We start from the raw sequence: 56899 nt of genomic DNA on the forward strand, positions 1-56899 counted from the left end.
AGGTGCCTGAGACCTCGTAGAAAGGTTGAGAATAGTAGTAGCTCGCCTGTCCATCCGCTGATTTGACCGAGTATCCGGCGTTTCCGTGGAAGACGAACGGTCCTTGAGCAGTCAAGCTCAGGTCATAAGCAAAATCGGGGCCGCTGGCAGACAGGGAGATCGTGCTGGGGTCAGGGCCGCGCATGTGCCATTCGTCGATCCACGCCTCAAACGGCTGGGCCGTGACCCCGGCCTGTCCGATTCCGCCGCGCGACAGGCGTTCGGCGAAGAAATGAGTCTCGGGCGTGGTAACGGCAGCGTGGCCCAGCCAAAGCTGTGGGCTCTGCCAGCCGTCGGTTTCGGTGGGTTTCAGGGCGGATCGGAACAGGGTCCACTGAATACCGTAATCGCGCCCGTTTTCGCCAATCAGGTTGGCGGTCAGATACCACCATTCGATCCGGTAGGTCGGGTGCGGACCATGATCGCGGGGGAATTCAAACCGATAACCGGGTTGAGGGACATCAAACCCCTCGGCCGATCCGCCCAGCCCGGCATACCCTTGCGCGTGCAGCGTACAGGGTACAAGCAGGAACAAAGCGAAAAACCAGACTTTAACGTTCATTGGCAAACACCCTCAACAGATCAGCCGGAGGCAGGCGCAGCAGCCGCAACGCGGGCAGGGCGGCGGCGAAAAAGGCCGCCAGCAGGGTCAGAACGAGCAAATAGGCCCAATCCGCCGGGAACAGAAACATCGGCAGTCGCCAGCCAAAGGCCTGCACGTTGATCACCGCCAGCAGAGTCCATGCGAGGATAAGACCAAGAGGCAGCGCCAGAACTGCGGTAAGCGCGGCCAGCAAGACGCTGCGCAACAGCTCCAGCCGCGCCAGCCGCGCTCGCGTCAGTCCCAAGGCCCAGACCGGCGCGATTTGGGGCAGGCGTTGGGTCCAAAGGGTCAGCAGGCTGGTCAGAATGGCGAACCCAGCGACCCCCAGAGTCAGCACGTTCAGCGCAGATGTCACCACAAAGGTTTTTTCAAAAATCGCAAGGGATTGCGCCTTCATTGCGGCCTGCTGAACAACCGCCTGACGCGGCAGGTCAAACTGGTCCCGCAACGCCTGAGCCAACTCGGTGGCCCGGTCAGGCGCGATGCGGATACCGAACCGTCGGGTGTCGGCACCGGGCGCGATGCGGTCCAGCTGTGCCATCGCCACGATGGCTTGACCGGTCGGGTTGCCATAGTCCGAATAAACCCCAGCAATAGGCAGCGTATGATCTGCCCTCAACGTCAGGGTGTCACCGGGCCAAAGGTCCTCTCGCCGCGCGAGCTGTTCGTTGATCAGCACGGCCTCACCAGCCATGACCTGTTCCCAGACCCTCTCCGCGCTTGCAATGATCGGCCAGTGATCGCGATAGGTTTGGTGATTTTCGATTCCATACAGGAATAGCGGCCCGGTCTCATGCGCCAGCTCAACACTGCGGATCGGCAGCACTGCGTCCACTTGCGGCGACAGCCATCGGGCGATGTCTTGCCCTTGTTGATTGTCAGCGGCCGTCACGTAGAGTTCCGACGTCAGACGCTGATCCAGCCAACCTGTAAAGGTCAGCCGGAAGCTGGAAACCATTGTACCCACTCCGATATTTGCCGCCAACGCCAGCAGCAGCGCCATCAGAGCCAGCGACAGCCCGGGCAATTGCGCGCGCATATCCGCCCAGACCCATTGTGCCACTGGTCCCCGCGCTTGGCTTTGGAAGAAGGTCAGAGCCTGGGCCAGCAGGAAGGGTAATATCAGCGCCGTGCCGGTGAGCAGGCCAGCAACCATAGTGAACCCAAAGATCAGACCGTCAAATGCGACCCCGACGCATGAGCCGAGGACGACCAATACCAGCCCGACACAGGCCGCTGCACGACTGCCCGAAGCCGCACCGCGCCAGGCCTGTACACCTGCGCCCGACAGCAGAGGCATCGTGGACAACCGGTAAAGCGCCTGGCCGCTGGCCAGCAACGTTCCTGCCAATGCCATTGCCAGCCCGGACAGCGCCCATTCGGGGCGCAAGGTCATCTGTCCGCCGACTGGCGCGCCGTATAGGCCGCGCAGCGTTGCCGCGACGTCCGGCAAAAGGGCTCCGGCCAGAAAGAACCCGAGGATCAGCCCCAGTGTGCCGCCTATGATCGCCAGAAGCGCAAGCTCAGCCGTGATCATCCAGACCAATCGCCGCATCGGGACACCCAATGCCCGCAGGGTTCGGATCATCGCGCGACGTTGGGCAAAGGCCAGCCCGACGGTACCATGGACGATGAACAGCCCAACGGCAAAGGACAGCAGGCCAAAGGCGGTCAGATTCAGGTGAAAGCTGTCGGTCAATTGCGCGGTGTCCAACTGCTCCGACGGCTGCACGCGCTCAAGTTCGGGCGCGATGTCGGACAGGGGCGGTATGTCCAGCGGTTGCCCCGGCAGCACTAAAAGGCGCGAGATTTGCCCCGGTTGTTCAAGCAAGGTTTCGGCAACACCGATATCGGTCAGGATCAGGTCGGGGGGCAGCGCCTCCGAGGCAATGACCGGCGGCAGATCTTGTTGAGCGTTCAGGACCTGCGCAGGTTCGGGCGCGGCAAGCAACCGGCCAGGGACGGTCAGCATGTCGGCCGGGTCTGGGGGTGTTTCGCTTTGTTCAACCGCTGTCACAGCAGGCAAGGCCGGATAGGCGACCAAGTCGACGCCCATCAGTTGAACCCTACGGTCGCCTAGGCGCAACGGCCCCTCAAGCACCGCAGCCACTTGCCACCCGGCGCGGCGCAGATCGACATAGCGGTTAAGCGGGATTGCGCCCGAGGGCGCGCGCAGCGTGTCAAATCGGCCCAGCGCAAGTTGATCGCTGGCGCGCTGATAACTGGCGCGCGCCTCGGCGTTAATTGCCTGTACCGCTGACCACAGACCGGTTGCCAATGCGATACCGATCAGCAACGTCGCAAGTTGCAGCCAATGCCGCCGCCAATGCGACAGCAAGGCCTGTATCACTGGGCCTGTCATGCGACGTGACCACGGGCCAGATGCGCATGGCGGTCCAGCCGCGCGGCGATGTCCTGCGAGTGTGTCACCAGCAGCAGCGCAGCGCCAGTGTCGGCCACCAGCGACAGCATCAAATCCAGAACATTGGTGCTGGCAGTTTCGTCCAGATTGCCGGTCGGCTCATCCGCCAGCAACAGTTTGGGGCGGGCAGCCACGGCGCGACCGATGGCCACGCGCTGTTGCTGGCCGCCGGACAGATTCTCGGGGTAGCGTGTCATCAGGTCAGACAGGCCCAGCCGTTCGGCCAGTTGCTTGGTCCAGCTTTGGTCTTCGCGACCTGACAGGCGGGCATGAAACGACAGGTTCTGTGCTACGGTCAGCGACGGGATCAGGTTGAACTGCTGAAACACCAATGAAACCTTGTCACGCCGCAAAGCCGCACGGCCTCGATCATCCAGCTGCGACATGGCAGTGCCGTCTAGCGTAATCTCGCCGCCATCAAAGCTGTCCAACGCTGAGGCGAGGTTCAACAGCGTGCTTTTGCCGCTGCCGCTTTCGCCTGTCAGGGCCAGCGTTTGTCCGTGATCGAGGGTCAGCGAAACATCCCGCAGAACCGGACGCCCTCCGGGATAGGATTTCTGGACCTTGTCGATCTCCAGCAGCATTCGAAACCTCCTGAATCTTGCCCGCAACAATGTGCAGCGGCGACGGGCAGAGTCCAGCGCGCCAGCGCAATCGTTTCCATTCGTCGCAGCCTTGTCCTTTGTCGGTTAAGTCGCCATTGTAGAAGAACTTCTCCGGGCCGGGACACGAATGCATGACACTGACTGAGCAGATCATTTGGGGCAGTATCTATCTGGGCATCTGCTTCCTGATCGAGATCATCTTTCTGACTTGGTGTACGCAGATGGTCCGACAGATGTCGCTACGCTTGGAGAACAGCAAAAAGTTCGTCTCGATTGCTGCTCCGATCTGCATCGCGCTGGGTTTTATCGTTGCGATCCACACGTTTCAGGTCTGGCTCTGGGCGATTGTCTGGGTGTTGGGTGATGTTCTGCCGGACTGGAATTCAGCGCTGTACTTCTCACTGGTCACGTTCACGACGCTGGGTTACGGCGATATCGTTTTGGGTGAGCAGCTGCGGATATTCGCCGCCTTTGCGTCGGTGACAGGGTTGCTGGCCTTCGGGCTTTCCACCGCCTTTATGGTCGCGCTGATGACGCAGGTGTTCAAGGAAGAACTGATTTCCTAGAGGATCGGCGCAAACAGCCGCGCCAACGGTGCGCCGAACCGAACATAGGTGCGCTGATCAGAGAGGTTGCGCGTCAGCTCATAGCTTTTCTCAAAATCGGCCCGCAGCATTTCCTCGACCGACCCGGCGGCGCGTTGGTCAAAGAACAGGGCCATCGCCTCGAAATTCAGGCGGAAGGATCGGTTGTCCAGATTGGTCGTGCCAACGGCGGCCAACGTATCGTCGACGACAAACACCTTCTGGTGCATGAACCCGTTGGTATAGCAAAACACCCGCGCACCGCAGTCGCGGATTTCATCGAAATAGGCAAAGGCCGCCAACCAGGGCAAGCGGTGGTCCACCACTTCTGGGACAAGGATGCGGACATCTACGCCACGCAGTGCGGCATGTTGCAGCGCCGTCATGATGTCGATGTCCGGCACAAAATAGGGCGATGCGATCCACAGCCGTTCCTTAGCCTCGGCAATCGCGGCAAAGAACATCATCGCACCGGTCTCTGTATCGTCCCCTGGTCCGGTGGCGACGAGCAGCGCATTCATGTCCTGATTGGATTCCGACCCGGCCCAGTCCAGTTGGTCGATCAGATCCTCTTCATGGGCCCAGTGCCAGTCTTCGGTGAAGATCAGCTGCAATTGACGCACAATATGGCCGGTCATCCTGATATGCGTGTCGCGCCAATGGCCGAAATGCGAGTTTTGCCCCAGATACTCTACGCCAACGTTATGGCCGCCGATAAACCCTGTTTCTCCGTCGATGATCACTGTTTTGCGGTGATTGCGATAATTGAGTTGAAACCGGTATTGCGGGCCGCGCCGGTCGCGCGGGTTGGCAATTTCGATCCCAGCAGCGCGCAGGGTTTCCAGATACGCGGTCGGCAGACCATAGCTGCCAACGGAGTCTGTCATAAAGCGCACGGTGACGCCGCGTTTGGCTGCGGCAATCAGCTTGGCTTGCAATTGCTTGCCCAGCGCATCGTCCCGCACGATGTAGAACTGGATCAGGATATAACTTTGCGCCGCGTCGATGGCCTCAAAAATCGCATCGAATGTGGCCTGACCATCGACCAGCAACTCGGCCCCGTTCCCGCGCGACACCGGCATATGGGCCAGTGTCTCGAACGGGCGGGGGTTGATCTGCATGGTCGCCGGGTCGGGGGTGGAGAAATCAGCGAAGCTCTTGATACCTTCGACCACACGCTCACTGTGTTTGCGCGCGATGCGATAGCCCCGAAACCGGTGGTGTCCCAGAAACAGGTAAAGCGGGACGCCAAAGAACGGGGCAGAGATCAGAAATACCACCCATCCAACCGCGCCCTGCGGCGTGCGAGCGGTTTGGGCGGCGCGTATCGCAAAGACCGCGGCCGTCACGTACAGGCAAAAGACGAGCGCGGAAACTAGTAATGTCCACATGGGGTTATTGGTCTCTGAGTGGCTTATTCGCCCCCAGTGTAAATGCGATCCCAGTCTCGCGCCATATCAACAATCACCCAGCCCATATCGGGACCTTTGTCCAGCCCGTCGACCAGTTTTCCGATCGGGCTTTCACGGTCATAGGCCCATTCACGTTCGGCATCCGTGTGGTGGATCAGAACGCCCAGACGCGGGCCATCGCCAGCGGTGGTCCATTCCAGCATGGCGAAATCCCCGTCCGAGTTCCCGGCGGCCAGAATTGGACGGCGTCCGATGGTGCGTTCGATATTGATGGGCTTGCCTTCCTTGTCGTCGACAAAGGCAATACCCGGGGCCTTGGTGATCACGGGCGTGCCGTTCGAACTGTCATAGGTGGTGTCCGCATATGTTCCCAAAATCTGCTCGGGCGGAATACCATAGGCGTCCTCGGCAAAGACGCGCATGAAATGCAGGCCGCCGCCTGAGACAATGTAAGTGCGGAACCCTTCGTCTCTGAGATAGCGCAGCAATTCTACCATCGGCTGATAGGTCATCTGGTTATAGGGCAGGCCGGTATCGGGGTGCCGTGCGGTCTCTAGCCAATCTGCGACGGAGGTCTGGAAATCTTCGACGCTGGTTCCGGCGTGTGAGGCATTCAGAACCTCAATCAACGCGTCATGACCGCCTTCAGCAATGGCCTGTAAATCGCCCTTCGAGGCGGCCTCGAGCGTTGGGGTGGTCAGGATCGAGGGATCGGCCTTGGCCATCTCGGCCAAACGATCCAAGGCAAAGGTCAGTTGGAAATAGACCGGCTGTTCAGCCCAGAGTGTTCCGTCATTGTCGAACACTGCAATGCGTTCGTCGGGCGTGACATAAGCCGCATTATTGGGGTCGGTGACGTTTTCGACAAAGGTTATGATCCTTTCCTTAGAGGCCGATTGGTTCCAACTGGGCAGCGGATCAGCGAACAGTGAGAGCGGAGTCATCAACACGACAGCGGCGAGAAGAGCGGCCTTCATGAGAAATACCTTTTCTTTTCAATTCATAAAGGGCCGCCGTTGAACCGGCGACCCTTCGTTTTGAGGGGGTAGTGCTTAGTTGTTGGTCGGTGAGGACAACTTCTCCATCACCTGATCCAGGTTAAAGCTGGCCGCTTTCTGGCGTGGCGGGAATTCCTGGAAGGTTTCCAGGAAAGTCCCGACATATTGCTGCGCGGGCACCAGGAAATAGGCCCGGTCCAGCAGCCAGTCGTAATACGTGTTGGACGTCCGATAGGCGCGCTCATACGGATCGCGACGCAGATTGACGATCAGCGGGATACGCAACTCGGTCCAGGGTTCGATCCAGGCACGCAGGGTTGCCCACGCCTTTTGCTCAAGGAAAATCAGCTTCCAGACGTCAAAGCGCAGCGCCGTCAAATCACCGTCATCCGAGAAATAGAAGATCTCACGACGGGGGCTTTCCGTGGCTTCACCAGTCAGCAGCGGCAGGATGTTGTAGCCATCCAAGTGCACCTTGTAGTCGCGGCCCATGCCCGAAGAGCTATAGCCAGCTTTCAGTTTTTCCTTGATGTCAGGATCGCCCGCCACCGCAAGATAGGTCGGCAACCAATCCATGTGGTGCACGATCTCGTTCGTGACCGATCCGGCCTCGATCTGACCGGGCCAACGCACCATAGACGGAACGCGCCATCCGCCCTCCCAGTTGGTGTTCTTTTCACCCCAGAACGGTGTCATGGCAGCGTCGGGCCACGTGTTCATATGCGGTCCGTTGTCGGTGGAATAATGAACGATCGTGTTGTCAGCGATGCCCAGCTCATCCAGCAGATCAAGCAACTGGCCCACATGCATGTCATGTTCGATCATGCCGGCGGTGTATTCGTCAGCAACGCCGCCAACGATGTCATTCGCCTGCGCGCGCATCTCATCCTTAACATGCGTCCGGAAATGCATCCGTGTCCCGTTCCACCACACATAGAAGGGCTGGCCTTGCTCGTGCGCGCGTTTGATGAAGTCAATGGCCGCTGCAACGGTTTCGTCATCCACCGTTTCCATACGTTTACGGGTCAGAGGGCCGGTGTCCTCAATCGTGCCGTCGGCCTTGGATTTGATCACACCACGCGGACCATAAGCCTCGCGGAAGGTGCGCCCATCCGCCAGAACCGCGTCGCCGGGGTAGTCTTCGTTTTCAGGTTCTTCTTCGGCATTCAGGTGATAAAGGTTGCCAAAAAACTCATCGAATCCGTGGTTTGTCGGAAGGTGTTCATCCTTGTCACCAAGGTGGTTCTTGCCGAATTGACCCGTGGCATAGCCGTGGTCCTTCAAAAGACCAGCGATGGTTGGATCTTCGACCTGCATACCCAGATCGGCACCGGGCAGACCCACTTTGGACAGGCCCGTCCTGTATACCGATTGCCCCATGATGTACGACGAACGTCCGGCGGTACAGGACTGCTCACCATAATAATCGGTGAAAATCATCCCCTCTTTGGCAACGCGGTCGATGTTTGGGGTTCGATATCCCATCAGGCCCATCGTGTAGGCTGAGATATTCGACTGTCCGATATCATCACCCCAAATGACCAGGATGTTGGGTTTCTGATCCTGCGCCCAGGCTGGGATGGCCAACGCCACGGCGACAGTCGCCACGGCGACACTGCGCAAGCTTCTGCGCCATCTGTCTGCAATCAAACGAGGTGGTGACATGATGTGCTCCTGATCTGAAAGGGTTTCTGGAACCCATAGAATTGAATTGAATCTGCGGTCGGCTATTTCAGTCAAAAAGCCGCCTGAAAAAAATCCGATCCAGAACAACGAAGTTTTCGTCGTTTCAGGAATCGAATGCATTCATTTTAGGCTATGATTGGTTCTGAAAACTCATCATATGATGATATTGGAAATTACTAATGTTTGATAAAGCGAATAATATGAAGCTCTTGCGAGAAACAGGATGGTTCAGCAACCGCCCCGAGGCTTTTCAACGTGATCTACTTGAATGTGGCAGCGCAAAGTCTTTTGAAGCAGGGGAAACTCTGTATCACCACGGCGATGCATCAAACGGGATATTTGCGGTCCTCAGCGGGGGCGTGCAAATCACTGCACCAGCAGATGACGGGCAGGAGTTCGTCTTGCACCGAGAAGGTGCCGGGTTTTGGGTCGGAGATTTGGCGCTGTTTGCGGATGCGCCGAGGTTGGTCAGCGTCGTCACGACACGAGACACCAAGACGCTGTTTTTTCCCACCGCGCGCATCACCACGCTTGTTCAGAAAAACCCGGCGTATATTCGGGACTTTTATGCTCTGTCTCATGAAAACATGCAGACGGCCCTGCGCATCATGGCAAATCTGGCCGTGAATGGAAGCGAGAAGCGGCTTGTTCTAAGGCTGTTGCATCTGGAGGAAGGTACATCGAAATCCGATGACTGGATATTGGTGTCGCAAGAAGAATTGGCTCAGATGATTGCAGTTTCGCAGCCAACTTTACACCGCAGTCTTCATCGTCTTGCCGATTTAGGGCTGATTGAACTTGGATACAGTCGGGTGCGGCTCAAGGATAAGCGGGCGCTGATCGCGAGTTGCCAGACCTGACGATCAGGGGTTCAGTGGTGGCAGTGGGTGCGGCCGCGTATCCGGTGCCGTCACAAGTGAATCCAACGCTGACAATGCCGCCGACCAGTCCGGGGTATTGCCGGGAGAGGCCTCGCCGTAGACCGCTGCTCCGACTTTTATCAATTGCGCTTCAAGCGCAGCAAACCCAGCCGGATTACTGCAACGGCTTTTCCACGTTTCCAGCGCTGTATAAGCATCCGACAGATCATGATCCCGCAAAGCCTGTTTCAATTGCTTGAGGGCAAAATCCGGTGAAGCGTGGTAGGCGCGCTGGCGAGCGTCCTGCCAAACCCGGTAGCGCGGTGTAGTCCACCTTGCGAAAAACCATGCAGCTAAAGCCACGACGCCAGCCCAGATCACGTATTTGATCAGTTCTTCCGTGGTCGGGGGTTTGGGTCTCGGAGCAGCCAGCTGTAAGTCAACCGCCTCAGCTTCTGCGGTTTCGACCGCGTTGGTCGTCAGGTTGTACCACTGGATTGATACCGGTGGCAGCTGGGTGTCGCCTCCATCCTGTGCGAGATAAACGGTTTCTTCTGCACGTTGCCCGGAAAGAATACCCCGATCTTCCGTCTCGGTGAAACGCGGTTCTTTAGGGTAGGGTCGGAGCAGAGGGTCCTGATTTTCCGGTATTAATGGCGGTATCAAAAGCGGACTCGTACCAGTGATACGCGCCGTTAGACGCCGTGTAATTGCGTCTCCAGCTTGCAGTTCAGTATTACCTTCGACTTCCTGTTCCAGATCAAAGCCGTTTGCAATGATAAGCGGGTCCAGATCGCGCGCACCTTCGGGGATAACGGCATTGATCGTGATCGGCTGAAGTGGTACTGAGACCTGTGTAGGTGCATTTGTCTCGGGGTCGGCAAACGTGACCGTGACGTTGTTTGCACCAAATTCTATTGCCCCTGAAATCAGTGGATAAAGGCGGTAGCTGCGTTGAACCCCTGACCATGTCTCGCCGTCCACAGTTTCGCTGACGGGGCCAGAGGCGCGTTCCGGCAAGCGAACCAGAAGGTTTTCCTGTTCCAGGGACGGAAAAACCGGCGGCGATGGCATGAAAGTCGGGACCAGAACCTTTATGCGGAGTATGGTAGATTGCCCGACGATCACGTCTTCGCTGGGCGCTTCAACGATGACCTGTGGTTGGATCGTCGCAGTGCTCTGAGCCTGCAAGACACTTGGGGTCAGGAACGCGATCAGGAAGAATAAGTGTCTCATTGCTGTTGCACCTGATTTTCCAGCAGGAAGCGGTTTCGCAGAAAATCCTGCATGTCTGTATCAATGGCGCTGATCCATTGGTCCGCTGACAAAGGTTTAGCACCTTCTGTTTGGGCCTGAATGGTTGTGTTTTCACCCCTGCCAGACTCGTTGTCGAACACCGTATCATCCGCCCCGATCCCGGCTTCTTCGCCCGTATCTGATTGTTCGCGCGTGGTTTCCACATAGTCGAGTATGGCAGTCGCGACCTCAAGATTATGCTGCGCTTCCGGCCAGTTAGGGCGGCGACTTAAGGCCGTTTCAAACGCGGAAATAGCTGGTCGGTACTCACGATTGCGGATACGCGACATACCTTCGGCGAATGCGGCTTCGGGTGTGTTGATTTCCGCAAAGATCGCTGCGGCCTCAGGGTATTGGCCCGCTTTTAGGCGCGCGTAACCTTCATGGTATGGGTCTTCGAACAATTCCGCAGCGTCGGCGTATCTCTTTTGATTCATCGCGATTTGACCCTGTTGATCCGGGGTCAAGAACCAGTCTCTCCAACCTTGCGCATTGGCTGGCCCGGCGGGCTGTACGAGAAACAGCCCCAACAACGCCCATCTGATGACCCAGCCGCGCCTGAACCAAAGCAAAGACAGCAAGGCTGCAGGCCAAGCCAGCAACCACCCCTGGTCATTCCAATCCAGACGATCCTGGTCATCAAGGGCATTCTCATAGGCTGTTTGGATTTGCCTCTGCAACTTTGCGACATCGCGATCATCATTAGAAAAGGGAACAACGGTTGTGTTCTTTAGAGAGTTCAGCTGAACAATCTCGTCCCCCTGCGGAAGCATAGTCAAAAAGAACACCTGTGACGTCGCGTCTTGAAACTGGGTGAGCTGCGACGGGTCGATATCATCAAGGACAAACAGAACCGCGCCCGGCACGCCGCTTTCGCTCAATATGCTCTCGGCCAAACTCAGGGCGTCCCCCGCGGCATCTCCTTGTTTTGGCATCACGGCGGGCGTGAGACCCTCCAACAATGGACGCAGGATATTTGCATCTTCTGTTAGCGGGGCCACGCGGTGCGGTGTGCCTGCGTAGGCCACGAGTGCGGTGCGGGCTGGAACACGCGCGTTGATCAGATCCGTAACCTTCATTTTGGCACGCTCTAACCGAGAAGGGGGGAGGTCGGTGTTCTCCATGCTTTCCGTGACCTTCAAGGCGATCACCAATGGCGCTTTATCAGCAACCAATGGGTTGGTGGCCCGTGACCATGTCGGGCCGGCCGTCGCGATGGCGACCAGAGCTGCGGCAACCATCGCAACATCAATTGGATAGATGCGGCGCTGTTCATCCGCCCCCAACGTCAAAGCTTCGGCAAGGTGAGGTGCAATGCCTAAGGGCAGATCCGATTTACCGGAACGCTTTGGTCGGATCAGCCACCACAGTCCACAAATGGGGATTAGAAACAGTAGGTAAGCCGTTCGGATAAAATGAAATTCAGCCAGCGCGTCGATCATGGAGCACTCCTGCGACGCTGCACGAAATGGAAACCAGCTGAACTGATCAAAACCAAGATCAGCGCGGCAGACAAAGGGAAATGAGTCAGACTTTCACGCGGACGGTAGCTTTGCGTTTCGACAATCCTCGGGTTTTGCTCATCAATCCGCTGATACGTTTGCGCGAGAGCGGCTTCGTCATTGGCAAAGAAGTACTGACCACCCGTTCTGTCAGCGATGGCTTTCAGCGCGTCCAAATCAACCCGATCTTCTCCCGAGGCATTGGGATCGCCGACGCCAATCGTGTAGATGACAACGCTTTTTTCTGCTGCAATTGCCGCAGCATTCGTCGGGGTCATCCGGCTGGAGGTGTCTGCTCCGTCGCTCAGAACGATCATCAAGCGTTGATCCACGTCGCTTGACTCGAAGGTACGTATGCCAAGGCCAATTGCGTCACCCAAGGCAGTATTTGGCCCCGCCATGCCAACTTCAGTTTGGTCAAGGAACCCATTCAAACTGTTGAGGTCTTCGGTAAAGGGGGCTTGAACAAATGCGCGGGTTCCAAAGATAACAAGGGCCATTCGGTCGCCCTGACGCTCTGCTATGAAACTGCGCAAAACGTCTTTAACAGCGGCCAGTCGTTGTTTGGGAGCCCCATCGTTGGACTGAAAATCGCGCTGGTCCATTGACCCCGAGATATCCAGGGCCAACACAACGTCTCTGGCAGACTTTTCGACAACAATCGGCTTAGCCAGCCTTTCAGGTCGGGCGAGCGCTGTCACCAGAAGCAACCAAATGAAGATAACCACAATGGTCTGCAAATTCGAACGATGTGGAATGATCGAGCCGGATTTTGGCTCGACCCCAGCAGCCTGTGCAACATGGCGAAAGAACGGAATGCGGATCGAACTGGTCTTTTCTCTGTGCGCAGGCACAAACCAATACACAAGCGCGGGCAGTGGCAGAAGAAAGAAAGCCCATGGCGCAGCGAATGAGATCATTGACGCGCACCATCGGGTTTGTGGGTTTTGATCCACGTCCGCGCGAGGTTTGAAACCTCAGAATCTGTAATGGCGCCACGATAGGGAGCTTCAAGAAGCGTTTTCGCGGAGGATTCAGAAATAGACAATTTTTCAGATGATTGCTTGAGGAAATTAATCCAATTCTGACCGTATAGCCCGGCTACACGCTCGCGCGGATATGCGGCGAGCGCTGTGCGTCGGAGGATCTCGGCTATTTGGGCGGCATCGTCACCCGCGCGTTCTAAATCTGCCAGCGCGGCGTGTCTGTACGCGTTGGCCAGTCGGTGACGTCGAAGCAGATAGAAAGCAATAGCCAATGTCGCGACCAAAAGAAGCGCCAACACTGCCCATCCCCATGTCTGTGGTGCCATCGGAATAGGCACTGGAACCGGGGCAGGTTCGAGCATGTCCAGCAATTCAACCAGAGATTTGCCTTCGACATCGACGCTCATCGGTGCCCCCCACGATGACCAAACTGCCATAACAATTGATCCAAGGCTGGTTCAGAAGTGGTCATTGGAACAATCGGGAACCCGTATCGGCGTGACCAAATCTGTAATTTCTCCAATCTATGCTCCAACGTGGTTTTGATGCGATCGGACAGGTTCGGATCAGAGCTGTCGAGTTCAATTTGCTTGGACCCGCCTGAGACTGTCATCTTCAATCCGGGCGCAAGTTCACGTGAACTGGGGTCAGAGATATTGAATAAAATCAGATCGTTTGATTGGGCCAACCTACTCAACAGGCCTTCCGATACCTCATCCAGACCATCGAAGTCCGAAAACACACACACCAGTGCGTTTGTTTTAGCCATATGAGATGCCTGTTTCAGCACATCATTCAGTGCAACAGTTGGCTCCGGTCGCAAAGCCGCGTTCAAGCTGCAATTCATGGCGGCGACGGAAGACAAAAACCGGGTCAGCGAAGTGGCGCGTCGCTGCGGACGATGCTCGGCCAGATCGGTGTCGCCGAAGACAATTCCTCCGACACGGTCGCCTTGTCCCAACACGCGGTGCGCAGCAATGGCTGCGGCTTCTGCGGCAATGACCGATTTCATGTAAACGTCGGTTCCAAAAAACATCGAAACACGTTGATCAACCAGCAACAGGGCAGGGCGATCTCGTTCTTCGGTATAGACCCTAACGTGGGGTTCTCCGGTGCGCGCGGTAACTTTCCAGTCGATTGTTCGGATGTCGTCGCCGGGCAGATAGCTGCGCAATTCTTCAAAGTTCAAACCGCGTCCGCGTAGGCGCGAGGCGTGCCGTCCGTTCAGGATTGATCGGGCCGGCTGCCGAGGCAAAAGACTGATTGCGCGGGACTTTGCACCAAGCCGCAGAAGATGATCCGCATCCACATAAATGCGTGGGTCATCGGAATATGTGGCGGTCTGGGCCACTGGCGTTTATTCCTTTCAACTACGGCAAAGCGACAAGGCGCAGGATTTCCGAGATCACATCATCTGCCGTTTTCGCATTTCCCTGTGCCTCAAAACTAAGCGTGACGCGGTGGCGGAAGACGTCATGGGCGATAGCCCGGATATCGGCTGGGTCGACATAATCACGCTTGTTCATCCAGGCGTGCGCACGCCCGCATTTGTCCAGCGCCAGAGAGGCCCGCGGGCTGGCACCGATTTCGATCCAACTTGCCAGTTCTTCGCCGTACTTCTCAGGCGTTCTGGTCGCCTGCACCAGATCTGCCATGTATCGGTCCATCGCGTCAGAGACGTGGATCTGTCCGATTTCTTTGCGCGCCTGAAACATGGCGTCCTGCGGGATTGGGGGTGGTCTTTCTCCGGATGAACCGGTGCCGGCCGCAATTTCCTCATTCCGGACCAGACGAATGACTTCAACCTCGTCCTCAACCGGCGGATAGGTGATCTGAACGTGCATCAGGAAACGGTCCATCTGAGCCTCGGGCAGGGGGTAGGTGCCTTCCTGCTCAATAGGGTTCTGGGTGGCCATGACGATGAACAGTGGTTCCATCTTGTGGGTCGTGCCCGAAACGGTGACCTGGCGTTCTTCCATCGCCTCCAGCAACGCGGCCTGAACTTTGGCAGGTGCGCGGTTAATCTCGTCGGCCAATACGATGTTCGCAAAGATCGGGCCTGCGTCAAAGCTGAACGTACCCCCGGCGTCGGTTTGCTGAAACACTTCGGTTCCGGTCACGTCGGATGGCAGTAGGTCAGGGGTGAACTGTATTCGGCTGAAGCTTGCATCAAGATTGCGGGCCATCGCCTTGACGGCACGTGTTTTTGCTAAACCCGGCAGACCTTCGATCAACAGGTTGCCGTTCGCCAGCAACCCAATGAGCAGCCGGTCGATCACCTCGGTTTGCCCGATGATTGTCTGCCCCATGCGGGCTTTGAGTTCATTTATCTGATTAAGTGCATTCATTTGGCGGGTCCAATCGGGGCAAGGCGTCTGCTGGTAAAACGGCTAGTTGCGCCAAAGCGTGATGATCAAGAATATTCTGTAATGATCGCAAGTTAGCAGTCTTGGACCCCTTGATCTACCTTCAAATACGCTGCGCAATGTGTTTCAAGTCAGCCCGCAGATCAGCACGAATTTCGCCATGGTTTGGCTCGTCCCGCAGTGTATCTAACCAGTGGCCCGGCGGGTTCTTTCCAGCGGCCCGGTTCCAAGATAGATCACCCAGAATGCCCTGTGATTGGGCGTTCAAAACGTCAGGAATCTCGGTCCGGTTCAAGGTCGCCCATACACCGCTCCACAGCCGCGCGACGGACCAGGGGTTATATCCACCGCCGCCCAGAACCAGCAGCCTTGGGGCCATATCGCGTAGGCTTGCCACTGCACGCCAATGGGCGTTGTTCGACAATGTGAGACGAGACAAGGGATCCTCTGCCACCGCGTCAGCACCGCATTGCAAAACGATGGCTTGCGGCTTGAACGCCGCCGTAGCAGGCAGGATCAGTTGGTCGAGGATGGCATAGAACTCATCATCATTGAGATTGCGTTCCACCGGGAAATTGAACGCAGCCCCGCCTGCATCGTCGTCAAGCGTGCCGCTAAATGGCCAGCGGCGCGTTTCGTGCATTGAGATCGTACGCACTTTGGTTGAACCCCGAAAGGCGAGCTCGACCCCGTCGCAATGGTGCGCGTCAATGTCGATATAGACGATACGATCGAGCCCGGCGCTCAGCATCGTGAGGATCGCCAGAACCGGGTCGTTCAAGTAGCAAAACCCGTTTGCGCGGTCTGCAAGGCCGTGATGAGTGCCTCCGGCAGGGCTGTAGACTATACCACCATCACGGATCAGTTCGGCCCCCAGCATTGAGCCGCCAGCAGCTGTGGCCGGGCGCCGGTACATCTCGGCGAAAACGGGGTTCGACAGCGTGCCCAGCGCATGCCGTTCCCGTATTTCATCGGACACAGACTGTTCTTTTTCGGCCTGTTGCAGGGCCGCGATGTAGTCTTGCGTGTGGAATCGGGTGAGAGCCGAGGGTTTCGCACAGGGGCTGACGCGGTAATTCGCGGGCGTTAACCACCCTTCGGCCCGGCACAGGTCAATAACAGTGGAAACGCGCGGAATTGCCAGAGGGTGTTTCGAACCATAGGTCGACCTGCGGTAGATTTCCGATCCAATGAACAGAGGGTCTTGCATCGGTCAGCTTGCGGCGCTTGGGCGGTTCTCTTCGCCCAGTCTGCCATCAAGAGACATGAGGATGGCAACCGGTCTCAACGCCGGGATATGGCTGAACACAATCAGGATGCATACGGTCAGGGGTACGCTGAGGAAGGCTCCGATCAGGCCCCAGATTGTGGTCCAGAACATCAGGGCTAGTATGACCAGAAACGTGGACATGTTCAGCGAACGCCCCAGCAAGGCGGGGTCCAGGAAATTACCGATCAGGAACTGAATAGTGCCGCAGCCCAGAACGATGATCAGAAACGGCCCGATGCTTTCGAATTGCACCAGTGCAATCAGAGACGGGAACACCACCGCGATGATTGAGCCGATAGATGGGATAAAGTTCAGCGCAAAGGTCAGCACGGCCCAGGTTTCAGCAAATTCAAGCCCCAACACCTTGAACACCGTGTAACTGATGCCCGCCGTAATCAGGCTGATAAAGGTCTTCACACCGACATAGCGTTGCAGGCTGAATGTGATCGCATCGAGGATAGAAGCGAACTCGGCCCCGGTTTTGGGGTCACCGGCGGCCAAACGTATCTTTTTGCGAAAGGCCAGCCGCTCGGCCATCAGGAAGGCGACGTAAAGACTGATCAAAAAGAACTGGTTTAGCAAAGAGGTGGCACTACCCAGCAGGACACGCGCGATATAGGACATGTCGATGTTGATCAGGTTGTCTCGAATAAACTTGGTCACGTCATTGCCGACCAGACCGGTGACGCGATTGACCGTGTCGTCAAACTGATCTTCATAGGTTCCTATGGTGCGGGCAAACTGGGTCGCCTGACTGCCCAAAATATACATGATTACGAACAAACCGGCCAACACCACGGTGACGCCCGCGACATTGGCCAGCCAGACCGGCATGCGGGTCAAGGCGATGATCCTGTCGCTCAGCGCGATGATCAGCACATTGACCAACAGTGCCATCGTCAGCGGGATCAGAAATGCAGATCCCGCATAAAGACCCAGAACAGACAGCGTCGCCACAATCGCCACGTCCCTCACGACGGAGAGTTTCAGCTTTGTCGGCGTCTCGATGTCGTTTGTGTCCAAAGTCATTGGTCGGCCCATTTCAGGATTAGCGCGCAGCGCGTGTTTCTGATCCTGCACAGCTAATTGGGATTATGCAATGCGACCAGATATTTGTATGGGATTATTTGCATTTCATGTGCAATTGCCGGTTCTGCGGATTGGGTAGGCAGGCTAGGCTTTGAGAATGAACGCAAATGTGATTCCTTATATCGGTCGCCCGGTTCAGGCCCTTTGGCTGGCCATCGTCCGTTTCGACGCCAAAAGCGGCTTTGTCATGAGCAGCCACGTCGCCATGTCGCTGATGCTGGCGCTGTTTCCCTTTGCGTTGTTCACGGTGGCTTTGGCGGGGTCTCTGTCGCAGGATTACGTAACCAACGAATTGATTGACCTGATTTTCGGTGCATGGCCCAGCGATGTAGCTGGTCCGATCGTGGCGGAACTGCGCTCGGTTCTGGACGAGTCCGGCTCGGGTGTCATCACGCTGGGCGGTTTGCTTGCGGTATTTTTCGCCTCAAACGGCGTGGTGGCCGTGCGCAAGGCCATGAACCAAGCCTACCACGACAAGGACAGCTGGCCATTCTGGAAAACCCGATTGTTGTGTTTCGGGCTGGTTATCGTGGGCGGAATAACCATCATGATCATCGCTGCAGTCGAGGTGGTTCTGCCGGTTTACACCCAGCTTGTTTCCGAGAAGACAGATGTGAACGTCTCTGATTGGCTGTCGGTAGATCGCCTGCGCTGGACGTTTACCGTAGGCGTGCCGATTGGCGTTGTCGTGTTGGCGCATTTGATCTTGCCGACTGGGCGGCACAATCTTCGGCAAATCCTGCCGGGTGTGGTGTTGACGCTGGCCCTGTGGTCTTTGGGCGGGTGGGGATTTTCGGTCTATATCGCCCAGTTCGCCTCATACAGCGCCACCTATGCCGGTCTGGCAGGAGCAATGGCTGCTTTGATCTTTCTGTACCTCTGCGCCGCAATCCTCATCCTCGGGGCGGAATTTAACGGCGCGCTGATGGATCTGCGCAACGGCGCAGACGGGCAGGCGCTGTGAAGCTGAGGGGCCTCTTCCTGCTTGCGCTTTTGCCCGGTTTTGCCGCGGCTCAGACGCCAGCATATGTGGGCTCAGGGCAATGCGTAGACTGCCATTCTGAACAGTCGGCGGCTTGGGAAGGATCCCATCACGATCTGGCCTGGACGCAAGTAGAAGACGACCACGTTGCCGCCAATTTTGACGGCACCGAGTTCTCGCATGATGGGATGACGGTCGAATTCAGCCAATCTGGCGACACCTTACAGGCCAATGTGACCGAAAAGGATGGCATGACCTCTGCCTACGGTGTGCATTCTGTCGTCGGGATCAAGCCCTTGCAGCAATACCTGTTCGAGACCGAACCTGGTCGATTGCAGAGCTTCGATGTGGTCTGGGATACCGAGAACCGGAATTGGTATCACCTCTATCCCGATCAGGATCTGCCGCCGGATGACGGGTTGCACTGGACTGGCCCTTACAAGAACTGGAATGCGCGATGTGCGGATTGCCATGCGACCGGGTTCGAAAAGAACTATGACGTTCAGACGCGCCAATACAGCTCGGTTCAGGCTGAGATCGGGGTAGGGTGCGAAGCCTGCCATGGGCCAGCTTCGGCACATATCGGCTGGACGCAGGGACAAAGCGTGCCTGCTGATCTGAACGATTACGGGTTTTCGATGAATTGGGGGCAAACAGAGACCGCGATCCAGCAATGTGCCGGGTGTCATTCCCGACGCGAAGCACATGGTGACGGCAACCCGTTACCCGGAACCCCATATCATGACGCCTACAATCTGGCGGTTTTACGCCCCGGTCTTTATCATCCGGACGGGCAGATATTGGACGAGGTCTACGTTTACGGCTCGTTTCTGCAATCCAAAATGTACGCACAAGGCGTGGGCTGCATGAATTGCCACGACCCTCATACTGCCGAGCTGCGGGCAGAGGGTAACGGCGTCTGTACGCAATGTCATTCACCGGCGGGCAATCCGGATTTTCCAACGCTGTCCGCCAAAGACTATGACACGCCGTTGCATAATCATCACCCGGAAAGCAGTGATGGTGCGCAGTGTGTGTCCTGCCACATGATCGAGCGTGTTTATATGGGCGTTGACGGTCGGCGCGATCACAGTTTCCGCATCCCGCGTCCCGATCTTGGTTTGGGGCAGGACGCCTGCACCGACTGTCATCAGTCCGAGTATCAAGCCTGGGCCGCGGAAAAGATAGAGGTGTGGTTTCCGGCCTCTGCACATCGAGGACCGCATTATGGAACTGCGTTTCAGACGGCGTTGGACGGGCGCGCCGATGGGCCAGACGACTTGCTTGGCATCGCCATGGACATGGAACAGCCCGGCATCGTCCGCGCCACGGCGGCGTATCTGCTGCAACCTTTCGGGTCGGCTGACATTGCGGCGAGGACAGCCGCGTTGTTGACGGACGCCGATCCCTTGGTGCGCGCCAATGCGGTGGCTTTGCAGCGTCAGGCGTTGCTGCCCGATCAGGTTGAACGGTTGGAGCCTTTGCTTACAGACCCGACGCGCAATGTCCGTATTTCAGCGGCCAAAGAATTCCTGAATATTCCAGGCCGATCTCTGTCTCCGGAGCAGCAGGCACGGGTCGGACGGAGTATGGGGGAATGGCAGCAGGCGCTGTCGAACCGGCTGGATTTTCCCGAAACCCATCTTGTTCTCGGGGGGATGGCTCTGACGTTTCGGAACGCTCCGGCGGCTGAGCGCGCTTTTCAGGAGGTCGTGGTGCTGGACCCGCAGCGCGCCGAGGCCTGGCCCATACTGGTGCAATTGGCGCAGATCAACCGCGGTACAGAGGCCGCGCGCGACGTGCTGCGTCAGGCGTTGGATGCAATACCAAATGACCCGGAATTGCTGGACCTCAAGACCCAGCTTGATCCCTGAGTCGGCACGGCAGGGCCGGGTTTGCGCCATGATACCGGCAAATTTCATCGCTAATCTCTCAGACACGGAAGAAACTCCACCCGGCAGTCAGGTGACCCATGTCCGAGAAACTGATCTACACATCCAAGTTGCAGCGCCCGGTGCCGCTGAGCCAGCGGATCGCCGAGCTTCAGGCCAGAAAACCGGAATACATCAGTCGCGGAGAGGCTTTGCTGTTGCAGCGCACAGCCGCTGATTCCCTGCGCGAACAGTTTCTGCCCGGTGATCGGAGCTGGTTGGAGGACTAACCTCAGCCGCGAAAGCCCGTGGCGACCACGAATTTCTCGGAACTGTCTGAACGCGACGCGGGCGGCTTTACGTTGGCCACTTTTTCAAACTTCTGTTTCAGCAGCTTTTGCAGATCACCCTCAGCGCCTCCGGCCAGAACTTTGGCGACAAAGGTGCCGCCTTCTTCCAGCACGTCAAAGGCGAAATAGGCGGCCGTTTCGCACAGGGCCATGATCCGCAAATGGTCGGTCTGCTTGTGGCCCGAGGACGCGGCGGCCATGTCTGACATCACCACATCTGCCTTGCCGCCGAGCCAGTCTTTGACCTTCTTGTCGGCATCATCTTCCATGAAGTCCAGCACATGAGCTGTCGCACCTGCGACGGGTTCGACCTCTTGCAGATCAACACCCAACACCGTGCCGATCCGCTTACCTGATCGTTCGCCCAGCGCGTTCACTCGCTTGACCGCAACCTGAAGCCAGCCTCCGGGCGCACAGCCCAGATCGACGACGCGGGCGCCGGGGACGAGAAAGCGGAACTTGTCGTCCAGCTCCAGAATCTTGTAAGCCGCGCGCCCGCGGTATCCGTCGGCCTGCGCGCGCTTTACATACGGGTCGTTCAACTGCCGCTCGAGCCAGCGGGTCGAGCTGAGCTTGCGCCCGCGCGCTGTTTTCACCTTTACCTTCAGGTCGCGCTGCCCACGGCCTGAGTTGTTTTTTCCACTCGGTGTTTTCGCCATCAGAACGGTCCGTCTTCCAATACACCGTCCGCACTCATCTGCGCATATAGCAGACCTTCGCGCAGCCCACGGTCCGCCACGGAAAGGCGGTCGGTGGGCCAGCAGCGAAGCAATGCCTGCAAAATGGCCGAGCCGGACATGATCAGGGCCTGCCGGTCATCGCCGATACGCGGATCTCGCCGCCGCCCCAGTGGACCGAGTTCTAAGTATCCCCGTATGACTTTGTCAATCTGATCGCTGGTCATGCGCAGACCGTCCACCTTGGTCCGGTCATAGCGCTTCAGCCCCAGATGTGAGGCCGCCACCGTCGTCACCGTGCCGCTGGTGCCAACGATCTGAAACCCTTCGCGGGCTTGCTCGTCTTTATACGGGGCGAAATCGGCAAGGTTTTCTTCGAAGAACCAACTCATAAGGGCAAAACGGGCCGAGTCATCCTGAACATCGTGGAACTGATCGCGCAGGGTCGCGACGCCCAGCGGAACGCTGATCCAATCCACCACTTTGGCGGCGGGGAAGGGGCTGTCCGAAGTGTGGAACCCGTTATGCAGCCGCATGATCGCTGCCGGACGGTCGCGGCGCGGCACGGAAGAGATGTCGATCCACACCAATTCGGTTGAGCCGCCGCCAATATCAACCACCAGCAACTGTTCAGTCTTGGTCGAGACCAGCGGGGCACAAGAGATCACGGCCAGACGCGCCTCTTCTTCGGGCTGGATAATCTCAAGCGTCAGGCCGGTTTCGCGTTTCACCTGCCGGATGAAATCGCGCGAGTTTTTGGCGCGTCGGCATGCCTCGGTTGCGACCAGACGCATGCGTCTGACCTTATTGCGTTTCAGCTTTTGCTGACAGATGCGCAGCGCCTGAATGGTGCGCGACATCGAAGACCGGGACAGCCGTCCGGTCCGTTCCAAACCCGCGCCCAACTGCACGGATTTCGAGAAACTGTCCACCACATGAAACCCGCTGCCCTTGGGCTGGGCTATCAACATGCGACAGCTATTTGTCCCCAAATCCAGAGCCGCATAGAGTGCATCCGGATCGGGTCTTGCCGGCGCGGGGCTTTCGACCGCCTTCGGGAACGCGCCCGCACCTTTGGGACGCTTGGGCGCCATTCGTCACGCCCTCCGATTTTCGAGTTGATTTGACCCTAGGCGGCGTATCGCCGACGCGCAAGTGATTTCAATTTTGAATTTCTCGTGATTGTCACACAGCATTCACAGAGACGTGCGAGGTCCGGGTCCGATCCCGAAAAGGGGATTCTCTACAAGCTCTTTGCCAGATACGGAGATGGAAATGGCCACGGTACACGACGCTTCTTGAAACGAGGGGCGAAAAGGATTCGAATTGAAGATTCTTCACTACAAGGATCTTCAGGATGTTCGGATTTCTCCTCACCCCTCTGATGACAACGCTAAGCCCACATTTTGATCTGAGCAAGACGCGATTGGAGACCCTGGCCATAATGCTGATTGGTCTGGCAAACGGTCGAACTGTGAACCTTGGTCATCTGGCGAGTCAGTTCCCCGGCAGCGCTCTTCATGCATCGAGTTATCGCCGCCTTCAGCGCTTCTTCCAGCATGTTCGATTGGATGGAGATGTGGTTGCGCGGTTGATTATCTGCCTGCTTGATCTGAAGGGTCCAAAGCTCCTTGCGCTGGACCGGACCAACTGGAAGTTGGGCAAGACCGATATCAACTTTCTGGTTCTGGCGATCGTGACACGCCGCTTCAAGGTGCCTCTGATGTGGTCGCTTCTGGGTAACAGCGGTAATAGCTCAACGCGGCAACGCAAGAAGTTGATCCGACGATATCTTCGAGTGTTCGGGGCATCTTCCATTGAGGCTCTGCTGGCAGACCGGGAGTTCATTGGGGATAAGTGGTTGGATTTTCTCGCTGAAAACAACGTTCCATTCGTCGTCCGCTTACGCGAAAACATGCACATCCACACCGAAGACGGACGCCGGTTCCAGTTGCGTTCGCTGCTGCGCAAACGCCGCAAGGGCCAATGGAAAGGCTGGCTGGGCGGCATGGCGCACACGCCCAAGAACCTATTTCGCTTTCAGGGGAAACGGATCAAAGGTGGCGAGTTGATTTGGGTCGCAACAAACATCGACGCCCCAAAAAACCCACTCAAACTCTATCGCAAAAGGTGGGGCATTGAATGCCTCTTCGCAGATGCCAAAACTCGTGGCTTCAATATCGAAGACACTCACATCACCGACCCGCACAAGCTTGCGACACTCCTTACGATCGTTGCGCTGGCCATGACCTGGGCATACCGATGCGCAAGTCAGGCGATGGGCCGACAGGGGATCCCGAAAAAAGCCCACAAGCGGCGGGCAACGTCATGGTTCAGGGTCGGGTTCGACGCGCTCCGACGTTGGATCTTATATAACCCGGAAAAGGCTCTTCAGGCCTGGCGACGAACCTGCCCAAAGCGGTCGCTTTCAAGCCCCAAAATGGAGCGCGTTTGGCCATGAGTCGTGTACCATGGGAAATGGCTGATAAGCGCAAGCTGTCCTTTGACGAATATGATGAATTGGTGAACCCTCGCCCTGAGGAATGCGATTTTGACCGCGTTGTGGAAAGCGCGTTGTCGCGCCGCGGCTTTATGGGTGGGGTTCTGGCCATGGGCAGCTTTGCCGCGCTGGGAGGCTCGATTTTGCCGACCGGTGTAAAGGCAGCGGCGAACCGTTTTGCGTTCGATGCTATTCCGATCTCGACCGAAGATGATTTGATCGTTCCCGCTGGCTACAAAGCCGACATCGTGGTGCGCTGGGGCGATCCGCTGTTTGCTGATGGCACAGAGTTTGACCACGCAACCCGTGGTACTGCCGCCACCCAGGAAAAGGCGTTCGGTGACAACAATGACGGCATGGATGTCTTCGTTCACGACGGCAAGATGCTGCTGGTTGCGAACAACGAATACACCAACCGCGAAATCCTGTCGGTCAGTGGTGACAACACTCTGACAGATCAGGACGAAATCGCCAAAGGCATGATGGCCCATGGTGTTTCGATCATGGAAATCGCGCAGATCGACGGTAGGTGGCAGATCGTTAAGGACAGCCCCTATAACCGCCGCATCACACCGCAGACAGATATGGCGCTGACGGGTCCGGCTGCTGGCCATGACCTGATGAAAACCGCAGCAGACGCCACCGGTACCACCTCGAAAGGGACATGGAACAACTGCGGCAACGGTATGACGCCGTGGGGTACCTATCTGGCCTGCGAAGAGAACTTTAACGGCTATTTCTCGGCCGAAGATGAAAACCACGAAGTCAGCGATGAGCTGAAGCGCTATGGCGTGTCAGCCGAGGATTGGGGTTATAGCTGGGCCAAGGTCGACGATCGCTTCGACGTTGCGAAAAACCCGAACGAACCGAACCGCGCCGGTTATGTGGTTGAGATCGACCCGACCGATCCGACTTCGACTCCGCGCAAACTGACCGCTCTGGGTCGCTTCAAGCACGAAAACGCCGAGGCCGTTGTGAACAACGATGGTCGCGTTGTGGTCTATATGGGCGATGATGAGCGTGGTGAGTTCATGTACCGCTTTGTGTCCGAAGGTGTTTACGCGCCGGGCGCCGATACCAGCGAACTGCTGGAAAAAGGCACCCTGTCTGTTGCCAAGTTCAACGACGACGGCACGGGTGAGTGGTTGGACCTGACCCCGGAAACCACGGGAATGGCCAGCCAAGCCGAGGTTTGCATCCACGCTCGCCAGGCTGGCTCCAAGGTTGGTGCGACCACCATGGACCGCCCCGAGTGGATCACTGCCAACCCGAACAAGGCCGAGGTCTACTGCGCGCTGACCAACAACAAGAATCGTGGCATCAAACCGAATAAAGGTGGCGACGAAACTCCGGTTGGAGGTCCGAACCCGCGTGAGGCCAACAACTATGGTCAGATCGTGCGCTGGTGGCCGAATGACGAAGATCACGGCGCATCGGGCTTTACCTGGGATCTGTATGTGCTGGCGGGCAACCCGACCGTGCATGACGATGCCAACGCCGGGTCCGAAAACGTGAACAAGGACAACATGTTCAACTCGCCCGACGGCATCAAGTTTGACAGCAACGGCCTGCTGTGGATCCAGACTGATGGCAAATACTCGAACGAGGGCGACTTTGCTGGCCAGGGCAACAACCAGATGTTGGCCGGTGATCCGGTAACTGGTGAAATCCGCCGCTTCCTGGTTGGTCCGAAAGAGTGTGAGATCACCGGTCTGACTTGGTCGCCGGATCGTCGCACCATGTTCGTCGGCGTTCAGCACCCGGGTGAGGATGGCAACAGCCACTGGCCTGAAGGCGGTAACGCAGTTCCGCGTTCGGCGATTATCGCTGTGACTCGCGAAGATGGCGGTCTGGTCGGCTAACACCGATTTTTGACCTGAATTGACCCCGGATGGCCCAAGCTGTCCGGGGTCTTTTGTTTTTATGCAGGGTTTTCATAGAGACATTGAGAATTTTGATATGCGCTTTGGCTGGGGATTTCGCTAAAAGCGCTGTATCCCGTCACGGGCAAAAACGTCGCTGGAAAAGCGTTTGGTGTCGAAATTCGACCGACCCGGCCCCAGATTGAAGTTTAGAACCGGTCCATCGGGTTAGGAGGAATCACAGCAATGCCTGACGTCACCATCGTATACTGGCGCGACATTCCCGCTCAGGTCATCGTCGGCAAAGGCCGTCGTGGCGCAAAGCGGCAGTTGGAAGAACGGTTCGAGCAAGCCATCGACCGCGCCGCAATGAAGGTGAATGCCAAGGACAGTGATGCCTACCTGGCCGAATGGCGCAAGGCCGAACCTTTCGCGGTTGAGGGCGAGCCGTCCGAAATTGCCGAGGCGCAGGCCCTGCGTCTGGAAACTGAGTACGATCAGGACCGCATCAAAGCGCTGATCGCCAATGACGGTTGGGCTTAAGCCCTGATCTATGTGGGAGGCCGCAATGGCTTTGCTGAACTTCAAGAAACGTGATGCGGTCGAAACCGGGCCGGTTAATCCGACCGTCGAAGCCTTTTTGCAGGGCTATTCGATCGAGGTGATGCCCCGCACCGCCGAAAAGGTCGAAGATTTCCGCGCGCTGCTGCCCGAAGGCACCCGTGTCTACATCGCCCATATCGAGGGCACACCCATCGAGGACATGGTCAAGACCGCGAAACGCATCGCGGCCGAGGGTTATCCGGTGATGCCGCACTTCCCGGCGCGGATCATCAAGGACGCGGCGACGCTGGAGAACTGGATCTCGATGTATCAGGGCGAAGCGGGCGTTGAGCAGGCGCTGCTGCTGGCCGGTGGCGTCGCGAACCCGCATGGCGATTTCGACAGCTCGATGCAGTTGCTTGAGACTGGCCTGTTCGACAAGGCGGGCTTCAAACGCTTGCACGTTGCCGGCCACCCCGAGGGGAACAAGGACATTGACCCCGACGGATCGACCAAGAACGTGGACGACGCGCTGCGTTGGAAGCAGAAATTCTCGGAAACGACGGACGCCGAAATGGCCTTGGCAACTCAGTTTGCCTTCGACGCCAAGCCGATCATCGCCTGGGCCGACAGCCTGAAAGAGGCGGGCATCGACCTGCCGATCCACATCGGCATTGCTGGCCCGGCCAAGCTGCAAACCCTGATCAAGTTCGCCATCGCATGCGGCGTTGGCCCTTCGCTGAAGGTTCTGCAAAAGCGCGCTATGGATGTGTCCAAGCTGCTGTTGCCCTATGAGCCGACCGATGTTGTCACCGAACTGGCCAATCACAAAGCGGCCAACCCTGATTTCAACATCACCAACGTCCACTTCTTCCCGCTGGGCGGGATCAAGACCAACGCCAACTGGGCGATCAATAACGGCGGCGCTTCGGCAAAGCCTGTAAACTCCTAAGGAACGGACATGACCCGTACAGTCGTAGAATCAAAAACAAAAACTGCCGTTCTAGGCTTTGACGAACCGTTCTGCGTGATCGGCGAGCGGATCAACCCGACCGGCCGCAAGAAGCTGGCCGCTGAACTGGAAGCGGGCGATTTCTCGACCGTCGAGAAAGACGCGCTGGCACAGGTCGCGGCAGGCGCGACCGTTCTGGATATCAACGCGGGCGTTGTCTACAATTCGAACCCCAACCCGAACGAAACCGAGCCGCCGCTGATGACCAAGATCGTTGAGCTGGTTCAGGGGCTGGTCGATGTGCCGCTGTGCATCGACTCGTCGGTTCCGGGTGCTCTGGAAGCCGGTCTTGCGGCGGCCGAAGGTCGTCCGCTGCTGAACTCGGTCACCGGTGAGGAAGAGCGTCTGGAGATGGTTCTGCCGCTGGTCAAGAAATACAACGTTCCGGTTGTTGCGATCTCGAACGACGACACCGGTATCTCGGAAGACCCGGACGTACGCTTTGCCGTTGCCAAGACCATCGTGGAACGCGCCGCAGACTATGGCATTCCGGCGCATGACATCGTGGTTGACCCGCTGGTTATGCCGATCGGTGCGATGGCAACGGCTGGCCAGCAGGTGTTTGCGCTCGTCCGTCGTCTGCGTGAGGAACTGGGCGTGAACACCACCTGTGGTGCGTCCAACATCTCGTTCGGTCTGCCGAACCGTCACGGCATCAACAACGCCTTCCTGCCGATGGCAATGGGCGCTGGCATGACCTCGGCGATCATGAACCCGGTGGCTTTGCCGGTGACGCAGAAGAAAATAGCCGAGAAAAAAGAGGCCGTTGCCGCCGCTGGCATCATCCTGCCCGAAGGTATGGACGACGAAACCTTTGTTCAGATGTTCGGACTGGGCTCGACCCTGCCACGCGCCGGCAAGGAGATGGAGGCCATCCGCGCTGCCAACCTGCTGACCAACAATGACCCACATGGCGGAGAATGGATTCGCTTTAACAAAGCACCAGAAGCCGCTGGCGCCGAGGGCGAAGGTCGCGGTCGTCGCGGTGGTGGACGCCGCCGCCGCGCCTAATCTGCGGGTTTCAGAAACGATAAGGCCGAGCCCTGTGCCGGCCTTTTTCGTTTTTTGACACTGATCAAGGCTTGGGGCGTGTCTTCGGTTCAGAGTGGCGGGGTCAGATGAACAGGGACCGGCGCGCATATGAAAAGACATCACCCTCCTAAACTCGCAGACGCGGATCTTAGCCAGAAGCTGGGTAAGCAGGCGTATTTCGATAAGCTGGCAAAATTGCAGGCGCAACTTGCTCTGATCCAACAGGCATTCTTGTTCCACGGCACCAAAGGCGTGATTGTGTTCGAGGGCTGGGACGCAGCAGGCAAGGGCGGCACGATCCGACGCATCAGTCAGGCACTGGACCCGCGCAGCTTTAAGGTTTGGCCGATCGGAGCGCCGCGGAACTACTACTTGAACCGGCACTACCTTTTGCGTTTTTGGGAAAGACTACCGCCCGAAGGCGCGATTTCAGCCTTTGATCGCAGCTGGTACGGTCGGGTGCTGGTCGAAAGGATCGAAAACTTCACACCAGAAGACCGCTGGCGCGCGGCCTATCGTGAAATCAATGACTTTGAGCGTATGCTGATTGACGACGGCACCCGCATCGTAAAGCTGTTTTTTCACATCTCGCAGGAAGAGCAGATGGAGCGCTTCACAGAACGCCTGCGTAACCCGATGAAGCGGTGGAAACTGACCTATGAAGATTTCCGCAACCGCGAGCGTTGGGACGAAGCCGAGGTGGCCGTGGATGAGATGCTGGCCCGAACATCGACGGAGATTGCGCCGTGGCATGTGATCCCAGCGAACAACAAGAAGTTTGCGCGAATCAATGCGATACAAGCAATAGTTGATGCTTTTTCGAAAGATATCGACTTGAACCCGCAGCATCTGGACAAACGCACATTGGACGCAGCGTGCGAGGCGTTGGACGTGGATCAATCCCTGATCGACAGTCTGAGGTCCCGGACCGAGTAAGGGCCGAACCTTCGCGAAAGGCGCTTGCGGATCATCTGCGCGCGGTGCTATCCAGTGCTGCGCGGCGGGTATGATGTAATGGTAGCCTGTCAGCTTCCCAAGCTGAACGCGCGGGTTCGATTCCCGCTACCCGCTCCAATCATTCAGATCGACGTGCTTGAAGCAGGTTAATGACGGCCGGTACCGCCGTGCCTTGCGGCGTGTGGTAATCGGCAAATTCCTGGGCAACCGTGTCGATAATGGCGCGAACATCTTCGTCCGTGCCGTTGAAATGAGCGATGACACGGGCAGCTGGGCCGACGCGGGTACACAGTAGCGCCGCATCCTCGACAGCTTTGGGGCCGGTCAGGTTCAATTGAACAGGTGTGACCGAGACATCGGTCAGACCCGCCGCGGTCATCAGGCCAGCAACCCTATCCCTGTCATGAAAGGCGAGCGGGCCGGGCGCGTTGCGATCTACTTTGGGGGGCTGACCCAGTCGTTTGGTGGCAGCGATGTGCGGAACTCTGAACCATGGATTGTCTGACAGGCCGCCCCAGGCCGCGAATGTCAGCGTGCCTCCGGGTTTCAGCGCGCGTCCGATATTGGTCAGGGCGGCTGTTGGGTCCTCAAAGAACATCACGCCAAACCGAGAGATAACCGCGTCAAATGCGCCATCTTCGAAGGGCTCGATCTGCGCATCGGCCTTGTGAAATCGCACATTGCGAGCGTTCAACTGATCCGCTCGATCCTTCGCGCGCGCCAGAAACGGGTCCGAAATATCGACACCCAGTATTTCGCCACTTGCACCTACGCGCTCTGCTGCGGCCAAGGCGCTTGCCCCTGTTCCGCACCCGATGTCCAGAACTTTCATCCCGTCCGATAGGCCGGCACGCTCCAACACCAGCTGCAAAACCGGTTGGAATAGGTGATCAAGCTGATCCTCAAAGGTCAGCCAGCGGGCTCCCATCTCGGATTTGCCCCAGAAATCAGCCTGATCGCCATTGATGTGCAGCATGTCACAGCCTCCTAAATGGAGATACTATGACCTTCTGCGGCGGCGTCGACCAGACTTTTCCTCGTCCCCGCCGGTGTTGAATGAGGGCGAGGGTAGGGTGACCACCTGCGCCAGTTCCGGGAACGGATCAGTTTTGTGCGGGATCGCGTTGGCGGCCACGAAGTGATCCTGAAACTTGGGCTCGATGGCAGTTTCCACCTTGGTGATCTCACGCACAACGCGTTCGATTTCCCGGCGTGAACCGATGTTGCAAAGGGCGATCCGCGCGCCGGTCCCGGCGGCGTTACCCGCGCTGGACACCTTGTCCAATGGGGCATCCGGGATCATGCCCAGCACCATCGCGTGTTTGGTCGAGATATGGGCACCGAAGGCACCAGCCAGTACCACGCGGTCAACGCGGTCGACCTCCATCTCGTCCATCAATAGTCGCGCACCTGCATAAAGCGCCGATTTCGCCAGCTGGATGGCGCGGATGTCGCCTTGGGTCACAGTGATGCGCGGGCCGCCCTCGGCGCTGGCGTCGTGGATCAGATAGGCGTGGGTGCGACCCTCGGGAACGCAGCGCGGGGTGCCGGTCTGCGCCGCCGAGCCGATCAGCCCGCTTTCGTCCAGCAAGCCCGCGATCCGCATCTCGGCCACAGCCTCGATAATACCCGAGCCACAAATGCCGGTAATGCCGGTGGTGGCGACGTCCTGATCAAAGCCTTCTTCGTTCGACCACTTGTCCGAGCCGATGACGCGGAAACGGGGTTCCTTGGTGATCGGGTCGATCTCGATCCGTTCGATGGCTCCGGGCGCCGCCCGCTGGCCGGAACTGATCTGCGCGCCTTCAAACGCCGGGCCGGTGGGTGAGGAACAGGCCAGCACGCGGGTGGTGTTGCCCAGCAGAATCTCGGCATTGGTGCCGACATCGACGATCAGCACGAGGTCTTCGGACTTTCCCGGCTCTTCGGACAGCGCGACCGCGGCGCAGTCCGCACCCACGTGGCCGGCGATACAGGGCAGGATATAGACCTGCGCACGGGGGTTCATCTTGGTCAAATCCATCTCGCGTGCGGGCAGAGACATGCTTTCCGATGTCGCCAGCGCGAATGGAGCCTGACCCAGTTCGACCGGGTCTAGCCCTAGCAGCAAGTGGTGCATGACCGGGTTGCAGACGAACACCGTCTCAACGATCAGGGACGCATCAATCCCGGCCTCATCCGCAATGGAAACGGTCAGATCATTGATCGCCTCACGCACGGCTTTGGTCATTTCCTTATCGCCGCCGGGATTCATCATCGAATAAGACACGCGGCTCATGAGGTCTTCGCCGAACCGAATCTGTGGGTTCATCAGGCCCGAAGATGCTTTGACCTCTCCGGTTTCAAGATCGGTCAGATGGGCTGCGATGGTGGTCGATCCGAGGTCGATGGCCAGACCATAAAGCCCGTGTTCATGCAGGCCGGGCCAGATTTCGACGATCTTCGCGACCTCATCCTTGTGGCCTTTGTGGACAGCGACTGTGACCTCCCATTTGCCCTTGCGCAGCACCGGTTGCAGCTTGGACATCAGCGACAGATCGGCGGTGACGGCCTCGATTTGCCATTGCTCGCGCAGGGCACGTTCCAGCCGCTCCAGATCGCCGGTGGGCGAGTGCATGTCGGGTTCTTCAACAACCACGAAGTACAGCCGCGTTGCCGGGTCCATAGTGATGGCGCGCGCGGCGGCGGCCTTGCGAACGACCTGACGGTGGACCTGAGATTCGGGCGGTACGTCGATCACGATGTCGCCCTGAACCGTCGCCTGACAGCCCAGACGGCGACCGGGTTTCAGCCCGCGCTTGTCGTCGTATCGTTGCTCGACCGCGTTCCATTCGCTCAGCGCGTCTTCGGATACGGTGACGCCGTGCTTGGGAAACTCACCATAGCTGGGCGTGATCTGACATTTCGAGCAAATCCCCCGTCCGCCGCAGACCGAATCCAGATCCACGCCCAATTGCCGGGCGGCGGTCAAAACCGGAGTGCCAACGGGGAAATGCCCGCGTTTGCCCGAGGGGGTGAAGACAACAAGAGGGTCGGTGGTCATGTCTGGCCTGCCTATTTGTATTCGCGCGTATGCCGCGCAAGATATGGGTTTATACGCAAAGGGAAAGGCCATTCAGCGGCACGTTTTGAACGTCTTGCGTCGTTTTATGGCGCGGCATTGGCCCGCAGGGGGCAACAAGTTGGGGGCGGGGGCTTTTCCTTGGGGTAAATCCATGTAATAGGGTCACCGCCAAACGGGCTTTTGCATGAGGTTAGAAGATGCAGATTCGTGAGGCACTCACCTTTGACGACGTACTCTTGGTTCCGGGGGCATCGACGGTGCTGCCTGCGACCGCGGACACGACCACGCGCGTGACCCGCGAGATCAGCATGAACATCCCGCTGCTCAGCTCAGCGATGGACACAGTGACCGAAGCGCGCATGGCCATTGCGATGGCGCAGGCGGGTGGCATCGGGGTGATCCACAAAAACCTTTCGGTCGAGGAGCAAGCCCGCGAAGTGCGTCGGGTCAAGCGGTTCGAATCCGGTATCGTCTATAACCCGGTCACGCTGCGGGCGGATCAGACGCTGGCCGACGCGCAGGCGCTGGTGCAGCGCTATAACTTCACCGGCTTCCCGGTCGTGGATGACGAAGGTCGCGTCGTTGGCATTGTCACCAACCGTGACATGCGCTTTGCCACTTCGGACGATACGCCGATCCACGCGATGATGACGTCGGACAATCTGGCGATGTTGCAGGAACCGGCCGATCTGGAAGAGGCCAAAAGCCTGATGCGCGCGCGCCGGATTGAGAAACTGCTGGTGGTTGATGGACAGGGCAAACTGACCGGCCTGTTGACGCTGAAAGACACCGAACAGGCCGTGCTGAACCCGACCGCCTGTAAGGACCGGCTGGGCCGTCTGCGCGTTGCGGCGGCGACCTCCGTCGGTGATGCCGGGTTTGAACGATCCGAGCAGCTTGTGGATTCGGGTGTCGATATCATCGTCGTCGACACGGCACATGGGCATTCGCAGGGCGTGCTGGACGCGGTGAAGCGGGTGAAGACGCTGTCGAACGAGGTGCAGATCATCGCGGGCAATGTGGCGACGGGTGAGGCGACCACGGCGCTGATCGACGCCGGAGCGGACGCAATCAAGGTGGGAATCGGGCCGGGCTCGATCTGTACTACGCGGATGGTGGCCGGGGTCGGTGTGCCTCAGCTGACGGCGATCATGGATTGCGCCTCGGCAGCCGGAGACGTGCCGGTCATTGCTGATGGGGGCATCAAATTCTCGGGCGATTTTGCCAAGGCAATTGCAGCGGGTGCATCCTGCGCCATGGTTGGTTCGATGATCGCTGGGACAGATGAAAGCCCGGGTGAGGTGATCCTGTATCAGGGCCGCTCGTTCAAATCCTATCGCGGTATGGGCAGCCTTGGCGCGATGGCGCGCGGCTCGGCAGATCGGTATTTCCAGAAGGACGCGGCGAACGACAAGCTGGTGCCTGAAGGTATCGAGGGGCAGGTGCCGTACAAAGGTTCAGCCAGCGCGGTTGTTCATCAGTTGGTCGGTGGTCTGCGGGCCGCGATGGGCTATACCGGGTGTGCTACTGTCGAAGAAATGCGCAAGAACTGCAACTTCGTCAAAATCACCGGCGCGGGCCTGAAGGAAAGCCATGTCCATGACGTGCAGATCACCCGCGAAAGCCCGAACTATCGGATCATGTGATCCAACAGCCTGTTTAGTGGCGGCGCCCTGACAGGGGCGCCGTTTTGCGTTTCACCATAGCTCGTAACCAGAATCGGATTCGGTAATGACACCTGCCGCACGTGTTCAGGCCTCGATAGAAATTCTTGATGCGATTTTGGCAGGCGCACCGGTCGAAAAGGCGCTGACAAACTGGGCGCGTCGTAGCCGGTTTGCTGGCTCTAAGGACCGGGCGGCGGTTCGGGATCACGTGTTTGCAGCATTGCGGTGCAAGCGATCCTTTGCGGCGCTTGGTGGGGCCGAAACCGGGCGTGGCCTGATGATCGGGGCCGTACGCGCGAGCGAGGATGAGCTGGGCCACCTGTTTTCTGGCGAACGCCACGCGCCGTCACCTGTGGCAGAAGACGAAAGCAGTCGGGCCTTCTCTTCGGATGCTGAGCGTTTTGACATTCCGGAATGGTTGTGGCCCCGGTTTCAGGCGTCACTGGGGGATCAGGCTGCAACCGTCGCCGAGGCCTTGCAAAGCCGCGCGCCGGTCCATCTGCGGGTCAATTTGCTTAAATCAGACGTGGAAAATGCCATCGCCGCCTTGGAAGCAGAGGGTATTCGCGCCGTTGCGCATCCAGCGTGCGACACGGCGCTTGAGGTCACTGAGGGCGCTCGCAAAATTTCCAAAAGCCGGGCTTACGCTGACGGTCTGGTTGAACTTCAGGATGCGGCCAGTCAGGCCGTGGTTGCCGCGGTAAGGCTAACACCGGGTATGCGTGTGCTGGACTATTGCGCGGGCGGCGGCGGCAAATCACTGGCTTTGGCGGCTACCGAAGGTGTCGATGTGTTCGCGCATGATGTGAACGCCGCTCGGATGCGAGACTTGCCTAACCGGGCCGAGCGCGCGGGCGCACGTGTCAGTATTCTGTCAACGAACGAGCTGTCCAAACAGGGACCATTCGACATCGTCCTTGCAGACGCCCCTTGTTCCGGCAGCGGGTCTTGGCGCCGCGCCCCGGCAGGCAAATGGGCCTTGACCGAAGCGCGACTGAACGAATTGACTGACATTCAGACCGGTATCCTGTCGTCGATTTCAGGGCTTGTTAGTACAGGCGGCATTTTGGCTTACGCGACCTGTTCGATGTTGGCTGATGAGAACGGCGCCGTGGTGGATGCCTTTCTGAAAGACAACCCGAACTGGTCCGAACGTTTTCGCAAGACGTGGCTGGTTTCCCACGGCACAGACGGTTTCTTTACGTCACACTTGACGCGGTAGCACGTCAGATAATAGCAACCTAAGGTAGAGTGTCTGATTTCTTTAAGCAGGCCTTAACTTTATTTGGGTTGATTGCGACAAACGCCCGCGAATTCGAGTTGTTTATGTCAGACGTAACGGAAGTATTCTCTGATCCGTCCTTTCAAAAATCTCCGGCCGGCCCACGATTGGCCTTCCTGATCTTCGTCGGAACATTGCTGAGCTTGGCGCCTGTCACAGGTGTCCTGCCGCACAGCTGGCACACAGGCCTTGCTGTGGCCGGGATATCGTTGCTGGCCGCTTCATTCCTTGTAGTGCTCAGGGGAAAGATCGCCGATCACGTGGCACGTCAGTCGGTCAAGGCAATGGCTGTCTTTGCCGAGCAAGATTTGTTCCCCAGTGTGATCGCCAATGCTCAGGGCGATATCCTCAGCTCCAATTCGGAAGCTCGGACAAAGTTTCAGGCTTTTCCCGGCGGTCGGTTGGAAACCTGTCTTCGGTCGGTCTTTGCAAATCCTCCGGCGGTCTTGCTGCGCCTGCAATCAAAGGCCGAGATATACGGAAAGGCGCATGAAGACATTGTCACCGTTGCTTCAACCATACCGATTTCGGTTTTTGACGTTGGTCAGGGCAGGTTTTGTTGGCGATTCCATCTGGAAACGCCGGGCCTGTGGGACGAAGTGGCCGTGCCGGTCGTCACAGAAGGACGCAACAACGTATTGCTGCGCGCGAATGCTGCGGCTGAACATTTGTTTGGGCAAAACTCTGATCTTTTGAACCAGCTGGCCAGCAACGACCAAATTGGCTCGGGCGAAGTCGTGCAAGTGCAGACGCCGCAAGGCCCTGTGACGGCCGCTGTTTGTGAGCTTGGCCGATCCGGTACCGTTCGCGATCTGCTTGTCCTGCCTCTGGAAACGGCTGGCCCGGTTGGCAGCCGCGCGTCCTTTGCGGACCTGCCGGTCCCTATCATGTGTCTTTCTCCGGACGGTAGTATTTTAGAGGCGAACCGCTTGGCCGCAAAGCTGATCGGAGAGGTTGAGCCCGGAGAAACCAATGTCGACCAAATTATGGAGGGGCTGGGCTATCCCATTCTGGACTGGTTGGCCCGCACCGCTGCGCAAGAGCCTGCGATGAGGTCGGAATTCCTGCGTTTGACCCGTCAGGACAAAGAGGTGTTCGTGCAGGTCACGCTGAACCGCATGGTCGATAACGGTCAGGTTTGTTTGATCGCGGTTCTCAACGACGCGACGGAACTGAAGACGCTCGAAGCGCAGTTTGTGCAGGGGCAAAAGATGCAGGCCGTCGGCCAGTTGGCTGGTGGTGTCGCGCATGATTTCAACAACCTGCTGACTGCGATATCAGGGCATTGCGATCTGCTGTTGTTGCGGCACGATCAGAACGATCCGAATTATGGAGACCTCGTCCAGATCAACCAGAACGCCAATCGGGCGGCCGCTTTGGTCAGCCAGCTTCTGGCGTTTTCCCGCAAGCAGACCTTGCAGCCCGAGGTTCTGGACCTTCGGGATACAATCTCGGATCTGATTCATCTGTTAAACCGTCTGGTAGGTGAAAAAGTACGCCTGATCCTCAGCCACGATCCGGTTTTGAAACCCGTGCGAGCCGACAAACGGCAGCTTGAGCAAGTGTTGATGAACCTCGTCGTTAATGCGCGTGATGCCATGCCAGATGGCGGCGAGATACGGATTGAAACTGAGGTCGTTGTTCTGAGTAATCCTCTATCCCGCGACCGTGCAACGGTTCAGCCCGGCGAATACGTTACGGTCAAGGTGATCGACAGTGGAGTCGGGATTCCCGCTGACAAGCTGCAAAAGGTCTTTGAACCTTTCTATACGACGAAACGGACGGGCGAGGGGACAGGTTTGGGGTTGTCGACGGTCTACGGCATCGTCAAACAGACCGGTGGATTTATCTTTGTCGACAGTGCCCCGGGGCACGGGACGGAATTCACTGTGTATTTGCCAGTTTCCGCATCCCCGCAACCGGTTCCTATCGAGGCAGCGCCAGCACCGGACGTTCAGTCTGCCCGTCAGGGTGAGGGCGTTGTGTTGCTGGTAGAAGATGAAGCTCCGGTACGAGCCTTTGCAACGCGGGCGCTGCGGCTCAAGGGATATACCGTGCTTGAGGCGGAATCCGCCGAAGAGGCATTACGTTTGCTTGAGGACGGATCGCTGAACGTAGACGCCTTTGTCACCGATGTCGTTATGCCGGGCATGGATGGTCCCACATGGGTACGCAAAGCGATGAAGACGCGCCCGGACGTCCGTGTCATCTTTATGTCGGGCTACACCGAGGGGGCATTCGGAGATTCAGGGCCGGAAATCGCGAATTCAACGTTTCTGCCCAAGCCATTTTCGCTGAACCAACTCACTGAGGCGGTGTTTCAGCAGCTGAACTAAAGTGCGGCGTCGTGACAGGCAAATTCCGCAGCATGTCGCTTGCGAAATTTCTGTTCTGTTTCAGGGGATAGGATCAAGTCGCGAGGGGGCGACACGTTTTCCTGTTTTAACTCGATCTGCATGTTCAGTCGGGTTTGTAGAAAGTCGAGAATCTTGTCCTGATTTTCGTACTTGAACACGTGGCGCGCGCCGCGCCCGTTGCTTCGGGTCCGAAAGAACTGACTTTGGCTGCCCACATCTGCAAACTCTGCTCGGGGGGACTGCATATATGCCTGAACGAACTCGTCAAAGCTCATATCACGTGTGGAATGCGGATGGCCGATGCGGTCGTCTCGGCTTCGGAATTTATACCAACTGCCCAACCAGTCGATCGGTTCGCGTACCACGGCCATGATTTCCATCTCGGTGTCGTACATTTTCCGAAAAATGTTCTGAAAAAACCGGTCATAGCGACGGACGGGGGCATGTTTCAGGTCCGGTGGGTCGGTCACGACGAAATCGGCACGTTCACACAAGGCGGTGTGATAGGCCGTGCTGCCTGTTTTGGGAACTGCCAGAAACGCGAGGCGTTCCTTATAGAAAACAAGCATTTATTTGCCCTTTGCCGTATTTTGTTACGGTCGCAGATTGGCGTAAACGACTCTTTAACACAATTGCTCAAAAGTAAGTTCTGTAAGTTTTAGTTGAAATGTTCTCTTTTTGGTCCCATAAGGAACAAGAGGCGAACAAAGCAGCGATTGCCGCCCGTTCAAGGGTGTGACAAAAGGGAAGGCGACAGGACAATGGCGGATCTTCTGACGATGAGCGACAAGAAAAACGCAGACAAGCAAAAGGCGCTCGACAGCGCGCTGGCACAGATCGAACGTCAGTTCGGCAAGGGCTCGATCATGAAGCTGGGCGAAGATGCCAAGCAGGATATCGACGCAAGCTCGACCGGTTCTCTGGGGTTGGATATTGCGCTGGGGATTGGCGGTTTGCCGATGGGGCGAATTGTTGAGATTTACGGGCCGGAAAGTTCAGGTAAGACGACGCTGACGCTGCACTGCATTGCAGAACAGCAGAAACGCGGCGGTGTTTGTGCATTCGTGGACGCGGAACACGCGCTGGACCCGCAATATGCCCGCAAGCTGGGGGTTGATCTGGATGAGCTGCTGATCTCGCAGCCCGATACCGGCGAGCAGGCGTTGGAAATCACCGATACGCTTGTACGCTCGGGCGCTGTGAACATGGTCGTTGTCGACTCGGTGGCGGCGCTAACGCCGAAATCCGAGCTTGAGGGCGACATGGGTGACAGCAATGTCGGTGTTCAAGCCCGTCTGATGAGCCAGGCGATGCGCAAGCTGACCGGCTCAATCAGCCGCTCAAACTGCATGGTAATCTTTATCAACCAAATCCGGATGAAGATCGGCGTGATGTTCGGCAGCCCTGAAACGACGACCGGTGGTAACGCTCTGAAATTCTATAGCTCGGTCCGTCTGGATATCCGCCGCATTGGTGCGATCAAAGACCGCGACGAAGTGGTCGGGAACCAAACCCGCGTCAAAGTCGTCAAGAACAAGGTGGCACCACCGTTCAAGCAGGTGGAATTCGACATCATGTATGGCGAAGGCATCAGCAAGATGGGCGAGTTGCTGGATCTGGGCGTCAAGGCCGGTGTGGTTGAGAAATCGGGGTCTTGGTTCAGCTATGGCGATGAACGGATCGGGCAGGGGCGTGAGAACGCCAAACAATACCTGCGTGATAACAGCCGCGCCGCGCTTGAGATCGAAGACAAGATCCGTGCCGCGCACGGTCTGGATTTCGACATGCCTCCGGGTGCAGCCGAGGATGACGATATCCTCGAAGCCTGACGGTCTCTGACGGGAACAACAGAAATCCCCCCGCATCCGGTTGGTGCCGAGAATATCTGGAGCAGGGCGGTCCGCTGGGCCGCCTTGTTTCGTTCAGATTGCCGTTCCTTCGAAACTTTCCCTTATACTTGGTCACAACTCTCATCAGGCATACTCGGCTATCCTTTGGGATATCTGCCTATCCTTGTGGACTATCCCCGGGGACAAGGATAAACCGTTTTCAACACATTATGACTGCGCGCTGAGAGAGCCTTATGCCCACGCTGAACGATATCCGATCGACCTTTCTGAACTACTTTGCCAAACAAGGGCATGAAGTTGTGCCGTCCAGCCCACTGGTGCCGCGCAATGACCCGACCCTGATGTTCGTGAACTCAGGCATGGTTCAGTTCAAGAACCTGTTCACCGGCGTTGAAACCCGGGACTATCAGCGCGCAACAACGGCGCAAAAATGTGTCCGCGCAGGGGGCAAGCACAACGATCTGGACAATGTGGGGTACACGGCGCGTCACCACACATTCTTTGAGATGTTGGGGAACTTCTCATTCGGCAATTACTTCAAACCCGAGGCGATTCCCTTTGCGTGGGAGTTGATCACCAAGGAATTCGGCATCGACAAGAACCGTTTGCTGACAACGGTTTATCATACAGATGACGAGGCGTTCGAGATCTGGAAAAAGGTCGGCGTGCCCGAAGACCGGATCATCCGCATCGCGACCAGCGACAATTTCTGGCAAATGGGGCCCACCGGGCCTTGTGGCCCTTGCACCGAGATTTTCTATGACCACGGCGACCACATCTGGGGCGGCCCTCCGGGTTCGGCTGAGGAAGATGGCGATCGCTTCATCGAAATCTGGAACATCGTTTTCATGCAGAACGAGCAGTTTGAAGACGGCTCAATGGTGGAACTCGACATGCAGTCGATCGACACCGGCATGGGGCTGGAGCGGATTGGCGCGTTGTTGCAGGGTAGCCACGACAACTATGACACCGATCTGTTCAAAACGCTGATCGAAGCGTCGGCGGATGCGACTGGCGTTGATCCTTATGGCGACCAGAATGTACATCACCGGGTTATCGCGGATCACCTGCGGTCAACCTCGTTCCTGATCGCGGATGGCGTGATGCCTTCGAATGACGGTCGCGGCTATGTGCTGCGCCGGATCATGCGCCGTGCGATGCGGCACGCGCATCTTCTGGGCGCAAAGGATCCCGTCATGCACCGTCTGGTGCCGTCGCTGGTGCAGTTGATGGGCGCGCAATATTCCGAACTGGGTCAGGCGCAGGCTCTGATCGAAGAGACTCTGCTGTTGGAGGAAACCCGGTTCAAGCAAACATTGGACCGTGGCCTGAAGCTGCTGGACGACGAAGTGTCGGGCCTGGCCGAGGGCGCGGCACTGCCTGGCGACGCGGCGTTCAAGCTGTATGACACCTATGGGTTCCCGCTGGACCTGACGCAGGATGCGTTGCGCGAAAAAGGCCTGACGGTGGACACGGACGGTTTCGACGCCGCGATGGTAGAACAAAAAGCCAAGGCGCGCGCGGCTTGGGCCGGTTCGGGCGAAGCGGCGGATCAGGCCGTTTGGTTCGATGTTCTGGACACCGCCGGGGCGACCGACTTCCTGGGCTATGACACCGAAAAGGCCGAAGGGCAGGTGGCTGCTCTGGTCGTTGACGGTGCCTTGGTCGACAAGATTGACCAAGGCGGTTCGGGCTGGGTCATCGTGAACCAGACCCCGTTTTATGGTGAGGCCGGTGGCCAGGTTGGTGATACCGGCGAAATTCGCCGTCTTGAAAACCTGCAAGATGTGGCCAAGGTCGAAGACACGCGCAAGTTTGCCGAAGGCAAGGTCTATGCGCATCGAGTGACAGTAAGCCAAGGGGCGTTGTCCAAAGGCGACGGGGTCGAGCTTGAGGTCGATCATGCGCGGCGGACGGCGATCCGGGCCAATCACTCGGCAACGCACCTGCTGCACGAGGCCTTGCGCGAAACGCTGGGCGATCACGTGGCACAGCGGGGATCGCTGAACGCGGCAGATCGGTTGCGTTTCGATTTCAGCCACTCAAAGGCGTTGAGCCCCGAGGAAATTCAGAAGGTCGAGCGTGAGGTGAATGAGTTCATCCGCCAGAACTCGACCGTTGAGACCCGGATCATGACGCCCGACGATGCGCGGGAACTAGGCGCGCAGGCGCTGTTCGGTGAGAAGTACGGTGACGAAGTGCGCGTAGTCTCGATGGGCAAAGCGGCCACGGGCAAAGGGCATGACGGCGACACATGGTCGATCGAACTGTGCGGCGGTACTCATGTGCGCCAAACCGGCGATATCGGCACCTTTGTCGTGTTGGGCGACAGCGCCAGCAGCGCGGGCGTGCGCCGGATTGAGGCGCTGACCGGGAACGAGGCCTTCCGCCACTTGTCCGCGCAGGATCAGCGTTTGGGTCAAATCGCCTCGGAACTGAAAGCACAGCCGGACGACGTGGTTGCGCGGGTGAAGTCTCTGCTGGACGAACGCAAGGCATTGCAGAACGAGGTGGCGCAACTGCGTCGCGATCTGGCCATGGCGGGTGGCTCGGGGCAGGGCGGCACCGAAGCGCGTGACGTGAATGGCGTCTCTTTCCTGGCGCAGGCTTTGACCGGTGTGTCCGGCAAGGACCTGCCCGCGCTGATCGACGAACACAAAAGCCGTTTGGGTTCAGGCGCTGTGTTGCTGATCGCGGATACGGGCGGCAAGGCGGCCGTGGCCGCTGGCGTTACGCCGGACCTGACAGAAAAAGTCTCGGCCGTTGATCTGGTTCGGGCCGCGGTGGCCGAGCTGGGCGGCAAGGGCGGTGGCGGACGACCCGACATGGCGCAGGGTGGCGGCAAGGATGCGGCCAACGCAGATGAGGCCATCAGGGCGGCTGAAAAACTATTGGGAGGATAAGAGATGGCAGCACTCTGGATTGCACATGTGACGGTCACAGACGCCGAGGCTTATGGCAAGTATGCAGAGCTGGCCGGACCGGCAATCGCGGCGCATGGCGGGACGTTTATCGCCCGCGCAGCCCGGTTCGTTCAGTTGGAAGGTAAAGAGCGTCCGCGCAATGTTGTCGCGCGCTTTCCTTCCGTTGAAGCCGCCGTCGAGTGTTACAATTCCGCTCAGTACCAAGCGGCGCTGGATCATGCGCGTGGCGCAAGTGAGCGTGAATTGGTGGTCGTTGAGATCACCGAATAGAGCGTCGGTGCGCGTCGCGAACTCCACTTCCAGCCGAATGAGCGGAAATTAGCCAATGAAAAAGCCGGGCTGTCGCAGATGACGTCCGGCTTTTGCGTTTGTTGTTGGGCAATTATATTTTTCAGGTACTTAAAACGTATTCCTTAAGTGAAATATGAAGTCTTCACCCTCAGATTGTGGCAGGCAGCTCATAATTCTAGCGTGAAATGGTCATATTGCGGCTCAAATTTCCGCCTCTTTTCCCTTGCAGCTTTAGCCCTGATTGCGCAAGCGGCCCCGTCTACGGATAGTTAAGCTACTCGAAGTACGGTCCGGATTGCGCGTGGAAACTGGACTGGGGAAAAGGCATGGATGCGTTGAGCAATAACCTCAAAGCTGGCGTAATACGGTTGACTTCTGCTGCGGCAACGGCGTCTGCCGTTTTCGTTTTGGCGTTGAGTGGTTCGTTTTTCGGGTCCGCTGCCCACGCCAGCGAGGGGCGATTCATTCCAAGTGTTGCGGTTTCGCCGCCGCCGTCGGGCGCGCGCCAACTGTGCCGTCAATATTCGTGGGCATGTTCGACCAAGGCTTCGGTCGCGATGTCGACTCAGCAAGAGATGCTGATCATTCAGCGCATCAACCGTCGGGTAAATGCCTCGACACGGTCGGTGACGGATCAGTCGCAATACCGAACGGCTGAAAGATGGGCCTTGCCCACATCCCGCGGCGGGGATTGCGAAGACTTTGCGCTGTTGAAGAAAAGAGATCTGATCCGCGCAGGTGTCGACCCCAGCAAATTGTTGATTGCAACTGTTCTGGATACGCGGCGCAATTCCCACGCGGTACTTGTATACCGATCTGCGGCAGGTGACTTGGTGTTGGACAACCTAACCAACAAGATCAAACCGTGGTCTTCAACGCGTTACCTGTTCCTGCGTATGCAGAATCCGCAAAAACCTAGTGGTTGGGTGGGCGTTTACGGTCGGAGTTAACGGCCAGTATTAGAGCACGTCTAACCAGGCGCTATGTTATCTAAACGAGAAAGGGCGACGCATGGGTCGCCCTTTTTGTTGTTTAACAGCCTATTCAGTTTCCCCCAAATTACGGCTGGGGATTCGCAGGTGGCTGTGATTTGAGGCGGCAAGCTTAGTTGAAAGTGCCTCCTTGGCCGGGGCCGTTGGAATTGCCACCTCCGACACCACCATTGCTGCCACCATTACCGGCTCCGCCGCCGCCACCGCCGCCGCCTTGGCCGTTATTGCTGCCACCATTACCGGTGCCAGGGCCAGCGCCGCCGTTGTTGCCGCCGCCGTTACCGGGGTTACCCCCATTACCATTGCCGTTTCCGGGACCACCGGTGTTGCCACCGCCGTTATTGCCGCCGTTTCCAGTGCCACCGCCGCCAGTGCCACCGCCGCCGGTTCCGCCGCCGCCAGTGCCACCACCGCCGGTTCCGCCGCCGCCGGTTCCGCCACCGCCAGTGCCACCACCGCCGGTTCCGCCGCCGCCAGTGCCACCACCGCCGGTTCCGCCGCCGCCGGTTCCGCCACCGCCGGTTCCGCCACCGCCGCCGGTTCCGCCGCCGCCAGTGCCACCACCGCCGGTTCCGCCGCCGCCGGTTCCGCCGCCGCCGGTTCCGCCACCGCCGGTTCCGCCACCGCCAGTGCCACCACCGCCGGTTCCGCCGCCGCCGGTTCCGCCACCGCCAGTGCCACCACCGCCGGTTCCGCCACCGCCGGTTCCGCCACCGCCAGTGCCACCACCGCCGGTTCCGCCGCCGCCAGTGCCACCACCGCCGGTTCCACCACCGCCAGTGCCACCGCCGCCGGTTCCGCCACCGCCAGTGCCACCACCGCCGCCGAATCCGCCGTCACCATCGTCGTCGCCATTATTCCCTGATGAAGACGTGTTGGTTGTCGCGGTTGGTAAGTCAGTCAAGACGGCTGCAAAGGCCGGGCAGCTGTCCAATGTTCGGGCCAGAATATCCTCAAAATCAGCGCGGCGCTGGATGTAGCGCAACATGCGCTTGTCGACGACCGTACAACCGCACAAGGTGTCGGTTGAAACGGATTGCCGGGCTGTATTGATATTACATTTTTCCGCCTGGGCCGCAGTGGCTGAAATCAACGGAAATGTTGCTGATACAAAAACTAAAGACAATAAACGGGACCTTACGCGCATCGCGCCTACCTCCGAAACTCGTTACACACTGCTCTTCGCACTCATATGTCGGTGCGACACGTTTTAGGTACAACTTTCGTGCCACACTTCAACCACAATTACACCGATTTCGCGTCACATTTTCAAGGGCTGTTAAAGTTAAATTAATTTTAGACAAAGGCCGAAAACCAATAAAATAACCATAAAACAAAGAGAAAGCCCGCCGAATTGGCGGGCTTCTTCAATTTTTCGGCATCCGCAATGGAAGCAAATTTGTCACAATCGTGGCATTGTCGCCAAACTGTGAACTATGTCACTGCATTGATCAGGCAGATTTTGCCATACGTTTGCGTTCGTGCGGGTCAAGAAAGCGTTTGCGCAGGCGCACCGCGTTGGGTGTGACCTCGACCAGTTCGTCATCGTCGATATAGGCAATCGCCTCTTCCAACGAGAACTGAACATGCGGCGTCAGCCGGACTGCATCGTCCGAGCCGCTGGCGCGGACGTTGGTCAGTTTCTTGCCCTTCAGCGGGTTCACTTCCAGATCGTTGTCGCGGGAATGCTCGCCGATCACCATGCCTTGATACACGTCCGTTTGAGGGGCCACGAACATCCGGCCGCGCTCTTCAAGGTTCCACAGGGCGTAGGCCACCGCCTGACCGTTTTCCATCGAGATCAGAACCCCGGCGCGACGACCCGGGATCGGGCCTTTATGCGCGGCCCAGCCGTGGAACACGCGGTTCAGAACGCCGGTGCCGCGGGTGTCGGTCAGGAACTCGCCGTGATAGCCGATCAATCCGCGCGACGGGACGTGAGCGATGATACGGGTCTTGCCGACGCCAGCGGGGCGCATTTCAGCCAGTTCGCCTTTGCGTGCGCCTGTGATTTTCTCAATCACCGCGCCCGAGTATTCGTCATCCACGTCGATGGTGACTTCTTCGATGGGCTCCATGCGCTGACCGTTCTCGTCACGGAACAGAACCTGCGGGCGCGAGATGCTGAGCTCAAACCCTTCGCGACGCATGTTTTCGATCAGAACACCCATCTGAAGCTCACCACGGCCTGCAACCTCGAACGCCTCGCCGCCCGGTGTGTCGGTGATGCGTATGGCGACATTCGATTCCGCCTCTTTCATCAGACGGTCACGGATAACACGAGACTGAACCTTTTTGCCGTCACGACCGGCCAGGGGCGAGTCGTTGATACCGAAGGTTACGGTGATGGTCGGCGGGTCGATGGGCTGGGCGGGCAGGGCCTCTTCGACTTGCGGTGCGACCAGCGAGTCAGCGACAGTGGCTTTGCTCATACCTGCAATTGTGACGATGTCGCCGGCTTCGGCCACGTCGATGGGTTGTTGCGCCAGGCCACGGAAGGCGAGGATTTTTGTGGCGCGGAAGTTCTCGATCACCGCGCCGTCGCGGCTGAGCGCTTTGAGGCTATCGCCCGCCTTCAGCGTGCCGCTTTCAACGCGACCGGTCAGGATGCGGCCGATGAACGGGTCGCTGCCCAACGTGGTGGCCAGCATGCGGAACGGCTCTTCCTTGCGCTCGGCCTGTTTCGGCGCGGGAACGTGATCGACGATCAGGTCGAACAGAGCGGTCAGGTCTTTACGGGGGCCGTCCAGCTCCATGTCGGCCCAGCCAGACCGGCCCGACGCGTACATAGACGGGAAGTCCAGCTGATCGTCGTCGGCGCCGAGGTTAGCGAACAGGTCAAAGCATTCATCCAGCGCACGATCGGGCTCGGCATCAGGTTTATCGACCTTGTTCAGCACAACGATCGGACGCAGGCCCAGCGCCAGCGCCTTCGAGGTAACGAACTTGGTCTGCGGCATCGGACCTTCGGCGGCGTCGACCAGCAGAACAACTCCGTCAACCATGCTGAGAATGCGCTCAACTTCGCCGCCGAAATCGGCGTGGCCGGGTGTGTCGACGATGTTGATGCGGGTGTCTTTCCATTCAACGCTGGTCGCTTTGGCGAGGATGGTGATCCCGCGCTCGCGTTCCAGATCGTTGCTGTCCATGGCACGCTCAGCCACGGCCTGATTTTCCCGGAATGCACCGGATTGTTTGAGCAGCTCATCCACCAGGGTCGTTTTGCCGTGGTCCACGTGAGCGATGATTGCGATATTGCGCAGGTCCATGAGAGGTCAGCCTTTGAACGGGAAGTTGCCGCGCGCATAGCGTGGTTTTCGCAAATAGGCCAGCCCTAACCGCCGGTCCGTCTGCGAAGACCATGGGAAATGGGTTAACAAGGTCGCAATCGGTCGCGAACCGCTTTGTTGGAGCACTGTCCGGAGTGTTCAGGGGTCAGGATAACCTGACTACAAAATTCAATGAACTTCCGGGTATAATATTCCCATATTAATGAGTTTTTATTTTTCGGTGATTTCAATGACGAAGTTTTCTGTAACCGTCATCTTTGTTTCGGCAATGATTGCGGCGCTGGGGTGGCTTGCTGACGGGGGGTCCGTTGACAAAAATGCAGCCAGTTTTGTTGATCGGTTAAAAAGTTCTGAGGTTTAGGCGTCCGCCGAAACACTGGGAAAAAGAGGCCTTCGTGCCTCTTTTTCTTTTGATCTCTATGTCGTTGCTTCCGTTGTGAAAAACGCGTCCAACTGCGGTAACAGCCACGTCCACAATTCAGGGGCGCCCCGTTTGATTGGAGTGCCAACGCGCTGTTCAATCTGGGCAAAGCTGACGTTGTAATCGACCCATGACCCACCTCCTGTCTCCAGATTCCCGACCGGAGCCTGAAAGCGATCTATTGCCTTGGCAAAGCGGGCATCAGGAGTGTCAGCGTCTTCAAACTCTCGCCACAGGACGCGTAGGGCCGAGTTCTGATCTTTTGGCAGCAGGCCGAACAACCGATCCGCTGCTGCTTGTTCTTCGGCCTCTTGCGCAGCGTGATCGACCTGACCGTGGATTGGGTTGTCTCCGGCGTCGATCTCAACAATGTCATGCAGCAATAGCATCTGCAAAACCCGGTCAATCTTGACATCCGGGGCCGCGTATTCGGCCAGAACCCAAGCATAGAGCATGATGTGCCAGGAATGCTCGGCGGAATTTTCAAACCTCTCTACGTCCAGCAAACGCGAGGCGCGATAGACCGATTTCAACTGGTCCGTCTCGGCCAGAAAGGGAAGGCGCGTTGTGAACGCCGTCTCCGCCGGGCGCGTTTCGTTCAGCAGGGACCTTGCCGCCAAATAGGCCTCAGGGAATTCGTCCTTCAGGTACGCCGCGCGCCCGCCGTTGAGGTTATCGCGGACGATCTGCACATGATCCTGTTTGGGGGCCGGTGCGCAGAGAACCTGAAACATTGGCTGGCAGCGATCGAGATATTTGGCGAATTTCGCATCCAGTGTCGCGTCGGCCTCGAATTCCTGCCATAAGGCCATGTACTCGGTCGCTTGATCTTCCGGTAACAGTCCGAACAGTTCCGCCGCCGCGGCCTGCTCGGCGACCTCCAGCGTCTGCAAGTCAGTTTCCAGATGGATGGGATGGTCGCCCACGATGATCTCAACCAGATCATGCAGCAGCAACATGCGGATCACCCGGTCAATATTGACCTCAGGGTCGGCCAGAGGACGCAGCACCAATGCCCACAGCGCCAGCTGCCAGCTATGCTCAGCTGCGTTTTCCGGGCGGGACTGATCCAGAAGGAAATTTGCGCGATCAACCGATTTCAGCTTGTCCGCGCGTTTCAGGAATTCGATTTGCGCGGACAGCCGTTCGGTCATTGTTTTTCTATCGCTTTCATTTTCGATCGGTGTTCGGCCAGTCGCTGAATTACGAACTTGCGCGCTTTGCGCTCGGCCAATCGCACCCGGATTTCGGTCAGGAACGCCTCTTCCAACGTCTGTGAGGACGCGCCCAGCATCTCGCCGACTTCGACATAGAACCGATCATTGCCGGTCTCATCCATCACTTTCATCGTGTCCTCGGCAAGTTTCGAGGCAAGGGTGGTGATGGTATCGGACATTAGCGCGTGTTCTCGGTCAGGCGGCGTTTAACATAATCGCTGACATCAGTAATCAACGTGTCCATGTGGCGATCCTGGAAGAAGTGATCGGCACCTTCAACCTCATTATGGGTGATGGTGATGCCCTTTTGCTCATGCAGCTTATTCACCAGCGAAGTGGTATCTGCCGGTGGCGCCACGCGGTCAGACGACCCATTGATAATCAGGCCCGAGGACGGGCAGGGCGCCAGGAACGAAAAGTCGTACATGTTCGCCGGGGGCGATACGCTGATAAAGCCGGTGATCTCGGGGCGGCGCATCAGTAGCTGCATGCCGATCCATGCACCAAACGAAAACCCTGCGACCCAGCAGTGTTTCGAGTTGTTGTTCATCGACTGGAGGTAGTCCAGCGCCGAGGCGGCATCGCTCAGCTCACCCACGCCCTGATCGTATTCGCCTTGGCTGCGGCCGACACCGCGGAAATTGAACCGCAACACGGTGAAGCCCATGTTGTAGAACGCGTAATGCAGGTTATAGACCACCTTGTTGTTCATGGTCCCGCCAAATTGAGGATGCGGGTGAAGCACGATGGCGATCGGTGCGTCTTTTTCCTTTTGCGGGTGGTAACGGCCTTCCAGGCGGCCTTCGGGTCCGGGAAAAATCACCTCGGGCATGTGTGCTTTGGTCCTGTCTTTTTCTTCAGGGTGCCGGGATATACTTGACGGTTATCGTCAGGCACCTTAGAACGGTTCTAATTATGTTGCGATGCGCAATGCGCTGCCCGTCGGAGATACGCACTGGCGGCGGCGGCGTCAATGATTTCGCGCGGAACTCGGCAAGAGGAGCAGAATATGAAGCTATCGACGAAGGGTCGTTATGCAATGGTCGCTCTGGCCGATATTGCGCTACAGCCTGGTGATACCCTTGTGACTCTCAGTGAAATTTCTGAACGTCAGGACATTTCCCTGCCTTATCTTGAGCAGCTTTTTGTCAAGTTGCGCCGGGCCGATCTTGTCGCATCCGTGCGAGGGCCGGGGGGCGGATATCGGTTGTCGCGTCCTGCGTCGGATATTCGTGTTGTCGAAGTTCTGGCCGCCGTGGACGAAACCGTCGATGCCCTGCAAAAAGGCGCAGGCGCTTCGGGTGCCTCGTCAGGCAGTCGGGCGCAATCTCTGACCAACCGCTTGTGGGAGGGCCTGAGCGCTCATGTCTACGTTTTCCTGCATCAGACGCGGTTGTCGGATGTGATCAAGAACGATCTTGCACCGTGTCCTGCCGTCCCCAACCTCTTTGCAGTGGTGGACGCAGAATGAGTTTGCTGCGAGACATGCAGATCGAACCGGTTAAGCCCGAATACGGATCACTCACCGCATTGGCGCATTCGCTGGGTCGAGCGAACCCTTGGGTGCGGTTCGGGGCCAAGCTGTCGAACGTGGCGGACAAGGTCTACATGACCACTGACCATTGCATCTTGTACCTGTCGCGAAAAGTGGCGGATGCTGAGATTGCCCGCCGTCGGGATCGGTCGGTTCTGGGGCGTTTGATGAATAAAATGCTTGGAGCAAATCCTAACTTCATCATGCTGTCTGGGGCTGTGATTGCCGGGACATTGGAATATTTGTGCGAACCTGTTCCAGAAGACTTCGACCGGGGTCAGGACTACAGAGTAAGTTTTGGCGCGGCTGAAAAGGTGCATCGTAAGTTTATCAATAAAGCCCGTCAGGAAGGTTTGATCCGATGACTCGGGTTTATCTGGATCATAATGCAACCACGCCACTGCGCCCTGAAGCGAGGGATGCGATGATTGCTGCCATGGATGTGTGTGGAAATCCGTCTTCTGTGCATGCCGAAGGACGGGCTGCGAAGGCGCTGATCGAGCGTGCCCGCGGCCAGATAGCCGCCGCATTTGGGGCCGATGGGGCCGATATCGTTTTCACCTCTGGGTCGACTGAAGGCGCTGCGCTGACGTTAGCGGGGCGCGGGTTGCATGGAGCGGCCGTTGAACATGACGCCGTAAGGTCATGGATAACAGAGGATTTGCCGGTTTCGCCCTCTGGTCAGGTTGAAGTGGGCGCGCCCGAACAATCAACGCTGCAACTGGCGAACTCGGAAACCGGGATTGTTCAGTCCTTGCCCGCGGGTTTGGCGGTAACGGATGCGACGCAGGCGTTTGGGAAACTGCCGGTGGCATTTAATTGGCTGGAAACCCGGATGGCGTTAATCTCGGCCCATAAACTGGGTGGTCCCAAGGGGATCGGCGCGGTTGTTATGAAGCGCGGCACGGATTTACCTGCCCAGATCAAGGGCGGTGGGCAAGAGATGGGCCGGAGGTCCGGAACGGAAAATGTCATAGGAATCGCGGGGTTCGGGGCGGCAGCTGAAGCGGCAGCGCGGGATTTGGCCAATGGCGTTTGGGATCAGGTGAAAGAATTTAGAAATATTCTAGAAAAGGCTCTTGAGGCTGGTTCTAAATCTACTATTTTTGTCGGGAAAGATCAGGAACGCCTGCCAAACACTCTGTGTTTCGCCACCCCGGGTTGGAAGGGTGAGACGCAGGTGATGCAGATGGATCTGGCGGGTTTTGCGATCAGTGCGGGTTCTGCCTGCTCAAGCGGCAAGGTTCGTGCCAGCGCGGTGTTGACCGCAATGGGCTATGACGAGGTGACAGCAGCCAGCGCGATCCGCGTTTCGCTGGGGCCTCGGACAACGGAAGAAGATGTGCTGCGTTTCGTCGAGACGTGGCTTGAGAAAGAGAAAAAGCATCGCGCGCGTGCCGCGTGATCTGACGGAGGGTGTCTTAATGGCCGCTTTGGACCAGACCCAGGTAAAAGAGGGTGTCGATCAGGAAACCGTAGACGCGGTACGCGAGGTCGGAACCTATAAATATGGCTGGGAAACCGAGATCGAAATGGAGTACGCGCCGAAGGGCGTGAACCCCGACATCGTCCGGCTTATTTCCGAAAAGAACGAAGAGCCCGAGTGGATGACCGAATGGCGTCTGTCGGCCTTCGAACGCTGGACCAAGATGGAAGAACCGACATGGGCGATGGTGCACTATCCGCCAATCGACTTTCAGGACCAGTATTACTATGCCCGTCCCAAGTCGATGGAAGAAAAGCCCAAGTCGCTGGATGAGGTCGATCCCAAGCTTCTGGCTACTTACGAAAAACTGGGTATCCCGCTGAAAGAACAGATGATTCTGGCCGGTGTCGAAGGCGCTGAGGATATGCCCGCCGAAGGCCGCAAAGTCGCGGTAGATGCTGTGTTTGACTCGGTATCCGTTGGCACGACATTCCAAGACGAACTGGCCAAGCATGGCGTGATTTTCTGTTCGATCTCCGAGGCGATCAAAGAGCATCCGGAGCTGGTTAAGAAGTACCTCGGCACGGTCGTTCCGGTTTCAGATAACTTCTATGCCACGCTGAACTCGGCTGTGTTCTCGGACGGGTCTTTCGTCTATATCCCGCCAGGCGTCCGCTGCCCGATGGAGCTGAGCACCTACTTCCGTATCAACGCGGAGAACACCGGCCAGTTCGAGCGTACTCTGATCATCGCCGACAAAGGCTCTTACGTGTCCTATCTGGAAGGCTGCACCGCGCCTCAGCGTGACACCGCTCAACTGCACGCGGCTGTGGTTGAGATCATCGTCGAGGAAGATGCCGAGGTAAAATACTCGACCGTTCAGAACTGGTTCCCCGGGGATGAGAACGGCAAGGGCGGCATCTATAACTTCGTCACCAAGCGCGCCGATTGCCGTGGGGATCGGTCCAAGGTGATGTGGACGCAGGTTGAAACCGGCTCGGCCGTGACCTGGAAATACCCGTCCTGCATCCTGCGCGGCAATGAAAGCCAGGGTGAGTTCTACTCGATCGCAATTGCCAACAACTATCAGCAGGCCGATACCGGCACCAAGATGGTTCATCTGGGTAAGAACACCAAGTCGCGCATCGTGTCCAAAGGCATCAGCGCGGGTAAAGCACAGAACACCTACCGTGGTCTGGTCTCGATGCACCCGAAGGCTAAGGACAGCCGCAACTATACTCAGTGTGACAGCTTGCTGATCGGCGACAAATGCGGGGCGCATACGGTTCCGTATATCGAGGTCAAGAACAACTCGTCCCGCGTTGAACACGAGGCGACGACCTCCAAGGTGGACGACGATCAGCTGTTCTACTGCCGTCAGCGCGGCATGGACGAAGAAGAGGCCGTGGCCTTGGTTGTCAACGGGTTCTGCAAGGACGTGTTGCAGGCTCTGCCGATGGAATTTGCGATGGAGGCTCAACAACTGGTCGCCATTTCGCTTGAGGGTTCTGTGGGCTGATCGTCTCAACCTTTGTGTTGGCTGAAAAAGGGTAGTTCCGGGTGGAAACGCGAGCGGACTTTCAAAAGTGGATAAGGCGATCCCGGCGGTCTGGCGTTTTCAGATCGGCAGATGCGCAGGTTGTGCGCGCGCGTGTCCATGATCAGTCAGTTCTGTTTTCGGTCGGAAACCCTGCGGACTCGATACAGAAACATCACTTCAACGGGTCGTTTTACGAAGTCGAAGAACTCAGAATGATTTCGCAACACTTCCCCGTTGGCGGCCGGTTTCTGGACATCGGTGCAAATGTTGGAAATCACAGCCTGTACCTCGCGCTGTTCCTGCACGCGTCGCTTGTTGTCCCTGTCGAGCCTAACCCGGTTGCGGCAAAGCTGTTGATCAGCAATCTGCATCTGAACGGTGTGGAAGGTAAGGTCGACTTCAATTGGGTGGGCTACGGCGTGTCAAACGAGGCGCGCTCGGATCTGGGTATTTCCTGGCCGGAGAAAAATCTGGGCGGCGCGAAGCTGGCGGAAAATCAGGGTGCTATTCCGGTGATCCCGGCGTCGGATTTGGTGGAAAACCAGACCTTCGATTTGATCAAGATCGACGTTGAGGGAATGGAGATTTCCGTACTTGAAAGCCTGTTGCCCGGTCTGGGGGAAAACCGGCCCGTGATGTTTGTCGAAGTAGATGATGTCAACGCAGATGCTTTCAAAGCGTTGGTGGCGCTTCACGGCTATGAGATTGTCGACCGCTTCAAGCGATACCGAAGAAATGAAAACTACCTGATAAGGCCAAGCGAAGAGACACAGGAAATCTCAAAATCCGCTTAGCCATCCGGACAAAACTGAAACTGAAATACGGCGTCAGATAAACTGACTGGCGCGAGATGAGGGTAAAACATGCTGGAAATCAAGAACCTGCACGTGCAGCTTGAAGAAGAAGATAAGCAAATTCTCAAAGGTGTGAACCTGACGGTTGAGGCCGGCAAAGTACATGCCATCATGGGGCCGAACGGCTCGGGCAAGTCGACGCTCAGCTATGTTCTGTCGGGCCGCGACGGTTATGAAGTAACCGACGGGTCGGCCACGCTGGATGGCGAAGATCTGCTTGAGATGGAGCCGGAAGAGCGCGCCGCAGCCGGTGTCTTTCTGGCGTTCCAATACCCGGTTGAGATCCCGGGCGTGGGCAACATGACTTTCCTGCGCACTGCCGTTAACGCGCAGCGCAAGGCGCGCGGCCAAGAGGAACTGTCGGCGGCAGACTTCCTGAAAGAAGTGCGCGCCAAGGCTAAAACCCTGAAGATTGACGCGGACATGCTGAAACGCCCGGTCAATGTTGGCTTTTCCGGCGGTGAGAAGAAGCGCAACGAAATCCTTCAGATGGCGATGCTTGAGCCGAAGATGTGCATCATGGACGAGACAGACTCGGGTCTGGACGTCGATGCGATGAAGCTGGTGTCCGAAGGCGTGAACGCGCTGCGTGATGAGGGTCGTGGGTTCCTGGTCATCACCCACTATCAGCGCCTGCTGGATCACATCAAACCAGACGTTGTGCACATCATGGCCGATGGCCGTATCGTGAAAACCGGTGGCCCCGAGCTGGCGCTGGAAGTTGAAAACAACGGTTATGCCGACATCCTGGCCGAGGTGAACTGATGGCTTTGCCGCAAGCAAAACAGACCGCAACCGAGGCGCGTCTGGCGTCTCTGACCATGCCCGATCCCGGTTGTACAAAAGCCGCGCGTGAGGGAGCTCTGGCGCGCGTGCGCGAGATGGGCTTGCCCGGTCGTCGTGATGAATACTGGAAATACACCCAGCCCGACACGCTGATCTCTCCGGATGCGCCGCAGGCGGCCGTGTTCGACGCGGGTGAGCCTCTGGTTTTCAGTGATGTGGATCGCCTGAGCATCGTCTTCGTTGACGGCGTCTTCAGCCCCGAAGATTCCGACGATCTGACGCTGGAAGGTGTCAAGATCGACCGGCTTGAGGATATCTGCTGCAAGGATATTCACTGGGCGAAAGAGCTGTATGGCAAGCTGGAAGAGCGCGGCCAAACTCCGGTTCAGCGACCGCTGGCAGCACTGAACACGGCCTTTGCGTCGGATGGCGTCGCCATTCACGTAACGGGCAAACCGTCCAAACCGATTAACCTTGTTTATCGCCATGAATCGGAAAACTCGGATGCGATCCTGCACCACGTGATCCGCGTTGAAAGCGAGGCCGAGGTGACGATTCTGGAAACCGGTCCGGCAGCGTCTCGCTTCAACAAATGCATGGAGATCGACATCGCCGACCACGGCTCGCTGCACCACATCCGGGCGCAGGGTCGGGATCACGAGCGGCGCGCGGTTACTCATATGTTCACGCGTCTGGGGCAAGAGTCGACCTATAAGTCGTTCACTCTGACTGCGAATGGCGTTCTGACTCGCAACGAGCAGGTCGTTGAGCTGACCGGTGACGATGCGGTGGCGCACGTGGCCGGTGCGTGCGTTGGCGATGGCGACTTTCATCACGACGACACCGTCTTTGTCACTCATGATGCGGTGAATTGCGAAAGCCGTCAGGTGTTCAAGAAAGTGCTGCGCAACGGTGCGACCGGTGTGTTTCAGGGCAAAATCCTCGTGAAGGAAGGCGCTCAGAAAACCGATGGGTACCAGATTAGCCAATCCCTGCTGCTGGACGACGACAGCCAATTTCTCGCCAAACCCGAACTTGAGATTTATGCCGACGACGTTGCTTGTTCGCACGGCTCGACCTCTGGTGCGATTGACGAGACTGCTTTGTTCTACCTGCGCTCACGCGGGGTTCCGGTCAAAGATGCGACCAACATGCTGACTCTGGCATTTCTGGCCGAGGCCGTGGATGAGATCGAGGACAAAGATCTGGCCGACGCGATCGTGACCCGTCTGGAAGGCTGGTTGGCGCGGCGCAGCTGATGCCTGTCACCTCGGATATCGTGGCCACCTATCGGGGGCCGGGGCGCGTGGTGCGTCGACTTCTGGATCTGGGCGAACGCGAAGACCGCGCGCTGGTCTTCGTCATGGGCTTTTGCGTGGTGTCATTCATTGCGCAGTTGCCCAGCCTGGCCCGCCGGGCGCATCTGGAAGGGGTTGAGCTGAACATGCTGATGGGCGGTGCCTTGTTGGGTACCGTCATTATTCTGCCGCTGTTCTTCTATGCTCTGGCCTTTCTGTCCTATGGTGTGGCCCGTCTCGCAGGCGGGCGTGGATCGGCCTATGGGGCGCGGGTTGCCCTGTTCTGGGCTTTGCTGTCGTCGACGCCTCTGGTGTTGTTGAATGGTCTTGTCGCCGGTTTCATTGGCCCCGGTCCGGCACTGACTCTGGTCGGAGCCTTTTGGTTCGGCGTGTTCATCTGGTTTTGGGTGGCTGGCCTCAGACAAGCGCAAAGGCAGGCAGAATGAATATCGCAACCTTCGGCAACCTTGCGGTCCAGACCGTAACAAATCCGGCGGATACCGCCCGCTACCTTCTTTCGGTCCGTCCAAAGCGCGAGGTTCTTTGGCTCGCTTTCTTCCTTGCTGTAGTTCTGCGCTGTTTGCTTCAGGTGCTGATGTCG

Annotated in this window: 51 protein-coding genes and 1 tRNA gene (2 of these 52 running past the window's edge); 28 read left to right on the plus strand and 24 right to left on the minus strand. The window is 57.8% G+C overall.

Annotated elements, in window-relative coordinates:
• The 3 genes in view from ACOQOY_RS19825 to ACOQOY_RS19835 are tightly spaced (each overlapping or abutting the next) and all read right to left on the minus strand, a layout consistent with a single transcriptional unit that may run on beyond the window.
• Positions 1–601, minus strand: the 5' portion of a protein-coding gene (locus ACOQOY_RS19825) for a lipocalin-like domain-containing protein (RefSeq protein ID WP_420587042.1). The gene continues 440 nt to the left of window position 1, outside the view; 601 of the gene's 1041 nt are visible here — the first part of the coding sequence; it begins with the start codon at positions 599–601; the stop codon falls past the left edge of the window.
• Positions 591–3005, minus strand: a complete 2415-nt coding sequence (locus tag ACOQOY_RS19830; RefSeq protein ID WP_420587043.1) for an FtsX-like permease family protein — start codon at positions 3003–3005, stop codon at positions 591–593. The genes ACOQOY_RS19825 and ACOQOY_RS19830 overlap by 11 nt, the downstream gene beginning before the upstream one ends.
• Complete coding sequence (locus tag ACOQOY_RS19835; RefSeq protein WP_420587044.1) at positions 3002–3649, minus strand: ABC transporter ATP-binding protein; 648 nt, start codon at positions 3647–3649, stop codon at positions 3002–3004. The genes ACOQOY_RS19830 and ACOQOY_RS19835 overlap by 4 nt, the downstream gene beginning before the upstream one ends.
• Before the next feature lie 152 nt (positions 3650–3801).
• Between ACOQOY_RS19835 and ACOQOY_RS19840 the strand changes: the two genes are divergently transcribed.
• Positions 3802–4236 (plus strand): ion channel, encoded by a 435-nt coding sequence (locus tag ACOQOY_RS19840; RefSeq protein WP_420587045.1) that lies wholly within the window; start codon positions 3802–3804, stop codon positions 4234–4236.
• Here the strand turns inward: ACOQOY_RS19840 and cls are convergent.
• The 3 genes from cls to ACOQOY_RS19855 all read right to left on the minus strand — a co-directional run bounded on the left by cls (position 4233) and on the right by ACOQOY_RS19855 (position 8329).
• The gene (cls, locus tag ACOQOY_RS19845) at positions 4233–5645 is read right to left on the minus strand and encodes a cardiolipin synthase (RefSeq protein WP_420587046.1); all 1413 of its coding nucleotides are present in this window, start codon (positions 5643–5645) and stop codon (positions 4233–4235) included. The two genes, ACOQOY_RS19840 and cls, sit on opposite strands and share 4 nt — an antisense overlap.
• A 23-nt stretch (positions 5646–5668) precedes the next feature.
• Entirely contained in the window at positions 5669–6643 is a 975-nt protein-coding gene (locus tag ACOQOY_RS19850; RefSeq protein ID WP_420587047.1) for an HAD family hydrolase, read from the minus strand.
• Positions 6644–6718: 75 nt separating this feature from the next.
• Entirely contained in the window at positions 6719–8329 is a 1611-nt protein-coding gene (locus ACOQOY_RS19855) for an arylsulfatase (protein ID WP_420587048.1), read from the minus strand.
• A gap of 200 nt (positions 8330–8529) precedes the next feature.
• Here ACOQOY_RS19855 and ACOQOY_RS19860 point away from each other — a divergent pair, with 200 nt between their 5' ends.
• Positions 8530–9210, plus strand: coding sequence for a Crp/Fnr family transcriptional regulator (locus tag ACOQOY_RS19860; RefSeq protein WP_420587049.1), 681 nt, complete (start codon positions 8530–8532; stop codon positions 9208–9210).
• Between the two features lie 3 nt (positions 9211–9213).
• Here the strand turns inward: ACOQOY_RS19860 and ACOQOY_RS19865 are convergent, their stop codons facing one another.
• The 8 genes from ACOQOY_RS19865 to ACOQOY_RS19900 form a co-directional block, all read right to left on the minus strand.
• Positions 9214–10446 (minus strand): hypothetical protein, encoded by a 1233-nt coding sequence (locus ACOQOY_RS19865; RefSeq protein ID WP_420587050.1) that lies wholly within the window; start codon positions 10444–10446, stop codon positions 9214–9216.
• Complete coding sequence (locus tag ACOQOY_RS19870; RefSeq protein WP_420587051.1) at positions 10443–11948, minus strand: VWA domain-containing protein; 1506 nt, start codon at positions 11946–11948, stop codon at positions 10443–10445. Before ACOQOY_RS19870 ends, ACOQOY_RS19865 begins: the two co-directional genes overlap by 4 nt.
• The gene (locus tag ACOQOY_RS19875; RefSeq protein ID WP_420587052.1) at positions 11945–12928 is read right to left on the minus strand and encodes a vWA domain-containing protein; all 984 of its coding nucleotides are present in this window, start codon (positions 12926–12928) and stop codon (positions 11945–11947) included. The genes ACOQOY_RS19870 and ACOQOY_RS19875 overlap by 4 nt, the downstream gene beginning before the upstream one ends.
• On the minus strand, positions 12925–13401 hold the full coding sequence (locus ACOQOY_RS19880; RefSeq protein WP_420587053.1) for a DUF4381 domain-containing protein: 477 nt from the start codon (positions 13399–13401) through the stop codon (positions 12925–12927). The genes ACOQOY_RS19875 and ACOQOY_RS19880 overlap by 4 nt, the downstream gene beginning before the upstream one ends.
• The gene (locus ACOQOY_RS19885; protein ID WP_420587054.1) at positions 13398–14345 is read right to left on the minus strand and encodes a DUF58 domain-containing protein; all 948 of its coding nucleotides are present in this window, start codon (positions 14343–14345) and stop codon (positions 13398–13400) included. Before ACOQOY_RS19885 ends, ACOQOY_RS19880 begins: the two co-directional genes overlap by 4 nt.
• Before the next feature lie 19 nt (positions 14346–14364).
• A complete protein-coding gene (locus ACOQOY_RS19890; RefSeq protein WP_420587055.1) occupies positions 14365–15342 on the minus strand; it encodes an AAA family ATPase in 978 nt (325 codons plus the stop codon).
• A 121-nt stretch (positions 15343–15463) separates the two neighbouring features.
• Positions 15464–16570, minus strand: a complete 1107-nt coding sequence (locus tag ACOQOY_RS19895; RefSeq protein WP_420587056.1) for an acetoin utilization protein AcuC — start codon at positions 16568–16570, stop codon at positions 15464–15466.
• Positions 16571–16573: 3 nt separating this feature from the next.
• Positions 16574–17659 carry an AI-2E family transporter gene (locus tag ACOQOY_RS19900; protein ID WP_420587057.1) on the minus strand — a complete coding sequence of 362 codons (1086 nt, stop codon included), beginning with the start codon at positions 17657–17659 and terminating at the stop codon, positions 16574–16576.
• A 157-nt stretch (positions 17660–17816) separates the two neighbouring features.
• Between ACOQOY_RS19900 and ACOQOY_RS19905 the strand changes: the two genes are divergently transcribed.
• From ACOQOY_RS19905 to ACOQOY_RS19915, 3 genes are all read left to right on the plus strand, one after another.
• Positions 17817–18683, plus strand: a complete 867-nt coding sequence (locus ACOQOY_RS19905) for a YihY/virulence factor BrkB family protein (protein ID WP_420587058.1) — start codon at positions 17817–17819, stop codon at positions 18681–18683.
• Entirely contained in the window at positions 18680–20575 is a 1896-nt protein-coding gene (locus ACOQOY_RS19910; protein WP_420587059.1) for a multiheme c-type cytochrome, read from the plus strand. Before ACOQOY_RS19905 ends, ACOQOY_RS19910 begins: the two co-directional genes overlap by 4 nt.
• Positions 20576–20673: 98 nt before the next feature.
• Complete coding sequence (locus ACOQOY_RS19915; RefSeq protein ID WP_420587060.1) at positions 20674–20862, plus strand: hypothetical protein; 189 nt, start codon at positions 20674–20676, stop codon at positions 20860–20862.
• Between the two features lie 2 nt (positions 20863–20864).
• On the opposite strand, the gene ACOQOY_RS19920 is transcribed toward ACOQOY_RS19915, so the two are convergent.
• Positions 20865–21581 (minus strand): RlmE family RNA methyltransferase, encoded by a 717-nt coding sequence (locus tag ACOQOY_RS19920; protein WP_420587061.1) that lies wholly within the window; start codon positions 21579–21581, stop codon positions 20865–20867.
• On the minus strand, positions 21581–22693 hold the full coding sequence (locus ACOQOY_RS19925) for a Ppx/GppA phosphatase family protein (RefSeq protein ID WP_420587062.1): 1113 nt from the start codon (positions 22691–22693) through the stop codon (positions 21581–21583). The genes ACOQOY_RS19920 and ACOQOY_RS19925 overlap by 1 nt, the downstream gene beginning before the upstream one ends.
• A gap of 263 nt (positions 22694–22956) precedes the next feature.
• On the opposite strand from ACOQOY_RS19925, the gene ACOQOY_RS19930 reads away from it, so the two are divergent.
• From ACOQOY_RS19930 to ACOQOY_RS19960, 7 genes are all read left to right on the plus strand, one after another.
• Positions 22957–24060, plus strand: coding sequence for an IS4 family transposase (locus tag ACOQOY_RS19930; protein WP_420583443.1), 1104 nt, complete (start codon positions 22957–22959; stop codon positions 24058–24060).
• Positions 24057–25961, plus strand: a complete 1905-nt coding sequence (locus ACOQOY_RS19935) for a PhoX family protein (RefSeq protein ID WP_420587063.1) — start codon at positions 24057–24059, stop codon at positions 25959–25961. Before ACOQOY_RS19930 ends, ACOQOY_RS19935 begins: the two co-directional genes overlap by 4 nt.
• A 246-nt stretch (positions 25962–26207) precedes the next feature.
• The gene (locus ACOQOY_RS19940) at positions 26208–26504 is read left to right on the plus strand and encodes a virulence factor (protein ID WP_420587064.1); all 297 of its coding nucleotides are present in this window, start codon (positions 26208–26210) and stop codon (positions 26502–26504) included.
• A gap of 25 nt (positions 26505–26529) precedes the next feature.
• Entirely contained in the window at positions 26530–27456 is a 927-nt protein-coding gene (locus ACOQOY_RS19945) for a methylenetetrahydrofolate reductase (RefSeq protein ID WP_420587065.1), read from the plus strand.
• 9 nt (positions 27457–27465) lie between these two features.
• Positions 27466–28527: a methyltetrahydrofolate cobalamin methyltransferase gene (locus tag ACOQOY_RS19950; protein WP_420587066.1), complete on the plus strand. Its 1062-nt coding sequence runs from the start codon at positions 27466–27468 to the stop codon at positions 28525–28527.
• A 129-nt stretch (positions 28528–28656) separates the two neighbouring features.
• Positions 28657–29484, plus strand: a complete 828-nt coding sequence (locus ACOQOY_RS19955; protein WP_420587067.1) for a polyphosphate kinase 2 family protein — start codon at positions 28657–28659, stop codon at positions 29482–29484.
• Positions 29485–29548: 64 nt separating this feature from the next.
• Positions 29549–29622, plus strand: a tRNA-Gly gene (locus ACOQOY_RS19960).
• Position 29623: 1 nt separating this feature from the next.
• On the opposite strand, the gene ACOQOY_RS19965 is transcribed toward ACOQOY_RS19960, so the two are convergent.
• Both ACOQOY_RS19965 and ACOQOY_RS19970 read right to left on the minus strand, forming a co-directional pair.
• On the minus strand, positions 29624–30481 hold the full coding sequence (locus ACOQOY_RS19965) for a class I SAM-dependent methyltransferase (RefSeq protein ID WP_420587068.1): 858 nt from the start codon (positions 30479–30481) through the stop codon (positions 29624–29626).
• Positions 30482–30505: 24 nt separating this feature from the next.
• Positions 30506–32548, minus strand: coding sequence for an ASKHA domain-containing protein (locus ACOQOY_RS19970; RefSeq protein WP_420587069.1), 2043 nt, complete (start codon positions 32546–32548; stop codon positions 30506–30508).
• Positions 32549–32766: 218 nt separating this feature from the next.
• On the opposite strand from ACOQOY_RS19970, the gene guaB reads away from it, so the two are divergent.
• The 3 genes from guaB (at position 32767) to ACOQOY_RS19985 (ending at position 37854) form a co-directional block, all read left to right on the plus strand.
• Positions 32767–34215 carry an IMP dehydrogenase gene (guaB, locus tag ACOQOY_RS19975; protein WP_420587070.1) on the plus strand — a complete coding sequence of 483 codons (1449 nt, stop codon included), beginning with the start codon at positions 32767–32769 and terminating at the stop codon, positions 34213–34215.
• 85 nt (positions 34216–34300) lie between these two features.
• Positions 34301–35458: an RsmB/NOP family class I SAM-dependent RNA methyltransferase gene (locus ACOQOY_RS19980; RefSeq protein WP_420587071.1), complete on the plus strand. Its 1158-nt coding sequence runs from the start codon at positions 34301–34303 to the stop codon at positions 35456–35458.
• 104 nt (positions 35459–35562) lie between these two features.
• Positions 35563–37854 (plus strand): ATP-binding protein, encoded by a 2292-nt coding sequence (locus tag ACOQOY_RS19985; RefSeq protein WP_420587072.1) that lies wholly within the window; start codon positions 35563–35565, stop codon positions 37852–37854.
• Here the strand turns inward: ACOQOY_RS19985 and ACOQOY_RS19990 are convergent.
• The gene (locus ACOQOY_RS19990) at positions 37851–38444 is read right to left on the minus strand and encodes a sulfotransferase family 2 domain-containing protein (RefSeq protein ID WP_420587073.1); all 594 of its coding nucleotides are present in this window, start codon (positions 38442–38444) and stop codon (positions 37851–37853) included. The two genes, ACOQOY_RS19985 and ACOQOY_RS19990, sit on opposite strands and share 4 nt — an antisense overlap.
• Before the next feature lie 192 nt (positions 38445–38636).
• On the opposite strand from ACOQOY_RS19990, the gene recA reads away from it, so the two are divergent.
• The 4 genes from recA to ACOQOY_RS20010 all read left to right on the plus strand — a co-directional run bounded on the left by recA (position 38637) and on the right by ACOQOY_RS20010 (position 43890).
• Entirely contained in the window at positions 38637–39704 is a 1068-nt protein-coding gene (recA, locus tag ACOQOY_RS19995) for a recombinase RecA (RefSeq protein WP_420587074.1), read from the plus strand.
• Between the two features lie 254 nt (positions 39705–39958).
• Positions 39959–42628, plus strand: coding sequence for an alanine--tRNA ligase (alaS, locus tag ACOQOY_RS20000; RefSeq protein WP_420587075.1), 2670 nt, complete (start codon positions 39959–39961; stop codon positions 42626–42628).
• A gap of 3 nt (positions 42629–42631) precedes the next feature.
• Positions 42632–42919, plus strand: a complete 288-nt coding sequence (locus ACOQOY_RS20005; protein WP_420587076.1) for a DUF1330 domain-containing protein — start codon at positions 42632–42634, stop codon at positions 42917–42919.
• A 347-nt stretch (positions 42920–43266) separates the two neighbouring features.
• The gene (locus tag ACOQOY_RS20010; RefSeq protein ID WP_420587077.1) at positions 43267–43890 is read left to right on the plus strand and encodes a transglutaminase-like cysteine peptidase; all 624 of its coding nucleotides are present in this window, start codon (positions 43267–43269) and stop codon (positions 43888–43890) included.
• Between the two features lie 154 nt (positions 43891–44044).
• Here ACOQOY_RS20010 and ACOQOY_RS20015 read toward each other — a convergent pair whose 3' ends face one another.
• The 5 genes from ACOQOY_RS20015 to ACOQOY_RS20035 form a co-directional block, all read right to left on the minus strand.
• Positions 44045–44920: a hypothetical protein gene (locus ACOQOY_RS20015; RefSeq protein WP_420587078.1), complete on the minus strand. Its 876-nt coding sequence runs from the start codon at positions 44918–44920 to the stop codon at positions 44045–44047.
• Between the two features lie 463 nt (positions 44921–45383).
• A complete protein-coding gene (gene typA, locus ACOQOY_RS20020; RefSeq protein ID WP_420587079.1) occupies positions 45384–47201 on the minus strand; it encodes a translational GTPase TypA in 1818 nt (605 codons plus the stop codon).
• 438 nt (positions 47202–47639) lie between these two features.
• Positions 47640–48797, minus strand: a complete 1158-nt coding sequence (locus ACOQOY_RS20025) for an HD domain-containing protein (RefSeq protein WP_420587080.1) — start codon at positions 48795–48797, stop codon at positions 47640–47642.
• Positions 48794–49039, minus strand: coding sequence for a hypothetical protein (locus ACOQOY_RS20030; protein WP_420587081.1), 246 nt, complete (start codon positions 49037–49039; stop codon positions 48794–48796). Before ACOQOY_RS20030 ends, ACOQOY_RS20025 begins: the two co-directional genes overlap by 4 nt.
• Positions 49039–49692: an alpha/beta hydrolase gene (locus ACOQOY_RS20035; RefSeq protein ID WP_170413326.1), complete on the minus strand. Its 654-nt coding sequence runs from the start codon at positions 49690–49692 to the stop codon at positions 49039–49041. The genes ACOQOY_RS20030 and ACOQOY_RS20035 overlap by 1 nt, the downstream gene beginning before the upstream one ends.
• 177 nt (positions 49693–49869) lie before the next feature.
• Here ACOQOY_RS20035 and ACOQOY_RS20040 point away from each other — a divergent pair, with 177 nt between their 5' ends.
• From ACOQOY_RS20040 to ACOQOY_RS20080, 9 genes are all read left to right on the plus strand, one after another.
• Positions 49870–50331 carry an Rrf2 family transcriptional regulator gene (locus tag ACOQOY_RS20040; RefSeq protein WP_420587082.1) on the plus strand — a complete coding sequence of 154 codons (462 nt, stop codon included), beginning with the start codon at positions 49870–49872 and terminating at the stop codon, positions 50329–50331.
• Positions 50328–50759, plus strand: coding sequence for a hypothetical protein (locus ACOQOY_RS20045; RefSeq protein ID WP_420587083.1), 432 nt, complete (start codon positions 50328–50330; stop codon positions 50757–50759). The genes ACOQOY_RS20040 and ACOQOY_RS20045 overlap by 4 nt, the downstream gene beginning before the upstream one ends.
• On the plus strand, positions 50756–51799 hold the full coding sequence (locus ACOQOY_RS20050) for a cysteine desulfurase family protein (protein WP_420587084.1): 1044 nt from the start codon (positions 50756–50758) through the stop codon (positions 51797–51799). The genes ACOQOY_RS20045 and ACOQOY_RS20050 overlap by 4 nt, the downstream gene beginning before the upstream one ends.
• A gap of 19 nt (positions 51800–51818) precedes the next feature.
• Complete coding sequence (sufB, locus tag ACOQOY_RS20055; protein WP_420587085.1) at positions 51819–53339, plus strand: Fe-S cluster assembly protein SufB; 1521 nt, start codon at positions 51819–51821, stop codon at positions 53337–53339.
• Between the two features lie 122 nt (positions 53340–53461).
• Positions 53462–54154 (plus strand): FkbM family methyltransferase, encoded by a 693-nt coding sequence (locus tag ACOQOY_RS20060; protein ID WP_420587086.1) that lies wholly within the window; start codon positions 53462–53464, stop codon positions 54152–54154.
• Between the two features lie 69 nt (positions 54155–54223).
• Entirely contained in the window at positions 54224–54979 is a 756-nt protein-coding gene (sufC, locus tag ACOQOY_RS20065) for a Fe-S cluster assembly ATPase SufC (protein WP_420587087.1), read from the plus strand.
• Positions 54979–56259 carry a Fe-S cluster assembly protein SufD gene (sufD, locus tag ACOQOY_RS20070; RefSeq protein WP_420587088.1) on the plus strand — a complete coding sequence of 427 codons (1281 nt, stop codon included), beginning with the start codon at positions 54979–54981 and terminating at the stop codon, positions 56257–56259. The genes sufC and sufD overlap by 1 nt, the downstream gene beginning before the upstream one ends.
• Positions 56259–56744 (plus strand): YIP1 family protein, encoded by a 486-nt coding sequence (locus tag ACOQOY_RS20075; protein WP_420587089.1) that lies wholly within the window; start codon positions 56259–56261, stop codon positions 56742–56744. The genes sufD and ACOQOY_RS20075 overlap by 1 nt, the downstream gene beginning before the upstream one ends.
• On the plus strand, positions 56741–56899 hold the 5' portion of the coding sequence (locus ACOQOY_RS20080) for a Yip1 family protein (RefSeq protein WP_420587090.1). It continues 408 nt past the right edge of the window; the window shows 159 of its 567 coding nt (coding positions 1–159); the start codon lies at positions 56741–56743; its stop codon lies off the right edge, out of view. The genes ACOQOY_RS20075 and ACOQOY_RS20080 overlap by 4 nt, the downstream gene beginning before the upstream one ends.

This window comes from Ruegeria sp. (genome assembly GCF_965221235.1).
Taxonomy (GTDB): Bacteria; Pseudomonadota; Alphaproteobacteria; order Rhodobacterales; family Rhodobacteraceae; genus Ruegeria.

What these genes read in the sequence shown, in the direction of transcription:
- sufB (WP_420587085.1), top strand. Translation starts at nt 51,819, where the DNA reads ATGGCCGCTTTGGACCAGACCCAGGTAAAAGAGGGTGTCGATCAGGAA.
- ACOQOY_RS19840 (WP_420587045.1), top strand. Translation starts at nt 3,802, where the DNA reads ATGACACTGACTGAGCAGATCATTTGGGGCAGTATCTATCTGGGCATC.
- ACOQOY_RS19925 (WP_420587062.1), bottom strand. Translation starts at nt 22,693, where the DNA reads ATGGCGCCCAAGCGTCCCAAAGGTGCGGGCGCGTTCCCGAAGGCGGTC.
- ACOQOY_RS20035 (WP_170413326.1), bottom strand. Translation starts at nt 49,692, where the DNA reads ATGCCCGAGGTGATTTTTCCCGGACCCGAAGGCCGCCTGGAAGGCCGT.
- ACOQOY_RS19905 (WP_420587058.1), top strand. Translation starts at nt 17,817, where the DNA reads ATGAACGCAAATGTGATTCCTTATATCGGTCGCCCGGTTCAGGCCCTT.
- guaB (WP_420587070.1), top strand. Translation starts at nt 32,767, where the DNA reads ATGCAGATTCGTGAGGCACTCACCTTTGACGACGTACTCTTGGTTCCG.
- ACOQOY_RS20050 (WP_420587084.1), top strand. Translation starts at nt 50,756, where the DNA reads ATGACTCGGGTTTATCTGGATCATAATGCAACCACGCCACTGCGCCCT.
- ACOQOY_RS19875 (WP_420587052.1), bottom strand. Translation starts at nt 12,928, where the DNA reads ATGATCTCATTCGCTGCGCCATGGGCTTTCTTTCTTCTGCCACTGCCC.
- ACOQOY_RS19965 (WP_420587068.1), bottom strand. Translation starts at nt 30,481, where the DNA reads ATGCTGCACATCAATGGCGATCAGGCTGATTTCTGGGGCAAATCCGAG.
- typA (WP_420587079.1), bottom strand. Translation starts at nt 47,201, where the DNA reads ATGGACCTGCGCAATATCGCAATCATCGCTCACGTGGACCACGGCAAA.
- ACOQOY_RS19890 (WP_420587055.1), bottom strand. Translation starts at nt 15,342, where the DNA reads ATGAATGCACTTAATCAGATAAATGAACTCAAAGCCCGCATGGGGCAG.
- ACOQOY_RS20005 (WP_420587076.1), top strand. Translation starts at nt 42,632, where the DNA reads ATGGCAGCACTCTGGATTGCACATGTGACGGTCACAGACGCCGAGGCT.
- ACOQOY_RS19990 (WP_420587073.1), bottom strand. Translation starts at nt 38,444, where the DNA reads ATGCTTGTTTTCTATAAGGAACGCCTCGCGTTTCTGGCAGTTCCCAAA.
- ACOQOY_RS19860 (WP_420587049.1), top strand. Translation starts at nt 8,530, where the DNA reads ATGTTTGATAAAGCGAATAATATGAAGCTCTTGCGAGAAACAGGATGG.
- ACOQOY_RS19915 (WP_420587060.1), top strand. Translation starts at nt 20,674, where the DNA reads ATGTCCGAGAAACTGATCTACACATCCAAGTTGCAGCGCCCGGTGCCG.
- sufC (WP_420587087.1), top strand. Translation starts at nt 54,224, where the DNA reads ATGCTGGAAATCAAGAACCTGCACGTGCAGCTTGAAGAAGAAGATAAG.
- ACOQOY_RS20040 (WP_420587082.1), top strand. Translation starts at nt 49,870, where the DNA reads ATGAAGCTATCGACGAAGGGTCGTTATGCAATGGTCGCTCTGGCCGAT.
- ACOQOY_RS19865 (WP_420587050.1), bottom strand. Translation starts at nt 10,446, where the DNA reads ATGAGACACTTATTCTTCCTGATCGCGTTCCTGACCCCAAGTGTCTTG.
- ACOQOY_RS20030 (WP_420587081.1), bottom strand. Translation starts at nt 49,039, where the DNA reads ATGTCCGATACCATCACCACCCTTGCCTCGAAACTTGCCGAGGACACG.
- ACOQOY_RS19855 (WP_420587048.1), bottom strand. Translation starts at nt 8,329, where the DNA reads ATGTCACCACCTCGTTTGATTGCAGACAGATGGCGCAGAAGCTTGCGC.
- ACOQOY_RS20025 (WP_420587080.1), bottom strand. Translation starts at nt 48,797, where the DNA reads ATGACCGAACGGCTGTCCGCGCAAATCGAATTCCTGAAACGCGCGGAC.
- recA (WP_420587074.1), top strand. Translation starts at nt 38,637, where the DNA reads ATGGCGGATCTTCTGACGATGAGCGACAAGAAAAACGCAGACAAGCAA.
- ACOQOY_RS19930 (WP_420583443.1), top strand. Translation starts at nt 22,957, where the DNA reads ATGTTCGGATTTCTCCTCACCCCTCTGATGACAACGCTAAGCCCACAT.
- sufD (WP_420587088.1), top strand. Translation starts at nt 54,979, where the DNA reads ATGGCTTTGCCGCAAGCAAAACAGACCGCAACCGAGGCGCGTCTGGCG.
- ACOQOY_RS19945 (WP_420587065.1), top strand. Translation starts at nt 26,530, where the DNA reads ATGGCTTTGCTGAACTTCAAGAAACGTGATGCGGTCGAAACCGGGCCG.
- ACOQOY_RS20015 (WP_420587078.1), bottom strand. Translation starts at nt 44,920, where the DNA reads ATGTTGCGCTACATCCAGCGCCGCGCTGATTTTGAGGATATTCTGGCC.
- ACOQOY_RS19935 (WP_420587063.1), top strand. Translation starts at nt 24,057, where the DNA reads ATGAGTCGTGTACCATGGGAAATGGCTGATAAGCGCAAGCTGTCCTTT.
- ACOQOY_RS19880 (WP_420587053.1), bottom strand. Translation starts at nt 13,401, where the DNA reads ATGAGCGTCGATGTCGAAGGCAAATCTCTGGTTGAATTGCTGGACATG.
- ACOQOY_RS19900 (WP_420587057.1), bottom strand. Translation starts at nt 17,659, where the DNA reads ATGACTTTGGACACAAACGACATCGAGACGCCGACAAAGCTGAAACTC.
- ACOQOY_RS19920 (WP_420587061.1), bottom strand. Translation starts at nt 21,581, where the DNA reads ATGGCGAAAACACCGAGTGGAAAAAACAACTCAGGCCGTGGGCAGCGC.
- ACOQOY_RS20010 (WP_420587077.1), top strand. Translation starts at nt 43,267, where the DNA reads ATGGATGCGTTGAGCAATAACCTCAAAGCTGGCGTAATACGGTTGACT.
- ACOQOY_RS19830 (WP_420587043.1), bottom strand. Translation starts at nt 3,005, where the DNA reads ATGACAGGCCCAGTGATACAGGCCTTGCTGTCGCATTGGCGGCGGCAT.
- ACOQOY_RS19835 (WP_420587044.1), bottom strand. Translation starts at nt 3,649, where the DNA reads ATGCTGCTGGAGATCGACAAGGTCCAGAAATCCTATCCCGGAGGGCGT.
- ACOQOY_RS19850 (WP_420587047.1), bottom strand. Translation starts at nt 6,643, where the DNA reads ATGAAGGCCGCTCTTCTCGCCGCTGTCGTGTTGATGACTCCGCTCTCA.
- ACOQOY_RS19895 (WP_420587056.1), bottom strand. Translation starts at nt 16,570, where the DNA reads ATGCAAGACCCTCTGTTCATTGGATCGGAAATCTACCGCAGGTCGACC.
- alaS (WP_420587075.1), top strand. Translation starts at nt 39,959, where the DNA reads ATGCCCACGCTGAACGATATCCGATCGACCTTTCTGAACTACTTTGCC.
- ACOQOY_RS19970 (WP_420587069.1), bottom strand. Translation starts at nt 32,548, where the DNA reads ATGACCACCGACCCTCTTGTTGTCTTCACCCCCTCGGGCAAACGCGGG.
- ACOQOY_RS19955 (WP_420587067.1), top strand. Translation starts at nt 28,657, where the DNA reads ATGAAAAGACATCACCCTCCTAAACTCGCAGACGCGGATCTTAGCCAG.
- ACOQOY_RS20075 (WP_420587089.1), top strand. Translation starts at nt 56,259, where the DNA reads ATGCCTGTCACCTCGGATATCGTGGCCACCTATCGGGGGCCGGGGCGC.
- ACOQOY_RS19870 (WP_420587051.1), bottom strand. Translation starts at nt 11,948, where the DNA reads ATGATCGACGCGCTGGCTGAATTTCATTTTATCCGAACGGCTTACCTA.
- ACOQOY_RS19980 (WP_420587071.1), top strand. Translation starts at nt 34,301, where the DNA reads ATGACACCTGCCGCACGTGTTCAGGCCTCGATAGAAATTCTTGATGCG.
- ACOQOY_RS19950 (WP_420587066.1), top strand. Translation starts at nt 27,466, where the DNA reads ATGACCCGTACAGTCGTAGAATCAAAAACAAAAACTGCCGTTCTAGGC.
- ACOQOY_RS19985 (WP_420587072.1), top strand. Translation starts at nt 35,563, where the DNA reads ATGTCAGACGTAACGGAAGTATTCTCTGATCCGTCCTTTCAAAAATCT.
- ACOQOY_RS19940 (WP_420587064.1), top strand. Translation starts at nt 26,208, where the DNA reads ATGCCTGACGTCACCATCGTATACTGGCGCGACATTCCCGCTCAGGTC.
- cls (WP_420587046.1), bottom strand. Translation starts at nt 5,645, where the DNA reads ATGTGGACATTACTAGTTTCCGCGCTCGTCTTTTGCCTGTACGTGACG.
- ACOQOY_RS20045 (WP_420587083.1), top strand. Translation starts at nt 50,328, where the DNA reads ATGAGTTTGCTGCGAGACATGCAGATCGAACCGGTTAAGCCCGAATAC.